Below are 57189 nucleotides of genomic sequence, written 5' to 3' on the forward strand. Positions count from 1 at the left end.
TCCGACTCTATCAGATCTTTTTTCCGATCCGATTTCCTCGGCGCTTTCCAGGTTCCCGCTTTTGACTCGCGGTTTCCTTTCCGGCGGTTCCGACTTTATCAGAAGTTCTGAGTCGGTTTCCCCGCCCCTCCCGGGAGGTTGGTCCCGAGCGCACGAGGCGGCCGGGTTCCCGTTCAGGCGGAGCCGCAAACGTACTGGAGCGAGGCGCCCCGATGCAAATCGAGGTGCCCCGCTCCGAGTTCACGCGGACGAGGGGTGCCGCGCGGGTCAGACCTCCACGACGACCGGGAGGATCATCGGCCTGCGGCGGTAGGTGTCGGAGACCCACTTGCCCAGCGTGCGACGGATCAGCTGTTGCAGCTGGTGGGGCTCGACCACGCCGTCCTGGGCCGAGCGCTCGAGAACCTCGGTGATCTTCGGGAGGACGTCCGCGAAGGCCGAGTCCTCGATGCCCGAGCCGCGGGCCTGGACGTGCGGGCCGCCGGTGATCTTTCCGGTGGAGGAGTCCACGACCACGAAGACCGAGATGATGCCCTCGTCGCCCAGGATCTTCCGGTCCTTCAGGGCCGGCTCGCCGACCCCGCCGACCGAGAGGCCGTCGACGTACACGTAGCCGGCCTGGACCTTGCCGGAGATCTTGGCCTTGCCCTCGACGAGGTCGACGACGACGCCGTCCTCGGCGATGACGATGCGGTCGTGCGGCACGCCGGTCATGGCGCCCAGTTCGGCGTTGGCGCGCAGGTGGCGCCATTCGCCGTGCACCGGCATCAGGTTCTTCGGGCGGCAGATGTTGTAGAAGTACAGCAGCTCGCCCGCGGACGCGTGGCCCGAGACGTGGACCTTGGCGTTGCCCTTGTGGACGACGTTGGCGCCCCAGCGGGTCAGGCCGTTGATCACGCGGTAGACCGCGTTCTCGTTGCCCGGGATGAGGGACGACGCCAGGATCACCGTGTCGCCGTCGACGATGCGGATCTGGTGGTCGCGGTTGGCCATGCGGGACAGGGCGGCCATGGGTTCGCCCTGGGAGCCCGTGCAGACCAGGACCACCTCGTGGTCGGGAAGGTCGTCGAGGGTCCTGACGTCCACGACCAGCCCCGGCGGCACCTTGAGGTAGCCGAGGTCACGCGCGATGCCCATGTTGCGGACCATCGAGCGGCCGACGAAGGCGACCCTGCGGCCGTACTCGTGGGCCGCGTCCAGGATCTGCTGGATGCGGTGGACGTGGCTGGCGAAGCTGGCCACGATGATCCGCTTGCGGGCGTTCGCGAAGACCTGGCGCAGGACGTTGGAGATGTCCCGCTCGTGCGGGGTGAAGCCGGGGACCTCGGCGTTCGTGGAGTCGGTGAGGAGGAGGTCGATGCCCTCCTCGCTCAGCCGCGCGAACGCGTGGAGATCCGTGAGGCGGTTGTCCAGCGGGAGCTGGTCCATCTTGAAGTCGCCCGTGTGGACCACCATGCCGGCCGGTGTGCGGATGGCGACCGCCAGGGCGTCCGGGATGGAGTGGTTGACCGCGACGAACTCGCAGTCGAACGGGCCGATGCGCTCGCGGTTGCCCTCCGCCACCTCGAGCGTGTACGGACGGATGCGGTGCTCCTGGAGCTTGGCCTCGATCAGGGCGAGGGTCAGCTTGGAGCCGATCAGCGGGATGTCCGGCTTCTCGCGCAGGAGGTAGGGGACGCCGCCGATGTGGTCCTCGTGGCCATGGGTAAGGACGATGCCCTCGATGTCGTCGAGGCGGTCCCGGATGGACGAGAAGTCCGGCAGGATCAGGTCGATTCCGGGCTGCTCCTCCTCGGGGAAGAGCACTCCGCAGTCGACGATCAGCAGGCGGCCGCCGTACTCGAAGACCGTCATGTTGCGGCCGATCTCGCCGAGGCCGCCGAGCGGGGTGACCCGCAGGCCCCCCTGGGGGAGCGGCGGGGGCGGGCCCAGTTCAGGGTGCGGATGACTCAAAAGACTCTCCTCAAACACACGCGCCACGTACCGGTCGGGCACGTGGCGCGCGTGACGTTCGTGCAGAAGCAGTTGTCGTGATGGACGGTGCAGGCACCGGTGGCCTGCGGTGTTCGGTCGTATTCAGTTGTGAAGTCTGGTGTCAGAGCTGTACCCCGCCCGCGGCAAGATCGATCTTGAGCTGCTCGATCTCTTCGGGGGAGCACTCGACCATGGGGGCGCGCAGCGGGCCGGCGGGGAGTCCCTGGAGGGCGAGCGCGGCCTTGGTGGTCATGACGCCCTGGGTGCGGAACATGCCCGTGTAGACCGGGAGCAGCTTCTGGTGGATCTCCGTGGCCTTCTGGACGTCGCCGGAGACGTACGCCTCGACGAGGACGCGCAGGTCGGGGGTGACGACGTGGCCGACGACCGAGACGAAGCCGACCGCGCCGACGGAGAGCAGCGGCAGGTTCAGCATGTCGTCGCCGGAGTACCAGGCCAGGCCGGACTGGGCGATGGCCCAGCCGGCGCGGCCGAGGTCGCCCTTGGCGTCCTTGTTGGCGACGATCCGGGGGTGCGCGGCGAGACGCACGAGCGTCTCCGTGTTGATCGGGACGCCGCTGCGGCCGGGGATGTCGTAGAGCATGACCGGCAGCTCGGTGGCGTCGGCGACGGCCGTGAAGTGGCGGTACAGACCCTCCTGAGGGGGCTTGTTGTAGTACGGGGTGACGACCAGGAGGCCGTGTGCGCCCGCCTTCTGCGCCGCGCGCGCCAGCTCGATGCTGTGGTGGGTGTCGTTGGTGCCGACTCCGGCCACGATGTGGGCCCGGTCGCCGACGGCCTCCAGGACGGCTCGTACGAGGTCCGATTTCTCCGCGTCGCTGGTGGTGGGGGACTCACCGGTGGTGCCGTTGATGACCAGGCCGTCGTTGCCTGCGTCCACCAGGTGGGTGGCGAGCCGCTGTGCGCCGTCGAGGTCGAGTGCGCCGTCCGCCGTGAAGGGCGTGACCATGGCGGTGAGGACCCGCCCGAAGGGGGTCTGCGGAGTGGAGGTCGGAGCCATGGGTAACACGCTACTCGTTGCTCGGGGCGGGGTCTGCCCTCGGGGCTGGCGACAAGTCGTGACAAAGATGGAGCCCGGCACTGCCTGCTCGGGGGTTCAAGCAGTGCCGGGTCCGTTTGATCAGGCTAGATGAACTTCCCTAAATGCCGCAATACGGACACTTCGCGAGGCTGATCCGTACATACGTCTCGCGCCGCGGGACGGCCGCCGAGGGGTGATCGCCGGGGACCGGCCGTCAGGGGGCGATCCGGCCGTTGGCGTTGAACGCCGCGTAGGTGAGGGGCATGAGCTCGGCCCACACGGCTTCCATCCGCTCGCCCACCATCTCGATCTCCCGCTGCGGGAAGGACGGCACCTTCGCCAGCTCGTGCTGGGTGCGCAGGCCGAGGAAGTGCATCAGGGAGCGGGCGTTGCAGGTGGCGTACATCGACGAGAACAGGCCGACGGGCAGGACCGCGCGGGCGACCTCGCGGGCGACGCCGGCGGCGAGCATCTGCCGGTAGGCCTCGTAGGCCTGGAGGTACGAGTCCTCCATGGTGCGGGCCACCAGCTCCTGCTGGGCCTCGGTGCCCTCGACGAAGACGTACTTGCCGGGGCGGCCCTCCTGGACGAGCTTGCGGGAGGCGTCGGGGACGTAGAAAACGGGCTGGAGCTCCCGGTAGCGACCCGACTCCTCGTTGTAGGACCAGCCCACGCGGTGGCGCATGAACTCGCGGAAGACGAAGATCGGGGCGCTGATGAAGAAGGTCATCGAGTTGTGCTCGAAGGGGCTGCCGTGCCGGTCCCGCATCAGGTAGTTGATCAGGCCCTTGGAACGCTCCGGGTCCTTCGTCAGTTCTTCCAGGGACTGCTCGCCGGCCGTGGACACGCGGGCGGCCCACAGCACGTCGGAGTCGGCCGCGCTGTGCTTGACCAGCTCGACGGTGACATCACTGCGGAAGCGGGGCTCGAGGTCGTCGGCGGGGGTGTCGGTCACGGGTCGGAGGGTCCCTTCCATCACTTCTCTGGGGCGGCGCCCACTCTACGGGCCGCCACTGACGCCGGGCGTTCGGCGCCGGGCTTCGGCCTCTTCGAGAAAGCCCTGTGAATCCGGGGCAAGCCGGCACCTTTCGTGGCACTCGTTCGTCTGTGTCGTTGAGCGCGATGCGTTCGAACCGGAAAGGAGCAGCACCCGCCATGTTTCGTCGGCGCGAGCCCGTACCCTTCGCCTTCCTCGCCGAGGCCGACAGGTTCCGCAGCAATGTCGCTCCCCCGCCGCCTCGGCGGTCCTCCGTCGGAGAGGTGGCCGGGCGCTGGCTCCTGGGGCTCACCATCGTGGCCGCGCTGGTGGGCGCCCTGGTCGTCGGGATGCCGGCGCTGACCCTGGACCACTCGGCGCAGACGCAGCAGTCGCAGGCGTCCCAGGGACGCTGACGCCATCCGGGCCCCGAAGGTGGTGGGGGCGGGCGGGGCCGGATAGCCTCACCGGGCACAGCCCACGCATGGATTGAGTGAGGACCAGCCGTGCCCCTGCCCTTCCTGACGGCCGACCGCGCCTTCGAGGCAGCCGACGACGTCGCGTTGCCCTTCGACGACCGTGACCGCTGGCGGCGCCCCTACCGTCCGGGCCCCTGGCGCGTCGGCGCGGCCGCGCTGTGTCTGCTGCTCGCCTCGTACGTGCTGTTCGCGGCGGTCGTGATCGCGCTGACCGGCTCGGTGTCCGACGCCGGGGTGGTCCTCGGCCTCTCGCTGCTGGTGATCGCCGGTGCGCTGCGGATGCTGCGGATGGGCGTGTGGGTGAGCGGGCGCGGGCTGCGGCAGGTGGGCTTCCTCCTGACCCGGACGGTGCCCTGGGAGCGCGTCGTGGCCGTGCGGACCGTGCAGCAGCCGGTGCGCTGGCTGGGGCTGCCGCGGACCGTCCAGGGCCAGGCCCTGACGCTCGTGCGGCGGGACAGGGCCGCCGAGGGCGCCGCTCCGCTGCTGACCACGCACGGGGCGGACTTCCTCGGGCGGCCGACGGCGTTCGACCGGGCCGCCGACTCGGTGGAGGCCTGGGCCGAGGAGTACCGGCAGCACTGAGTGCGCAAAACGGCGGTGGGCCCGGCCGGCGTGTGCCGGCCGGGCCCACCGCCGTGTGCGGCGCCGGTGTCCTCAGTGAGGGGTCTGCTGCCCTGACGTCCGGTGCAGGGTGATCGCGTGCTGCATCGCCTTGCGGGCGCGCGGGGTGTCCCGGGCGTCGTGGTAGGCGACGGCGAGCCGGAACCAGGCGCGCCAGTCGTCCGGGGCGGCCTCCGTCTCGGCCTTGCGCCGGGCGAAGACCTCGTCGGCCGAGTCGCGGTCGATGCGGCCGCTGGGCGTGCGCTTCAGCTCGTCCGCGGGCAGGCCGCCCTCCGCGTCGAGTTCGGCGGCCAGCTGGTTGGCCCTGCGGACGAACTGGGTGTTCTTCCACAGGAACCAGACGCCGATGACCGGCAGGATCAGCACCGCCACGCCGAAGGTGACGGTCAGCGGCGTGCCGGCCTGGATGAGCATGACGCCACGGCTGCCGACCAGGACGAAGTAGACGACCAGGACGGCGGCCGTGAGGGCGTAGGAGAGCTTGGCGCGCATGGCTGTCGGTGCTCAGTTCAGGTCGAGGAAGTGTTCCAGGCCGAAGGTCAGGCCCGGGGTCGTCACCACGCGCCGGGCGCCCAGCAGGATGCCCGGCATGAAGCTGCTGTGGTGCAGCGAGTCGTGGCGGACGGTGAGGGTCTCGCCCTCGCCGCCCAGGAGGACCTCCTGGTGGGCCAGCAGGCCGCGCAGCCGGACGGCGTGGACGGGGACGCCGTCGACGTTCGCGCCGCGGGCGCCGTCCAGGGCCGTCGCCGTGGCGTCCGGCGCGGGCGCGGAGCCGGCCCGGCGGCGGGCCTCGGCGATGAGCTGGGCGGTGCGCGTGGCGGTGCCGGAGGGGGCGTCCACCTTGTTCGGGTGGTGCAGTTCGACGACCTCGACGGACTCGAAGTACGGCGCCGCGATCTGGGCGAACTTCATGGTCAGCACGGCGCCGATGGAGAAGTTCGGCGCGATGAGCACGCCCGTCCGGGGGGACTCGGCCAGCCAGCCCCTGAGCTGCGCGAGCCGCTCGTCGGTCCAGCCGGTGGTGCCGACGACGGCGTGGATGCCGTGCCGTACGCAGAAGTCGAGGTTGTCCATGACCGAGGCGGGGGTGGTCAGCTCGACGGCGACCTCGGCGCCCGTCCGCGTCAGCGTCTCCAGGGTGTCGCCGCGGCCCAGGGCGGCCACCAGCTCCATGTCCTCGGCGGCCTCGACCGCCCGTACCGCCTCGGATCCGATGCGGCCCTTCGCGCCGAGGACCGCCACGCGCAACTTGCTCATCTCTTGCTTCCTTACCGCGGGTGCTTGCCGAAGACGGACGGGGGTCAGGCCACGGCCTCGTGCAGACGGGTCGCCTGCTTGTCCTTGAGCGGGCCGATGACCGACAGCGACGGGCGCTGTCCCAGGATCTCGCGGGCGACCGAGCGCACGTCGTCCGGGGTGACGGCCTCGATCCGGGCCAGCATGTCGTCGACGGACATCTGCTCGCCCCAGCACAGCTCGCTCTTGCCGATGCGGTTCATGAGCGCGCCGGTGTCCTCCAGGCCGAGGACGGTGGAGCCCTTGAGCTGGCCGACGGCGCGGCCGATCTCCTCGTCGGACAGGCCGTGCTCGGCGACCTGGTCGAGTTCGTCGCGGCAGATCTTCAGCACGTCGTGGACCTGGCTGGGCCGGCAGCCGGCGTAGACGCCGAACAGGCCGCAGTCGGCGAAGCCGGAGGTGTACGAGTAGACGCTGTAGGCCAGGCCGCGCTTCTCGCGGACCTCCTGGAAGAGGCGGGAGGACATGCCGCCGCCGAGGGCCGTGTTGAGCACCCCGAGGGCCCAGCGGCGGTCGTCCGTGCGGGACAGGCCGGGCATGCCGAGGACGACGTGCGCCTGCTCGGTCTTGCGGCCGATCAGGTCGACGCGGCCCGCCGTGCGGATCGTGCGCCGGCCGGCGCGCGGAGCGATCGGGGCCGCGGCGGTGTCCTTGAGGGCGCCGGCCTTCTCGAAGGCGGCGCGCACCTGGCGTACGACCTTGTTGTGGTCGATGTTGCCGGCGGCGGCGACCACGAGGTGGGTGGGGTCGTAGTGCTTCTTGTAGAAGCGGCGGATGCGGTCGGCGGTGAGGGCGTTGACCGTGTCGACGGTGCCGAGGACCGGGCGGCCGAGGGCGTTGTCGCCGAACATGGTGGACGCGAACAGGTCGTGCACGCAGTCGCCCGGGTCGTCCTCGGTCATCGCGATCTCTTCGAGGATGGCGCCGCGCTCGACGTCGACGTCCTCCTCGAGGATGAGGGAGCCCGTCAGCATGTCGCAGACGACGTCTATGGCGAGCGGCAGGTCGGCGTCGAGCACGCGCGCGTAGTAGCACGTGTACTCCTTCGCCGTGAACGCGTTCATCTCGCCGCCGACCGCGTCGATGGCGGAGGAGATGTCCAGGGCGGACCTGCGCCGGGTGCCCTTGAAGAGCAGGTGCTCCAGGTAGTGGGTGGCGCCGTTGAGCGCGGGGGTCTCGTCGCGGGAGCCGACGTGGGCCCAGATGCCGAAGGTCGCGGAGCGGACCGAGGGGAGGGTCTCGGTGACGATGCGCAGACCGCCGGGGAGGGTGGTCTTGCGGACCGTGCCGATGCCGCTCTCGCCCTTGATGAGGGTTTGGGTACGGGCGACGGCCCGCGCCTCCGTGGAGGTGCGGGCCGTCGCCTGGGAGCCACGGGACGTCACTGCTCGGCGTCGTCCTTCTTCTCGTCCGCGGAGCCGCTGTCGGACTCGCTCTCGCCCTCGATCACGGGGATGAGGGAGAGCTTGCCGCGGGAGTCGATCTCGGCGATCTCGACCTGGACCTTGTGGCCCACGCCGAGGACGTCCTCGACGTTCTCCACGCGCTTGCCGCCGGCCAGCTTGCGGATCTGCGAGATGTGCAGCAGACCGTCCTTGCCGGGGAGCAGGGAGACGAACGCGCCGAAGGTGGTGGTCTTGACGACCGTGCCCAGGTAGCGCTCGCCGACCTCGGGCATCGTCGGGTTGGCGATGCCGTTGATCGTGGTGCGGGCGGCCTCGGCGGACGGGCCGTCGGCGGCGCCGATGTAGATGGTGCCGTCGTCCTCGATGGTGATCTCGGCGCCGGTGTCCTCCTGGATCTGGTTGATCATCTTGCCCTTGGGGCCGATGACCTCGCCGATCTTGTCGACCGGGATCTTCACGGTGATGATCCGCGGCGCGTTGGGGGACATCTCGTCCGGGGTGTCGATCGCTTCCATCATCACGTCGAGGATGTGGAGGCGGGCGTCACGGGCCTGCTTGAGGGCGGCGGCCAGGACGGAGGCCGGGATGCCGTCCAGCTTGGTGTCGAGCTGGAGGGCGGTCACGAACTCCTTGGTGCCGGCGACCTTGAAGTCCATGTCGCCGAAGGCGTCCTCCGCACCGAGGATGTCGGTGAGGGTGACGTAGTGCGTCTCGCCGTCGATCTCCTGGGAGATCAGGCCCATGGCGATGCCGGCGACCGGGGCCTTCAGCGGCACACCGGCGTTCAGCAGCGACATGGTGGAGGCGCAGACGGAGCCCATGGACGTCGAGCCGTTGGAGCCGAGGGCCTCGGACACCTGACGGATCGCGTAGGGGAACTCCTCGCGGGCCGGCAGGACCGGCACCAGGGCGCGCTCGGCGAGGGCGCCGTGGCCGATCTCGCGGCGCTTGGGGGAGCCGACGCGGCCGGTCTCGCCGGTGGAGTACGGCGGGAAGTTGTAGTTGTGCATGTAGCGCTTGCGGGTCACCGGGGAGAGGGTGTCCAGCTGCTGCTCCATGCGGAGCATGTTGAGGGTGGTGACGCCCAGGATCTGGGTCTCGCCACGCTCGAACAGCGCGGAACCGTGGACCCGCGGGATGGCCTCGACCTCGGCGGCCAGCGTGCGGATGTCGGTGACACCGCGGCCGTCGATGCGCTTCTTCTCCTTGATGACGCGCTCACGGACCAGGGTCTTGGTCAGCGAGCGGTACGCGGCGGAGATCTCCTTCTCGCGGCCCTCGAACTCCGGCAGGAGCTTCTCGGCGGCGAGGGCCTTGACGCGGTCGAGCTCGGACTCGCGCTCCTGCTTGCCCGCGATGGTCAGCGCGGAGGCGAGCTCCGGCTTGACGGCGGCGGTCAGCGCCTCCAGGACGTCGTCCTGGTAGTCGAGGAAGATCGGGAACTCGGCGGTCGGCTTGGCGGCCTTCGCGGCGAGGTCGGCCTGGGCCTTGCAGAGCACCTTGATGAAGGGCTTCGCGGCGTCCAGACCGGCGGCGACGACCTCCTCGGTCGGCGCCTCGGCGCCGCCCTCGACCAGCTTGATGGTCTTCTCGGTGGCCTCGGCCTCGACCATCATGATCGCGACGTCGCCGTCCTCCAGGACGCGGCCCGCGACGACCATGTCGAAGACGGCGTCCTCGAGCTCGGTGTGCGTCGGGAAGGCCACCCACTGGCCGCGGATCAGCGCGACGCGGACGCCGCCGATCGGGCCGGAGAAGGGCAGGCCGGCCAGCTGCGTGGACGCGGACGCGGCGTTGATCGCGACGACGTCGTACAGGTGGTCGGGGTTGAGCGCCATGATCGTGGCGACGACCTGGATCTCGTTGCGCAGGCCCTTCTTGAAGGACGGGCGCAGCGGGCGGTCGATGAGGCGGCAGGTGAGGATCGCGTCCTCGGAGGGACGGCCCTCACGGCGGAAGAAGCTGCCGGGGATCTTGCCGGCGGCGTACATCCGCTCCTCGACGTCGACCGTCAGCGGGAAGAAGTCGAGCTGGTCCTTGGGGTTCTTGGAGGCGGTGGTGGCCGACAGCACCATGGTGTCGTCGTCCAGGTACGCCACGGCGGAGCCGGCGGCCTGCTTGGCCAGGCGGCCCGTCTCGAAGCGGATGGTGCGGGTGCCGAAGGCGCCGTTGTCGATGACGGCCTCGGCGTAGTGGGTCTCGTTCTCCACTAGCGTTTTCTCCGTTACTTGTCGTCTTTCGTCCCTCGGCTGCCCGTGTGGCAGGGGGACGGTGGCGGAGAAGCGCTCCGTGCTGTGCGGGCCGGTCTTCGATCGAAGCACCCGGGGCTCGCTTCCCCCCGGGGGCCACTACCGAGGACCGGCGGCGGCTAGGTGCGCTTCTCCTCGTTCCTCATGGTGATGACCGCATACCCGCAGCGAGTACGTGTCATCACGTTCTGTCGTACGTCATGCGTTGTGCTACCACACTACAAAGCGTCGGTGACACTCCGCACGTTTCCAGGGGACGGCAGCCCGTGGGGCGGGCCGTCCGGGAGTGCGTACAGCAAAGGGAGCGGTCCCGATGGTCACGGGAACCGCTCCCTTCACGGCGTCTTACTTGGCGCCCGCCGCACCGCGGCGGATGCCGAGGCGGTCGACCAGCGCACGGAAGCGCTGGATGTCCTTCTTCGCCAGGTACTGCAGCAGCCGGCGACGCTGACCGACGAGGATCAGCAGGCCACGACGGGAGTGGTGGTCGTGCTTGTGGGTCTTGAGGTGCTCGGTCAGGTCGGAGATCCGACGGGACAGCAGAGCGACCTGGACCTCGGGGGAGCCGGTGTCGCCCTCCTTGGTACCGAACTCGGAGATGATCTGCTTCTTCACTGCGGCGTCGAGCGACACGCGTACTCCTCAGAATCTGTGGACGGCCACCGAGTGCCCCCGGTCTGCGTCTCGGGGGAGCTTCCGTTACTCGGGAGGCGGGGATCCGCTGGGCGCGGCCTCCAGAGCGGATGCTCCGGGGGCGCGTACACAAACGGCCGTCAGCCAGGGTACCAGCAGGCAGGGACCGCCCTTGCACCGGTTTCCGAACCGGGCGGGCGGTGGGGGCGTGGCCACTAGGGTGAACGGTTGGATCAACCGTGCGTCGGGAAGGGGTCGCCGCGCCATGGCGGAGGAAGCGAACGAGGACGTCAGGGCCCGCAAGGAGCGGGAGCGGGACGAGTTGTACGCGCTCGACATCTCCGGGGTGGAGTGGGAGTGCGCGCCGGGTACGGAGGAGCACGAGGAGCGCGTGGAGATCGCCCGTCTTCCCGGCGGGGCCGTGGCGATGCGGTCGTCGCTCGACCCGGGCACCGTGCTGCGGTACACCGAGGCGGAGTGGCGGGCGTTCGTCCTGGGCGCGCGGGACGGCGAGTTCGACCTGGAGCCGGCCCCGCACAACGGCGGGCTGGAGCGGTAACGCCGCCGCCGTGCGCCGTGTGCCGCCGGCCGTGGCGCCGTCGGCCGTGCGCGGCCCGTTCCGCCGTCGGGCGCGGCCCGGGGCGGTGCGGGCCGCGTGGCGGGGCTACTTCTTCCGCGCGGCTCCGCTCTCGACGCCGAGCGCCAGGTAGACCCACTTGGGCTGGCCGGCGCCGGGTCCGGTGACGGACTTGGCGCCGAAGAAGAGGCGTCCGTCCTGGACGAGGACGTCGCTGAAGTCGATCGACGTGAAGTTCTCGGCCTCGGCGGGCAGGTCGAAGTAGAAGTACGGGCTCTCCTCCCCGGTCTCCGGGTCGAGGGCGACGAGCGCGGTGGGCGTGATGCCGTCCTGGCTCTCGCGCAGGGCGAGGAGCCGGTCCCCGCTCGTCCGCACCGGGATGAGCAGGGCGTCGGGACCGGACTCGAACTTCTTCGTGCTGTTCCCGGTCGCCAGGTCGAAGCCGATGACCCAGTTGGCGGTGCGCGCGTCGAGCTGGTCCTTGCTGCGCAGGAAGACCTGGCCGGCGCCCACGGCGACGGTCGGGCAGTCGTCGACGACGAGGTACTCCTCGTACGCGCACTCCCCCACGTAGGTGCCGCTCCGCAGGCTGATCGTGGCGCGGTTCCCGCCGTGTCCGTCGAGGGAGAGCAGCTCGGTGATGCCGGTGTCGCCCGCGGAGACGGCGAGGACGACCGGGTCGGCGGACGGGACGGCGAGGTCGCGGACGCCCTTCGCGGCGGAGTACGTCCACAGGGCGCGGCCGGTGGCCGGGTCGACCGCGCGCACCTTGAAGGTGATGCGCTCCCAGGAGTCGGCGGCGAGGCTCTTGTCGTCGCTCCAGCACTGCTCGCGCACGAGCAGCGCGCCTCCCCCGGCGGCGCCGCTGTCCTGGCAGGCGCCGGTGGCCCCGGTGCTCCAGCGGGTCCTGCCGAGGTCCATGCCGTAGGCGATCGTGCCGCCGCCCCAGGTGACGGCGACCGTGTCGTGGGCCAGGGTCACGCTCGGCGTGTCCTGGACGGCGCCGTTCCTGGGGACGCCCGGGGACGTGCCGATCGTGGAGGCGGGGAAGTCGTGCGACCAGATCTCGCGGCCGTCGTCGAGGTCGAAGAAGGCGACGTGGTCGCAGAGGGCGTCCTCGTCCTCGCTCGCGCGGTAGAGCACGGCGGTCCGGTTCTCCCCGGTGACGTGGCGGGTGTAGCCGCAGATCGGGCCGTCGAGGGCCAGCTTCCACCGCTCGTCGCCCGGTGCGGCGTCGGTGCCGATGCCCAGGCCGAGGACGGTCTTGTTGATGCCCTTAGCGAGGATCTTGTCCGTGGCCCACATGCCGGGCATCTCGTAGTGCTCGCCGGCGCTCATGTCGTCCACGCTGAAGCGGAAGGCCATCACGCCGTTGGTGCTCGCCGGCTGCTTCTCGACGGTCCGGCGGACGTCGAGCCGACCGGTGTCGCCCGCCTCCGTGGTCTTGTCCGAGGTCTTCGTGCCGCCGCCGTCACCGCCCCACAGGAGCCAGGCGCCGGTGCCCAGGCCCGCGACGAGGGCGACGACGAGCAGACCGAGAAGCAGGGTGCGGCGGCGCTTCTTCCCCTGGCTCTCCGCCGACAGGGCGGACTGGGTGTAGGCGGAGGGCGGCGGGCCGAAGCTCACGCTCGATGTTCCTTTCACTCACTTCGCGGGCACGGTCGGTGGACCGCCGTGTGGGGCGCGGTCGGTGGACCGGGCGGGTCGGGTCGGCCGGCCGGCCGGCGGCCGTGGGCGGGCCACCGGACCTCCGGGGCACCGGGGCACCGGGGCACCGGGGCACCGGCTGGACGGACCGGCCGCGTCATCGGCCGTGAGAGCCCATGGGTCACAGGCCACCGGTCGTCGGCCACCGGCCACCGGCCACCGGCCACCGGCCACCGACCCTCGAGGATCGGCTGGTCGTCGGCCCTGAGGACCGACCCGTCATCGGCCCTGAGGACCGACCGGTCGTCGGCCGTCAGGATCAGCTGGTCATCGACCGGACCGTCGCGTACACATCGAAGACGGCCAGCGCCAGCGGCACCAGCGTCAGCAGGACGAAGCCCTCGGCGATCTCCATGAAACGACCCCAGAACGGGGTGAGGCCGCCGCGCGAGGCGACCAGGCCGACCGCGGTGACGATCGCGGACGCCGCCGCGATCGCCGCGATGAGCCAGATCGTGCGGATGTCGAGGTCGGTGCGGTCACCCGTCAGGGCGTCACGGACCGCCGAGGAGGGCGGGTCGAGCGCCAGACCGAGTCCGAGCAGCACGAGGGAGCCGAGGCCCGCGGCCAGCAGGGGGGCGACCTGGGCGGTGTACCGGAAGAGACCGGCACGCATCAGCAGGGCGATGCCGACGGCCAGCGCGAGCAGTCGGGCCCAGACGCCGTCGGAGAAGCCGAGCACCGCGCAGGCGCCGACCGCGGTGAGCGCGCAGCCGCCGACCAGGCCGACGAGGAGTTCGTGGCCGCGGCGGGCCTGCGCGGTGATCCGCTCCACGTCGACCGGTTCGTGCGGGACCGGATCGGCGCCGTAGGAGCTGCGGGGGGTGGTGTCCGGGGCGTCGAAGCCGATGGGCAGCCGGGCGAAGCGCATGGACAGACCGGGCAGGAAGGCCAGGGCGCCCACGGCGACGGGGGCGCACAGGGCGGCGGTCTCGGCCGGCGACCAGTGCGCGAGGATCGCCGCGAACACGGCCGCCAGCGCGACTCCGGAGGCGACGACGCAGGCGACGAAGGGCCCGTCACCGCTCGGGGAGCACAGGGTGAGGAGCACCGCGGCGAGCAGCACCGCGGCGCAGGCCAGGAGGAACTGGAGCTTGCCGATGCCCTGGCCGTCGGTGAGCGGGAGGATTCCGGAGCCGGCCACTCCCACGTTGGGCAGCGCGCCGAGTCCCAGGGCGATGGCCGAGCCGCGGTCGTCGTAGACGCGGACCCGGACGCAGGCGAGGGCGACGAGGAGGACACCGGTGACGGCGGCGAGCACGCCGGGCAGCGAGTGCATGTCGTGGCGCGGGTCGCCCGTCCACGCGACGAAGGCGAGCAGGGCCGGCAGGACGCCGCCGCCGACGAGGCCCGCGGCACGGGTCAGGTCGCCGCCCCACAGCGTGTGCTCCCGCGTCACGGCCGAGGCGACCGCCTCGGACACGTCGTCGTGGACGGCCGGGGGCAGGGACTCCGAGAAGGGGCGCAGGGTGAGGAGTTCGCCGTCGAGGATGTGCTGGGCGGCGAACGAGCGCGAGCCGTCGAGGACGGAGCCGTCGCGGCGCACGAGGTGGTAGCCGACCGGGGCGCCCTCGGCCGGGCTCTGCCGGGAGAGCCGGAGGATCTCCGGGTAGATGTCGACGACGGGGATGTCGTCGGGCAGCGCCACGTCGATCCTGCTGTCGGGCGCGACGATCGTGACCCGGCAGAAGCCGAGGCCCGTGCCGGAGGCGGCTCCCGTTCCGTGTCCTCCTCCGGTGGCTGCCGCGGAGGCCGTGATGCTCACCTGCTGCTCCCCCTCAGTGATGGTTCCGCGTCGGCGGTGTGAAAGTCCTGCGTCCGTCCGCGCCCCGCGCCACCCGAGGGCCCGGCGGGGCGGCGGAACAGGCGCCGTCGGGCGGCCGTCGGGTGCCGGAGCATCCCGATTCCCGCGGAATGTCCGGGCCCTGACAGCCCGGCACGCCTGTGCTCACGCGAACACCCGGCACCCTACCGCCCCCTCGTCGCACGAGAAGTCAGTAGGATCACGCGGCGGCCTGCGTCCGCCTGACACGGGGTGGCGGACGGTACGTGTCCGGGGCCGCGCTAAGGAATTGGTGAGCAGTGAGCCACATCGTCGTGAAGCGGCCGCCTCGGTCGCTGCCGTCCGAAGTGCCCACGGGCGAGATCGCCGTACAGCCTCCGCCCGAACTGCCGCGGGGACACCAGGAGAGCGTGCTGATGCAACTCCTGCCGACCCTCGGCATGGGTGGCTCAGTGGTCTTCTTCTTCACGAGCGGTCAGCCGTTCATGCGCATCATGGGCATGGTGATGATCGCCTCGACGATCGCCATGTCCGTCGCGATGGTGATCCGCTTCCGCCGTGGCTCACAAGGGCAGTTGGCGGACCTGCGCCGCGACTACCTCGCCTACCTCGCGCAGACCCGGCGGACCACGGTGGAGACCGCGAAGGCGCAGCGGGACGCGCAGTACTACCTGCACCCCTCCCCCGAGCAGCTGTGGGCGCTGGTCGCCGAGGGCAGCCGGGTGTGGGAACGGCGTCCGGGCGACGAGGACTTCGCCCAGGTCCGCATCGGCCTCGGCGCCCAGTCGCTGGCCACCCCGCTCATCGCCCCCGAGACCGGGCCCATCCAGCAGCTCGAGCCGCTGACGGCGGGTGCCCTGCAGCGCTTCCTCGCCGTCCACGGCACCCTGGACGACCTGCCGATGGCCGTCTCCCTGCGGGCGTTCTACCACGTGACGGTCAGCGGCGAGCCGCAGTCGGTGCGGTCCTCCGTCCGGGCCCTGACCGGTTCGCTCGCCGCGCTGCACTCGCCCGAGGACCTGGTCCTCGTCGTCGCGGCCGGCCGGGACGAACTGGAGCACTGGGAGTGGACCAAGTGGCTGCCGCACGCGCAGGCCCCGGACGCCGTGGACGGCGCGGGCAGCCGCCGGCTGATCGGCAGTGACGTGCGGGAGCTGGAGAACCTGGTCTCCGCCCGGCTCACCGGCCGTCCCCGCTTCCACCCCAACGCGGCACCGCTGCCGGAGGAGCCGCACATCGTCGTCCTCCTCGACGGCGTCTCGCTCGCCCCCGACTCGCTCCTGGCCAACCCGGAGGGCCTGCAGGGCGTGACGGTCCTCGAGGTCGTCCCCGGCGAGCTGACGCGGGCCGGCGGCGACCTCGACATCGTCGTGGAGCCCGGCGCGCTGCGCCTGGAGTCGGGGCACGGCGTGGTCTACGAGGGGACGCCCGACGTCCTGTCGTACGAGTCCGCGGAGGTGCTCGCGCGGCAGCTCGCGCCGCTGCGGATGGCGTCCGGCGGGGACGACGACGAACCGCTGCTGGCCAACCTGGAGTTCACCGACCTGCTGAACCTCGGTGACGCGGCGTCCGTCGACCCGCGGCGCACCTGGCGGCCGCGGTCGCTGGCCGAGCGGCTGCGCGTGCCGATCGGGGTCGGCGAGGACGGCCGGCCCGTCATGCTCGACCTCAAGGAGGCCGCGCAGGAGGGCATGGGACCGCACGGCCTGTGCGTGGGCGCGACCGGCTCCGGCAAGTCCGAGCTGCTGCGCACCCTGGTGCTCGGTCTGGCGGTCACGCACTCCTCCGAGACGCTGAACTTCGTCCTCGCCGACTTCAAGGGCGGCGCGACCTTCGCGGGCATGGCGCAGATGCCGCACGTCGCGGCCGTGATCACCAACCTGGCGGACGACCTGACGCTGGTCGACCGCATGGGCGACTCCATCCGCGGCGAGCTCAACCGCCGGCAGGAGATGCTGCGCGACGCGGGCAACTACGCCAACATCCACGACTACGAGAAGGCGCGGGCGGCGGGCGCGCCCCTGCAGCCCATCCCGTCGCTGGTGCTGGTGATCGACGAGTTCAGCGAACTGCTGACGGCGAAGCCGGACTTCATCGAGATGTTCGTGCAGATCGGCCGCATCGGCCGCTCGCTGGGCGTGCACCTGTTGCTGGCCTCGCAGCGCCTGGAGGAGGGCCGGCTGCGCGGTCTGGAGACGTACCTGTCGTACCGGATCGGTCTGCGGACCTTCTCGGCGGCGGAGTCGCGGGCCGCGCTGGGCGTGCCGGACGCGTACGAGCTGCCCAACGTGCCGGGTTCCGGTTTCCTGAAGTTCGGCACCGACGAAATGGTGCGGTTCAAGGCGGCGTACGTCTCCGGCGTCTACCGTTCGGGTCCGCAGCGGACGGCGCTGGACGGCGGTCCGCTGCCGGTGGACCGGCGGCCGGTGCTGTTCACGGCGGCCGAGGTGCCGGTGCGGTACGCGCAGGTGCCCCGGCAGCGCACGTCCGGGGGCGAGCCGGAGGTCGACGACGCCCTCGCCGACACGGTCCTCGACGTGATCGTGCGCCGGCTGGAGGCGCAGGGCCCGGCGGCCCACCAGGTGTGGCTGCCGCCGCTGGACAGCCCGCCGTCGCTCGACGCGCTGCTGCCGGGGCTCACCGCGGTGCCGGGCCGCGGCCTGACCCAGCCCGGCTACGAGGGCGCGGGCCGTCTGGTCGTGCCCGTCGGCCTGGTGGACAAGCCGTACGAGCAGCGCCGGGACGCCCTCTGGGTGGACTTCTCCGGCGCGGCCGGCCACATGCAGATCCTCGGCGGCCCGCAGTCCGGCAAGTCGACCCTGCTGCGTTCCCTGATCTGCTCCTTCGCCCTGACCCACACGCCGTACGAGGTGCAGTTCTACGGGCTGGACTTCGGTGGCGGCGGCATGGCGGCGGTGGCCGGGCTGCCGCACGTGGGCGGGGTGGCCTCGCGGCTGGACCCGGAGCGGGTGCGGCGCACGGTGGCCGAGGTGTACGGCGTGATGACCCGTCGCGAGGAGTACTTCCGGTCGGCGGGCATCCCGTCGATCGCCGACTTCCGGGCCCGGCGGGCACGCGGCGAGATCTCGGTGACGGACCAGCCCTGGGGCGACGTCTTCCTGGTCATCGACGGCTGGGGCAACTTCCGCGCGGACTACGACGCCCTGGAGCCGGTCGTGCTCGAGATGGCGGCGCGGGGCCTGGGGTACGGCATCCACGTCGTCGTGACGGCCTCGCGCTCCATGGAGGTCCGGGCGAACATGAAGGACCACCTCATGAACCGCCTGGAGCTGCGGCTGGGTGACACCATGGACTCCGAGCTGGACCGCAAGGTCGCCGCGAACATCCCGACGGGTGTGCCGGGCCGGGGCCAGTCCCCGCAGAAGCTGCACTTCATGGCGGCGGTGCCGCGGATCGACGGGCTGGCCTCGGACACGGACCTCGCGGACGCCACGCAGGCGCTGGCGGCGGAGGTCACCCGCCACTGGCAGGCACCGCCCGCTCCCGAAGTACGGCTGCTGCCACGGGAGTTCCCGGCCGCGCAGCTGCCGCCCGGCGACCGCTTCCCGCGACAGGGCGTCGCCTTCGCCCTCGACGAGAACAACCTCGCGCCGGTCTTCGTCGACTTCGAGCAGGACCCGTTCTTCCTCGTCTTCGGCGAGAGCGAGTCGGGCAAGTCGAACCTGCTGCGGCTGCTGATCGAGCAGCTGACGCGGCGCTACTCCGGCGACGAGTGCAAGCTGTTCGTGGTCGACAACCGGCGTTCCCTGCTGGACGTCACCCCGTCGTCCCACCTCGCCGAGTACATCCCGATGTCCAACACCATGGACCACCACATGTCGGCCCTCGCCAACCTGATGCAGCGCCGCACGCCGACCGCCGAGGTGACGGCGCAGCAGCTGCGGGACCGCAGCTGGTGGCAGGGTCCGACGGTGTTCGTCGTCATCGACGACTACGACCTGGTGGCGACGTCGAGCGGCAATCCGCTGGCCGGTCTGACGGAACTGCTGCCGTTCGCCCGGGACGTGGGCGTGCGGTTCATCATCGCCCGCTCGACGGCCGGCGCGAGCCGCGCCTCGTACGAGGCGTTCATGCAGCGCATCAAGGAGCTGGGCGCGCAGGGCGTGGTCCTCGCCGGCGACCCGTCCGAGGGGGACCTGCTCGGCGGGGTCCGGGCGCGGCCGATGCCCGCGGGGCGGGGGATCTTCGTGTCGCGGCGCAGGGGGAAGCCGTTGGTGCAGGTGGGGTTGGTGGGCGACGAGTCGTCCTGAGGCGGCGCCGCCGGGGCTGGGCCTCGGCGGCCGGCCGTCGGTGGGTGGTCGGTGGTGGGCACGCGGGCATGACGAAGGGTGGGCACCTCCCGCGCGTGCCCACCCCGTCGAGCTGTCGTGCCGCTGCGCGTCACATGAAGTAGCTGGCGCCCTTCAGGTCGCCGCCTCGGTAGTCACCGCCGGCGGTGTGGACCAGCTTCGAGATGGTGACCAGCGCCGAGTGGATGCCGCGGGCGTGCGTGTCCCACTGGCCGGCCTTCTTCTGGAACTCGCCGTACGCCTCGCCGCCCCAGCCCTCGGACACCTTGAGCACGGCCTGCTTCAGTGCCTCGAGGTCCTCCTCGAGCTTCTTGGCCTGGTCGCCGAGTTCGGTCGCGAGCGCGTCCATGGTGCCGTACGTGACGGCGAGCTCGTCGTAGTGGACTCCGGACATGGTTCCCTCGTTTCTCTGAAGATGTCAGCCGGACTGCTCAGCCCGGGCGGTGGTCCTACTCGATGGTGCCGACGGCTCGTCAGTAGCTGTTGAGCGCCGAGTGCTTGCCACCGAGATCCTCCACCTGGATCTGCTTGAGGTCGGCCTCGATCTGGTCTTCGAGGTTGCGCTTGTCGGTCTTGTTCATGTGGATGCCCTCGAGGAAGTCGTCGAGCATCTTGCCGATCGCGACCATGTGGCCGTTGATCTCCGTCTGCTTCGCGTTGAACGCGTTGGCGCCCTGGCCCGTCCAGGCCTTCTCGATCATGTCGATCGTGCCCTGCAGCTTCGCGAGCGACTGCCGGATGTTGTCGTAGCGGTCGATGACTTCGGTCTGAAGCTTCTGTACGTCGCCTTCATTGAGCTTGCGGTCGACCATGTCGGCACTCCCTTTCGTGAGAGCTGTGGTGCGTTGGGACAGTGGGGTGACTGTGGTCGGTCGTGGGTGACCGGTCAGTCCGCGTGAGCCGTCATGCTCCTCGTCGTGACCTGATCACCGCGAAGGCGCCGCCGCCGATCGCCAGGACGGCCGCCGCGGCTCCGAGGGCCACCCACATCGTGGTGTCGCCGGACGATTCCGCGTCCGATCCTGCCGCCGAGGTCCGGCCGCCTGAAGTGTCCTCGGGGGCTTGTGACGAGGTTGATGCGGAGGGAGAGGGCGAGGTGTCGCCCGTGACGCCCAGCGCGTTCTCCCTGGCGAGCGGGTCGGTGCCGGCCGCGCCGGGGTCGAAGGCGCTGTTCTCCAGCACCTTCCGGGGACGGATCAGGCCGTAGCCGAGGTACGTGCTCGGGTCGTCCTTCGCCCAGTCGCGCCCGGCGGTGTCGATCAGGCTGGCGAGCACCTGGTGGGCCGTCCAGTCGGGGTGCGCGGACCAGATGAGGGCGGCGGAGGCGGAGGCTATGGCGGTGGCTTGGCTGGTGCCCTGGCTGGTGCAGTAGGAACGGAAGGTGTTGTCACACCAGGTGGGGACATTCAGGCCGGGTGAGGCCAGGTCGACGTAGTTGCCGTGTTCGGAGAACTTGCCAACCTTGCCGGACTTGTCCGAAGCAGCGATACCTACTACGTAGGGGTAGGCGGCGGGGTACCCGATGAAGTTCTTCTTTTCTGCGTCATTACCGGTGGCCGCAATCATCAACTTGCCCTTGGACTGGGCGTACTTGATTGCCGCAAGGTCGTCCGGCCGTATGATGTCCTCGCCGAAGGACATGTTGACGATTTTGACGTCGCTATCGGCAATCGCCCTGATCACTTCTGCCAGCCCTGGGGCTTTCTTCTTATCGGTCTCGTTCTTCATGTCTTTCATGACGAGCCGATAAGGAACAATTTTCGCGTCAGGAGCAAGACCCTTCAGACCGCCGCCTGCACCAGTACCGGCGATCAGTTCGGCCATGCTGGTCCCGTGGCCCTCCCAGTCCTCTGTCGCCTTGTAGCCGACAGCCTCCGGCACCTCGCCAGCAAGTACCTGTCCCTTCAACGAAGGCGTGTTGGGATTGACTCCCGTATCGACAACGGCCACCTTGACGCCCTTGCCGGTGCTCACCTTCCACATCTCGTCGGCCTTCATCGCCGACAGGTACCACTGTTGGGCCTGAACGTCCGCGGCCGCCGCGCTCGGGGCCAGACCCGCCGACAGGACGGCCAAGGCGCCAAGCGCTGAACAGACGGCGGAAACCCGTCTCCCGTTCCGTCTCGCGAAAGGCGCGCTCCACCCACCGCGTCGGCTGCTCCCTGCCACCATGCCTCTGCCTGTCCTCGCTCTTGTCCGGTCAGTCGGTCGACGACGACCCGTCGCGCCGCTCCTCACGGCGCGCACGCGTCTCGCCGGAACGCTGATTGCCTGCGACGCCGCGCGTCACCCCGGGGCCGCCCGGCCCACGTCCGGCATTCCTGGATCCGGTGGCTCGTCCGGTCGGCGCCCCCACCACCCCATCAGGGCTGCCGACGGGGCGTCGAGGTGTCTGTCCCGTACTCGTCGTCGAACCCGGCTTCCCGATCACGCCACGCTGCCCCGGCCTTTCGCCCGCTCCGCGCGAGGTGGGTGCGTTCTGACCACCGATGACTGTGCCCCTCGACACCTTGGAGCCGTTGGTGCCGGGAGTGGTTCCGGTGACAGGGCGCCCACCGACGACACCATCGGCGGTGCGCGCCACGCCGGCGCGGCCGGTAACGGCACGCCCGGGATTCGTGGGTCCCATGCCGGTGACAGGCCCCCGGGGAACACCGGTGGCCTGCCTGGCTGTCGGTCCCGCAGCTTTAGGGACTCCGCCGATCACGCCACGCCCCATGGGGCCGGTCGTACGCCCGGCTGCCTGACCAGGCGTGGCGGCACGTCCCACCGGGCCCATGGGGCCGGTGCCTGTGCGTGCTGCCTGTGCGCCGGGCAGCATTCCACCGGCTCGCCCCTGCCCCGCGGCAGGGGTCCTGGCTGCAGGCACGCCGTTGGTGCCTGAGGCGCGCCCGACCTGACCACGCGGCACAGGTGGTGCCACAACGGGTGCCATCGGACCGGGCGTTACCACCGGGGTGACGTTGGGGCCAGTCGTCGTAGGAGATGTGACGGGCACCGGCCTCACGGTCTCCTGCGGCGGCAATGTACCGACGCTGTCAATCTCTGTGCCGACGTGACGTTCCGGAGACAGGACTGACTCGTTCCCGGACTTGTCGGATGACGGCACGCCCTCCACGTGCGGTCGCGCCACTGCAGAGTCCACTGCGTGGTAGCGGGTAGTCCCCGAGTCCGAATCCCCCACGGCCTGAAGGGTCCCGGTCCTGTGGACCTCCTGATCCTTCTTTGGGTTGTAGCCAGGGGACGCCTCGGGCACCCCCACATCCGGCATCTTCGGGAACACCGGCTCCTCGGCCGACTGCATCGTCCCGGTCGACACCGTGTAGAACGACGCCAGCCGGTACATCTGGTTGATGGCTTCCTGCCGGTGGCCCTCCGCCTTCACGGCCGCCGTGTACTCGTCGTTGCTGTCGACGCGCTTCGCTTCGGGGATGTCGTCGACCGTCTTGGGGTCGGTGCGGCTGTCGCGCGGCGGCATGGACTTGCGCACGGAGGCGAGCCCGGAGCTCGCGGCGAGGACCTGCGTACCCACCGTGTCGGCGTAGGAAGCGAGGTCGTAGGCCGTGCTGACCAGGTCGTTGCCCCAGTCGTAGAACGCGGTGTGGGCCTCGCCCTCCCAGTCGACGTCGACCAGGTTGAGGCTGAGTTCCTCGGCGGCCTTGGTGATCGCGTCGCGGGCGGCGACGAGGGCCGTGCCCGCGGACTCCACGAGCTCCGGGTTCGAGGACTCGACGATGTCGATCATCTCGTTGAGGTCGTAGTCCTCGAAGCTGGTCTTGCCGAAGTGGATACCCCGGTTCGACCCCCAAGGGTTGATGATCTTGGTCATATCCATGACCGCGTCGAGGGTGCCGTTCTGCTGGGCGGCTTCGTCGCGTTCCGGCTTGTACGGGTCCGGCTGCTTCTTGCCCTTGTCGCCGCTCATCAGTACCCCGCGTCCGTCTGGTCGGCCTTGTTGTCGCGCTTGGTCTGCTCGTTCAGCATCTCGTCGCGTTCCTGGTTGACCTCGGCGAGGATCTCGTGGAACCGGTAACGGAGGTCCTCGTCGAGGTTGTCGAAGGTGACGTCCACGCCGTGGACGGCGATCTGCATCGCCTCCAACTGGAGGCCGAGCGACTTGGAGAGCGACGTGATGCGTTCGTGGACGCGCTCGTACTCCAGGTGGAGGGCCTTCGCTTCCGGGAAGTTCCCCATGCCGAACGCGGCCTGCGACAGGCTGTGGTTGCCGACCTTGGACGAGCCACCGGCCGAGTCCTCGAAGTCCTTGAGCAGGTCGTCGACGCGCTTCTTGAAGGCCGAAAGCGCCATAAAGCCACGCCGTACGTCGGCGGCTCCCCCGCCCATGTCTGCAGGAAGCACGAAGCCTTCCCTCCCCGTTGTCCGTTGCCTGTCCCGAGCAGCCCACGGCCCTCATGCGTTCATGACCGCAACACCAACACTTTACTTACTCCCTCCGACAGCCCCAACTGCCCTATGCAACAGTCCCGCTACCGCTGAGAGAAGCTTCACCGGTCCTTCACGGCGCGACGCCGTCTCCCTGCGGTCCGGGTCCGCTGCTCCGCACGCGGCATACCGAGGCGGGCCGCGACGCGGTACAGCCAGGCGCCAGGCGTGTACGGGGCCGGTGGGTTGACCTCCATGCCCAGTTCGGCGACGCCCAGGGCGTAGCAGGAGTTCTCCAGGTGGACGGGGAAGGTGGCATGGACGGCGAAGTCGTGGGGACGGATGGCATCACGTTTGAGGATCACCCGCACGGCCCGTACAGCGACGGATCCGCGTCCGGCCGGCATCATCACCTGCAACGGCGCGCCTCGATGGTCAGACGGGATCCCGTGGACCGGGCGAACCGGCGGTGGACGAGCTGCTCGTTGGCCGTGACGACCTGCCGGGTCACCCACTGGGTGGTCTCGTGGTCGGGGTGGGTCGCTGAGCGTGCGGCGATCATGAGTGGTTCTGGGGACGATGGGACAGAAGCGGGTCGTTCTGCGCTTTCAGTCCTCCCAGAATGCCCAGAAGACTCCGACCTCCGTTGCGGACACGGCTACGAGACCGCAGTCGGTGGTGAAGTCGGACAGGCATTCCCACTCGGCTGCCGGGTTCAGCAGGTCGGCGTCCGGATTGTTCCGCGCCTCCGACGCATTGGTGAAGAACGAGGCGTCGGGGCCGAAACGCGAGAGGATTCTTCGGGAACTTCGCAGGAGCTCGTCCTTGCGATTCTCGAAGTCGGGAATGTTGGCGGCCTGGTACCACTCGCCTTTGAGAGCCACCAGGAGCTGGGCTGCCGACAGCGGGCCTACCTCGAAGAGGCTTGCCGTGAGCTGCTCGGAACTCCACGGCAGGAAGGGAGCTGCCGCTCCGCCGCGGGACTCGGCGGATTCGGGCGCGAAGTCGACGGAGTACCAGCCACGCGGGTCCGAGACCCTGAGTGCCATGACCGATGCCACGTCCCGGTGCCAGTCCTGGTGGTCACGCGGGCCCACCCATGCGAAGCTCCACCCACCGCCGAACAGATCGAGCACCGCAGCCTTCCAGGAGGCCACGGCTTGAGCAACCGATTCCGCCCGCGCCGGCGCGAGTCGCTCCACCGGCTCCGTCACGGAGTGCCGTTCCCCGGAGCGGGCCCGTACTCGGCCGGCGGAGTGCCGAGGCGGGCCGCGACGAGGGACAGCCAGCCGCTGGGGGCGTACGGCGCCGGGATGTCGACCTCCATGCCCAGCTCGGCGACAGCCAGCGCGCAGGCCGATTCCTCCAGGTGCAGGGCGAGCAGCTCGCGCAGTTCGCCGACGAGGCGGGCCACGAGGTGCGGGTCGGTGGTGGTGCGGTAGTCGTCGACGGCGGCGTCGTGGCCGTCGAACTCGTCGGGCATGTCCTGGGAGAACCAGCCACCGAGGAACTGGCTCAGTTCCGGGAAGCGCGCGTTCCACTCCCAGTGGGTGTCGGGGACGGCCGGAGGCGGGACCAGGCCCTCCTCCACACTGCGCCGGATGTGGTCGGCGAGCACGGCCAGCCAGTCCAGGATCTCCGCGTCGGGCAGGCCGACGTCCGGCAGGGCGTAGAACTCCCCCAGCCGGACCCTCAGCCGCCCCGGCGGGTTGCGGGCGTACTCCCTCAGCTGGGTCTCGGCGACGGCGAGCGCCCAAGGGCGGGTGTGCCAGGTGTGCCGCAGGTAGGCGGTGAGGGCCGCGCTCGGCTTTTCCTCGGTGTCGTCGGCCGGCTGACCGGCGTACGCGCGGAGAACCTGGTCCAATTCGCCGTAACGGCGGTCGTGTTCAAGGGGTGTCAGCGCCACTGTGGGTCCACTGCCTTCACAGGTAGACGGGGAAACTGGCGTGCACGGTGAACCCGTGCGCGGCGGACGACTCGCGGCGCAGCACGACCCGGGCGGCGCGTACGTCGATCGCGCCCCGGCCGGCCAGAGCCATCGCCTGGAGCAGCACCCGTCCGACGGGCTCCTCTCGGGAGGGCCATGCCGCCTCGATGGTCAGCCGCTGCCGGGTGGACCGGGCCAGCCAGCGGTGGACGACCTGTTCGTTGCGGGTGACCACATGTCGGGTGGCCCACTGCGCGGTAGCGCGGTCTGGGTAGGTGGCGGTGCGGGTGCGCAAGAGGCTTCTCCATGGTGGGAGGGACGAGGATCGGGGCGGCACGACGGATCACGTCACATCAGCGGCATGACCAGACCATCCCGACCACCGTCTCCGAAACAAGGACCGGTCCGGAGTCGAAGGCGCATGCGAAGAAGGAGTACCAGCCGGAAACCCACTGGTAGTGGTCACGGGTCTCGCTTCCGCGCCCGGTGTTCGCAACCTCGGCCCAGGACCGCTCGTCGGGTTCGGTCATCACCCTCTACTCACTGACATGTCCGTCACCACGCGATGAAGGCCCACACCATCCCGATCTCCGCATCGGAGACGAGGAACAGACCGAGATCCCAGACATGCACGGAGATCGCATTGCAGCCGGAAATCCGCTTGTAGTAGTCGATCTCCGCGCTCTTGCGTCCGGTGTTGGCGTAAAAATGGGACCCCTCAGGAAAACGCGACAGGATGACGTCGGCCTTCGCTTCGAGTCCGGGCCGGCGTTCCTCGAAGTCCTGCTCTTTTTCGACATTGAGCCACGGCGTTGTCAGGGCAACGAGGAACCGCTTGGCGGAGGATCGCGGAATTTCACCGAAATGGGACTTCCACTCGTCCGTCCTAGCGGGGTCGTTCGGTAGCAAGGCGAAGGGGTAGTACGGGTCGTCGAGCCTCTCGAACTCCCCCGTGAGTGAGTCCTTCGTGCGCCATCCGCGGCTGTCTTGGGTGTCTCCGTGCATCAACCTGTTGACGTCGAGTGCCCAGTCCTCGTGCTCTCTGTTTGTCACCTTGGCGATGCTGTACCGGCGCGCGTACATCTCGATCGCCCCGGCCCACGACCGCTCATCAAGTTCGACCATCGGATCATCCTCACACATCACTGGGGCATGGACGTCAGGACGACGAACGGCGGGTCCAGGTTCGGTTCGTACTTGAGTACCGTCAAAACGCCATGAGCGTCCTTCGGCGACGTCGGATGATTGTTGACGACCGGCGCCGTACGCCCGGTCACGACCGGCGCTCCCACGCTTCCGTCGGTGACCGATGGAACGCTGAATTCCTCCTTGAGGGGAGTCGGCGGATTTCCCTGAAGCCACTTGTCGATCTCTGCCGAATTGGCCCGGATATTGTACTGCGTGTATTTCTGGGCCGAATCCAGGTCGGTGAACGATGAAGCAGCGGGAATCTGTGGCTCACCCGCCCCGGTCGACTCGTCCCGCAACCGCTGCGTCAGCTGCGCGTCCGTCAGACCGACATGCTTGTCGACGCTGTGCCCACCGTACAGTTCCTCCTCCGTGGCCAGATCGATGGAGTACTTGTACGGGATCCGGCTTTCCGGCCGCTGCCAGCTGTGCTCCTTCTTGAAATCGTTCAGGGTGCGCGCCGTACGCCGCCGCGCGTGCCGCCTCCGCGCGGAACGTCGGCACGCTGAGGATCGCCTCGTCCAGTTCGGGCTTCAGCCCGTTCAGCTTGGTGGCGGCTTCACTGAAGGCCTGGTGGTACGCCTCGACCGCCTTGTCGGCGGCCGCCTTGTCCATGTGGGAGCGGAACGTCAGCACGATCTCGCCGAACGCCATGGTCGCCGCGAGCCGGGTCAACTCGAAAAGGTCGAGGCCCGTCGTCAGGTCCCTGACCGTCGCTTTCGTGGCGTCGACGGCGAGCTGCGTGGTCTTGTCCGCGGTTTCGTTGCGGACGTCGGCCAGGTGATTGAGGGTGTTCTTGATCGCGGTCGCGGTCTCCTGGAGGATGTCGATGATGGGCCGCCGCTTGGCGGGCGCGACCTTGCGATCGGTCTTCCAGAGACGACCTATGGGAACCCGGTTCATCTGGGAGTCGTAGGTCCGGCCCCATTCGGTGGTGCCCCAGATGGTCTGGCAGAACGCCTTCATCGCGCCCTGCCACTCGTCGTTGCCCTTGTTGTCGGTGACGAACTTGATGGCCTTGTTGAAGTTGTCCGACGCGGCCTTCGCGGCCTTCTCGGCCGCTTCCCAGGCGGTGGCCATGGCCTTGAGTTCGTCGTCCCTGGCACCTGGGGTGATCTCGTGCATTTTGCCGAGCCTGAGGCCGTGCTCGATCGCCGGCCGGATGACGTCGGCGAGGAAATCAGGGATCTCGCCGAGGACCCCGGAGATGGCCCAGGAGTCCGCGTCCTCGCCGGTACCGGTCCACTTGATGTCGTTGACCGGACCGTACGCGGGCACGTTCTCGATGACGGCGGGCGGCTGTTTCTCGACGGGCGGCGGGCCGTACATCCGGCGGGCCTGCCAGTCGGCCTGGACGTACTTGTTCGTCGTGTCCGTCAGACCGACGGCGACCCCGCCCACGCTGACCACGCTCTTCGCCCAGAGCTCCGGGAACTTCTCGTTGATGGTCCTGTACGCCGCGGAGAACTCGTCCGCGCCCCAGCCGGCTCCCGCCGACTGGCTGTAGTCGTTCAGCACGTCGACCAGTGCCCGGGCACCCTTGTCGTGGTCGAACTGCCCGTCACGCACCACCAGAGCGGTGTAGTACATGTGCTGCGGCTGTACGTCGAACCCACCGCCGCTCGTCTTGGGCGAACGGGTGCGGGCGGCCGCGGCTTCCTTCGCGCGTTCCTCGTCCGAGGGCAGTTTCTCCGCCGTCAGGCGCCGCCCCAGCTCCGCAGCACCGCGAGGTGCGCGGCCGCGTAGCCACTGTGGCCGGTGGTCACCACCTCGTGCAGCCACTTCCGGGCCGCCAGCAGGTCCTGCGCCGAGCGGTCCCATTCGTCGAGCTTGTCGATGAAGACCTCCCGGGTCTCCCCCTCCCAGGACAGCACCACCGGCTCCACGCGGTCGTACAGGGCGTCCATCTTCTCGTTGAGCTTCTTGAGGATGTCCTCCAGTTCGCCGGCCAACTCCTGCAAGGCGGCGAAGGAAACGGAAATGTATTCGTCGGGTTCAGCACCGGTCGACATGTTCCCCCTGTCTTCGTCGTCTTCGTCTCGGCAACTGCGGTTCCGGGCCGGGCTGCAGGTCGTCGAGGCTGCTGCGGGGTGCCGGTGCGTCGGTGTTAGGCGTCGACAGTCTGTCGACCTCGCTTTCGACGTCCACCTGGATCTGCCTCATCCGGGCGAGGACGTCGAGGTCGTCCTGGGAGAAGCCGTCGCGGCTCAGCCGTACGGCCTCCTCCAGGAGCTTCATCACTTCGCGGATGCGTACGGCGTCCTCCGCTGCCGCCCGGTGGAAGTCGCGGTACACGGAGGCCGCCGGCCCTTGCCAACCCGCCTCGACCCGGTCGACGGTCTCGTCCATGCGCCGCACCTGTTCGTCCAGGTGATCCTGCATGTCGCCGAGATCGTCAGCGAGTTTGGTGAGGTCCTGCGCGGACACCCGCAGATCGGTGCCGCTGCCCTTTCCCGAGCCCGCTCCGGGAACCCCCATGCTGCGCCTCCCTCCCTCGTCGCATCTGCATCACAAGCCTCTTGTCAGCGCGATGACTTCAGAGACCGACGGCCGACGCACGCGGCAAGTCGACCTGTCGGACCGGGAGACGACCGTCGTCTACTCCGCCCCCGCCACCCTCCGCGCCCGCCGTCGCGCGTCGCGGATCGCGACCGCGGTGCCGCCGAGGCCGGCGGCGAGGACCGCCGCGGCCACCGTGGCGTACGTGGCGAGGCGGGCGTTGCGTTCGTCGGGGGTCTCGCCGACCTGGAACTCGGCGGCGGTGGGGGCCTCGGCGCGGGAGAGGCCCTCGCGCGGGCTCGGGGACTCGAGGGGGCGGTCGTCCTCCGTGAGGGCGCGGACGGGGTCGACCACGCCCCAGCCGACCAGGCGGTCGTGGCCGGCGATCGTGCGTTCCGCCGTCTGCTCGATCTGGGCGACGATCTGACGGGCCGTCCACTCCGGGTGCCTGGCCTTGAGCAGCGCGGCGACGCCCGCGACGTACGGCGCGGAGAAGCTCGTCCCGTTGTCGGAGCAGTGGCCGCCCTGCGGGACCGTGGAGATCATGTCGACGCCGGGGGCGGCCACGCCGACGAAGTCGCCGGACTGGGAGAAGGCGGCGCGTTCGTTGTTGCGGTCGGAGGCGGCGACCGCGAGGACGCCGTCGTAGGAGGCCGGGTACGTCTCCTTGACGTTGCCGCCGAGGCCGTCGTTGCCGGCCGACGCCACCACCACGATCTTCCGGGCGAGGGCCTCGTCGATCGCCTTCTCCAGGTCGTCGGACGGCTTCACCGCGTTCGAGGTGTCCTGGGAGATGTTGATGACCCCGGCCTTCGCCTGGATCGCGTACCGGATCGCCGCGGCCAGGGTGTCGGTGGTGCCGTGGCCCTCGGCGTCGTTCTGCTGGATGGGGATGATCGTCGCCTCGGGGGCCAGGCCGACGAAACCGGTTCCCTCGGCGGGGCGGGCCGCGATGATGCCGGCGACCTTGGTGCCGTGGCCGACGGTGTCCGTCGTGCCGTTCTCCTTGCCCCGCTCGATCGGGTCGCCGTCCTCGTCCTTGAGGTTCTTCGGCAGGAGGTTGCGGCCGCTCTTCGCGTCGACCGCGGCGGTGAGCTGCGGGTTCTTCACGTCCACGCCCGTGTCGATGACGGCCACGCGGACCCCCTTGCCCTTGGACCGGCTCCACAGCTCGTCCAGGAGGACGCGCTGGAGGGACCAGGGGCGGCCCGGGTACAGGCCGTTGGGGAACTCGCACTGGTCCGAGTAGGGCAACGTGTCCGCGGCGGTCGCGGGGGGCACGAGGACCGTGGCCGTCGTCAGCAGGGCGGCGGCCGCCACCAGCGTCGTACGAAGCACTGCCGTCCCCCTCCTCACGATCCCTGCGGCTGGCGGGCCGCGGCCGTCGACAGACGCGGGCCCGTCGGCAGGAACTCCGACCAGGCGGCGGGGATCGGCGCCGGGTCCACGTCCTTGTAGCCGAGGCGCGTCTGGGCCTGCTGGGCCTCCCGCTGGAGCTGCTCGCGCTCCTCGGCCGTCGTGCCGATGCCCGCGTCGTCCGTGGCGCTGTCGGCGTTGGACTGCAGGACGTAGCGCAGGCCCGTGTCGGTGACGAGGAATACGGGACCGGTCCTGGTGTCCTCGCCCTGGAACTGGCGGTAGAGCTGGCCGGAGCCCGGCGTGACGTAGGCGCTGGAGGACCCGGCGGGCAGCTTCTCGGGGAAGTCCGTGCCCGCCCAGGTGCTCAGGGTCGTGGCGCCGGTGTCGGCGTTCACTCCGCGCAGGACGGTGCAGACGGTGCTGCGGCTTCCGGAGGCCGCCGAGGCGTCGTTGACGGGCGTGGGGTCCCCGGCCGGCCAGTCGTGCTCGGTGCCGAACGGCTCGCCCGGCACGATCGCGCCCGGGCTGACCTCGCGGGCCTGACCGGCCTGGCCCAGCGGGGCCAGCTCCTCGCTGAACAGCAGGAGCTGGGCGACGAACGCGGAGACGGGGGCGACCCGGCCGGGCAGCACCACGTAGTACTGCTCCGCGTTGTTGTCGAACGCCTTGATCACCATGCCGACCCTGTCGGTCGAGTCGTCCAGCCGACCCGGCGCGCCGGCCGCGGCGCCCGGCTGCCCGGTGATGTCCGGGAAGGTGATCGCGTCGCCCCGGTGCAGGGTCGCCAGCCACTCCGCGGACACCCGCTGCGGCTGCCGGTTGGAGCCGACCACGGCGCGCAGCAGCAGTTCGTCGCCCTTGTCGATCGGGTACGCCGTGCCGTCCGCGTCGACGACGTGGCGCTTGCCGTCCGGATCCTCCACGTACAGCAACTGGCCGCCCCTCAGGCGCCCCTTGCCGTCGGTCGCCTTCATGTCACGGGCGGAGAGGACGAGTGCGGCCTTCTGCACGGAGTCGCCGCCCGCGCCGGGACGCTCGCAGACCGCCCACCGCTTCGCGGTGCCCGCCTCGGACGCCGAGGGCAGGCGGTCGGGCGCGTACGGGATGCCGATGGTGACGCCGTGCGGGATCTCGCCGTTGTCGAGGACGGACTCGGCGACGGTGACGACGTCGCCCCCGCCGTCGGCGAGGAGCAGTTTCGCCGAGGCCATGTTGAGGACGGGGTGGAGCTGGACCTGGCCGTCGGTCTTCAGCACGACGTAGCGCGTGGTCGACTTGCTGGCCACGATCACCTTGGCGTTGGGTTCGTCCCACCCCTTCGGCGCGGTCGGCTTGAACATGCCCCACGCCCCGAAGACCGCCATGACGACGACCCCGACGATGACTCCGGGCAGGATCGCGCGCAACGGTCGCGGGGCGCCCTCCTCCGACCCGTCGGGCGACGACTGCAGGAAGGCCGCGAGCATACGGCGCTTCGCGAAGGTGTAGGCATTGAGCTGATCGCGCCGGGATGCCATCTGTCTCTGTCTCTCCCCGTTTTCCGTCCTGGCCGCACTCGCGGGGCCGCGGTCCCCCGCCCCCGATGTCAGAGCGGCCCCCTACTATGCCTGGTATCCGCCGGGGCTCGGGGAGCGGGTAGGGTTCCCGGGCCGTCAAGTGCCCTGTGCGGTGCTGGAACGCGGCCGAGTCGTGAGCAGAACGGGGGGATGGAGTGATGGCTTCGGGAACGCGCGAACGCTCCGGTGGCCGATCGCGGACGCGGGGCTCCTCGGCGTCCCGGCCGGCGGAGCCGCAGCGGTCGGCGACGCCGGGCGCGCTCCACCTCAAGGCGCGTTCGGGGCAGGCCGGGGTGTTCCGGCTGCAACGCCTCGTCCTGTGGGAGATCGCCGCCGCCGTCCTGCTCGTCGGCTGGGTGATCGGCCCGGTGGGCCTCGCGGTGGCGGGTGTCGTCGCCGTGGTGCTGGTGGTGCTCTCCGTCGCGCGCCGTCGCGGTCGTTCCCTGCCCGAATGGCTGTCCACGGCACGGAGGTTGAAGGTCCGGCAGCGGCTGGCCGAGAGACTGGAGATACCTCCCGGGACCGAACCGGGCTTCGGCCCGGCCCTGGAGTGCGACCCGAGCCTGCGGACGTACACGTACGGCGGCCGTGACCGGCGGCCCGTCGGGATCGTCGGGGACGGCACCTTCGTCACCGCCGTCCTCCTGGTGGAGGCGGACGCGACCGCGCTGCGCGCCGAACGCGACCGGCAGCCGCTGCCGCTCGCCCTGGTGCGGGACGCGCTCGACGTGGACGGCATCCGTCTGGAGTCCGCGCAGATCGTGCTGCACACCCAGCCCGCGCCCGCGCTGCACCTGCCCCCGCAGTCCGTGGCCGTGTCCAACTACGCGCCCCTGCAGGAGCAGACCGGCGCTCCGGCCGTGCGCATCACCTGGATCGCGCTCAAGCTGGACCCCGAGCTGTGCCCGGAGGCCGTGGCCGTGCGCGGGGGCGGTCTGCTCGGCGCGCAGAGGTGTGTGGTGCGGGCCGCCGACCACCTCGCGAGCCGGCTCACCGGGGCCGGTTTCCGCGCGACCGTCCTGAACGAGGAGCAGCTGACGGCCGCCGTCGCCACGTCGGCCTGCGCCAACCCGCTGGTGACGGCCGAGGCCGGACGGACCGGGACGCTGGAGCGGCGGACCGAGGAGTCGGGCCGCAGCTGGCGCTGCGACAACCGCCGGCACACGACGTACTGGCTGCGCCGGTGGCCGCCGCTGGGCGGCGGCGACGGCCCGTCGCTTCCGCAGTTCGTCGCCCTGGTGACCGCCGTCCCGGCGCTCGCCACGACGTTCAGTGTCACCCTCGCGCGCGGTGACCGGCAGGAGGTGTCCCTGACCGGGCACATCCGGGTGACGGGACGCAGCGACGACGAACTCGTGGCGGCCCGTCGCGCGGTGCAGGGCGCGGCCCGGCACACCGGTGCGGCGCTCGCCCGCCTCGACCGCGAACAGGTACCCGGCATGCTGGCCACGCTGCCCCTCGGAGGTGTCCGATGACGACGACCCGTGCGGCCGCCGCCGGCGGCCCCCGGTCCTCCGGCGACCAGCGGGCGCGCCGGTCGCCGCGCAGCGGCTTCGGCCTGCTCGGTCCGCGGCACGGACGGCACTCCGTGACCGTGGAGCAACTGGAGTCGCTGGCACTGCCGATCGGTGACGACGGCGTCGTCATCGGCGCCGACGCCGAGGGCAGGCCCGCCGTGCTCGGGCTCAACCGGCCCAGCCCGTACGACGTCGTGCTCATCGGAGGCCTGTGGACCACTCAGGTCCTCGCGCTGAGGGCGGCGGCGACCGGAGCGCGCGTGGCCGTGGAGACCGGGCGGCCGCAGGCCTGGGAGCAGATGGTGCACGCCATGGGCGGCGGGCAGAACGGACTGGCGGTGTACGACGTCGGCCGGGTCCCCCCGCAGGGCGCCTCGGCGGGCACGCCCGTGCTGGTGGTGCGCGACTGCGGGATGCGGCCACCGCGCGGACGCGTCGCCTCCGGGCCCTGGCAGGCCGTGTTGACGCTGCTGCCGTACCTCAGCCCGGTCGCCCCGCGGCTGGTCCGGCAGGCCCGGCTCGTCGGCGTCCAGCGCATCTCGCCGGACGAGGCCGCGGAGCTGGGACGCGTCATGGCCCTGCCGCGGGAGAGCATCGAGTCCCTCCCCGGACTCGCCGACGGCCTCACCCTGTGGTGCGCCGACCGGGACCGGCAGTACGTGATGACGCAGCCGACCGACGCGGAGGTCGGGTTGCTGGGGACACCGCGGCGGATGGACTGAGACGGTCCTCCTCGGGGCGCGGAGAGCGGGTGCGCCTCACGTCCCTTTCGCCGTACGGGGGTTGCCGTTCCGTGACAACTCCCCCATGGCACGCCCGTTTTCCCGGGACATGACGGACATGTACGTCGCCGCCGTGGGGCAAGTGCCGTGACAGGCAGGTGCGGAGAGGTGGGCGGGACTGCCGGGGCGGAGCACCTGATGATTAGGCTGGTGCGGGGCGGCGATGCCGGAAGCCGTGGAGCGGGCGTCGACGTCTCCGGGGGGAAGGTCGGCGGTTCGGACGGCCCAGGACCGCCTCGGACCACTTCGGACGACAAGCAACGGTCGCCCCGGCACGGCATGAGGGTGCTCGACCACACCAGGAGGAACTGTGAGCAGCGATCGGGACGGGATGCGCGGGGGCTGGGCGACACCCGGCGATGACCAGCCCGACGCGGAATCCGCCATCGAGACGACGGGCGAGTTCACCATCGACTACGCGCCGCCCGCTTGGTACACGCAGAACGCCGGCGGGTCGGGCTCGGGTTCCGGTGCGGGGACGGCTCCGGGTTCCGGACCGGCCCCGGACGGGGGCGCCGAAGCGGATCCCCGGTCGTCGGGGACGCCGGCGGTCCCGGAGGTTCCGGGTGTCCCGGCGGTGCCCGGTGTGCCGAGCGCTCCCGGGGTTCCGGGCGTTCCGGAGGTGCCTGGTACGCCGGTTGCTCCAGGTGTGCCGGGTGTGCCGGGTGGGGGCTTCCCGGTCGGCGGGGCCGTTCCGGGGACCGCTCCCTCCGCCCCCGCGAGCGGTGGGCCCGGGACGCCGTTCCCGCCTCCGCCGGCGCCTCCCGGACCCGGGGCGCCGTACACGCCGCCCGCTCCTCCGGCTCCCGCCGCGGGGGCGCCTTTCACTCCGCCCGCGCCCCCTGCGCCTCCCGCGCCTCCCGCGCCTCCCGCCGGAGAGCCGGTCGCCGTGCCGAGGCTGCCCGAGGACAGCGGGTTCGAGCCGGCCCCGGCCGCCGAGGAGCAGGACGACTCCGCGAACGGGGACATCGAGAGCGGCGCCACCATGCGTTTCTCCGCGGTCGCGCTCAAGCGCCAGATCGCGGAGCAGGCGGCCTCGGCAGGGTCCGGGACCGATGAGGAAGGGGCTCCGCCGCGTGCCGAGTCGCCGGAGGACGCCACGGCCGACGCCGCCGCGGACACCGGCGCCCCCTCGGACGGCGGCGAGGGTGACGGCGAGGGTGACGGCGCGACGGCGGGTGCGTCCGCCGAGGATGACGGCGCGAGCGAGCCCGCCGTGCCCGCGGAGAGCGGGAACGGGGCCGGGGCCGGGGCCGTCAGCGAGACCGGCGTCGCCGACGCAGAGGATTCCGAGGTCTCCGAGCACCACGCTCAGGACTCCGCTCCGGCGGCACCGCGTTCCGAGGTGACCGCGTCCGAGGACGCGGAGACCACGGCGACCGCGCGGGACGCGGACCCGACCGAGGACGCGGAGCCGCAGGACGCCGTACCCGTTCCGGCGGACGCCGGCACGCAGGACGCCTCCGCGGACGACCGGCCCGTGGACGACCGGCCCGTGGACGATGCGCCGACGGCCGCGCCACAGGACGCCGTACCCCCGGCTCCGCCCGCCTGGACTCCCCCGCCGGCCCCGCAGGACGGCGTGCCGCCGCTGCCCCCGTCGTACCAGCCCGCGGCACCCGCCCCGGCGGCCCAGTGGCCCGCCCAGCCGCAGCCGCAGCCGTACCCGCAGCCGGCGGACCCCGCGGCAGCAGCGGCGGCTCCGCAGCCGTCCGCGCCGCCCGCCTGGAACCCGCCCGCGCCCGCACCGCAGCCGGGGTACGGCTTCCCCCAGCCCCCCGCGCCTCCCGCGCAGCCCCCGGCGGCCGCCGGCGCCCCGGCCGGCTACGGCTTCCCGCAGCCCCCCGCGCCCCACGCCCCCGCCGGGTACGGCTTCCCCCAGCCCCCCGCCTCCCCGGCTCCCACGCCCCCCGCCACGCCCGGCGGTTACGGCTTCCCGCAGCCGCCCGCGCCGCAGGCACCACAGGCACAGGCACCACAGGCACAGGCACCGCAGCCGCAGGCGCCCGAAGCGCCGCAGGCTCCGCAGCCGCAGCCGGGCATCCCGCCGCAGGCCGACGGACGGACCGGCCCCACCGGGCCCGGCGCTTACGGCTTCCCGCAGTCCCCGGCCCCGGCGGCGCCCCCGTCGGCGCCCCAGCCCCCGCACGCGCCCCAGGACTCGCAGGTCCCGCAGCCCCCGCAGGCCGCCCACGCCCCGCAGGTCCCGCAGCCCCCGCAGGCCGCCCACGCCCCGCAGCCCCCGCAGGCTCCCCAGCCGCCCGTGGACCCGCGGGCCGGTGCCGCCTGGCCCCAGCCGATCCAGCACGACCAGCGGCAGCCGGTCAACCCGGGTGTGGCCCCGCTGGGTTACACCGCGGCCGTGGAGCTGTCCTCGGACCGGCTGCTCAACAACAAGAGGCAGAAGGCGAAGAGCAGCCGTCCGGCGGCCGGCGGCGGCCGGTTCAAGCTGGGCGGGAAGAAGGAAGAGGCCGAGCGGCAGCGCAAGCTGGAACTGATCCGCACGCCCGTGCTGTCCTGCTACCGCATCGCCGTCATCAGCCTCAAGGGCGGCGTCGGCAAGACGACGACCACCACCGCGCTCGGCTCGACGCTCGCCACCGAGCGGCAGGACAAGATCCTCGCGATCGACGCCAACCCGGACGCCGGCACCCTGGGCCGCCGGGTGCGGCGCGAGACCGGGGCCACCATCCGCGACCTGGTCCAGGCGATCCCGTACCTCAACTCGTACATGGACATCCGGCGGTTCACCTCCCAGGCCCCCTCCGGCCTGGAGATCATCGCCAACGACGTCGACCCGGCCGTCTCTACGACCTTCAACGACGAGGACTACCGGCGCGCGATCGACGTGCTCGGCAAGCAGTACCCGATCATCCTGACCGACTCGGGCACGGGCCTGCTCTACAGCGCCATGCGCGGGGTGCTCGACCTCGCCGACCAGCTCATCATCATCTCGACGCCGTCGGTCGACGGCGCGTCCAGCGCCAGTACGACGCTGGACTGGCTGTCCGCGCACGGGTACGCCGAACTGGTCTCCCGGTCCATCACCGTCATCTCGGGTGTCCGCGAGACCGGCAAGATGATCAAGGTCGAGGACATCGTCGCGCACTTCGAGACCCGGTGCCGGGGCGTGATCGTCGTGCCCTTCGACGAGCACCTCGCCGCCGGTGCCGAGGTCGACCTCGACATGATGCGGCCGAAGGTGCGGGAGGCGTACTTCAACCTCGCGGCCATGGTCGCGGAGGACTTCGTCCGCCACCAGCAGATGCACGGCCTGTGGACCAACGACGGCAACCCGCCGCCGGTCGCCGCCCCGCCCCTGCCGGGCCAGCCCCTGCCGGCCCAGCCGCACCCCGGCCAGCCGTACCCGGGCCAGCCCGTCCCCGGCCAGCCCTACCCGCCCCAGCCCGGCCAGTCCTACCCGCCCCAGCCGGGGCAGCCGGGGCAGCCGTATCCCCCGCAGGCAGGACAACCGTACCCGCAGCCGGGCCCGCCGCCGCATCCGCAGGGCCGGCCGCAGATGCCGCAGCAGGGCCAGCCCTACCCGCAGCACCCCCAGCAGCCGCAGCCCGGTTTCCCGCCCGCCGGACCACCGCAGCCCTAGCATCCACCGACGCGACACGAGCGGTTGCGTCACACACCTCGTGAGGCCCGTGCCGAACCCGGCACGGGCCCCACTCCCCGTCACGGAAATGCGGAGGTTCGCGGCACGAGCGGCGTCCTCTCCCCTACGATGCCGACCGACGCGGCCGTGAACGGGCGCGCGCCGCACGGACTGACGGGGGTCTCGGGTGTCGGACGGGATGCGGGTCTTCATCAGTCACGCGGGCGCCGACCGGGCGTGGGCGGAGTGGGTGGGCTGGCAGCTCACGGACGCGGGATGCAGCGTGGCGCTGACGGAACCGCGGCCCGGCCGGCCGGTCTTCGAGCAGCTGAACCAGGCCCTGAGGACGGCGCGTGCGGTCTTCGTCCTGGTGTCGGCGTCGACCAGGGACAGGGAGTGGCGGGCGTGGGAGTCGGCGCTCCCGCGAGGTGGGTACCGGCTCATCGTGCCCGTCCGTGTCGACGACACACCGTTGCCCCCCTTCCTGGCCGATCGCCGGGGTCTGCGTCTGGGCGAGCTGGACGAGGAGGAGGCCAGACGGCAACTCCTGCTGTCGCTGGCCTCGTCGCACGATCCCGCCATGGTCCCTCCCGGCTCGCCGGACACGAGCTCGCCCCTCGCGGTCCTGTCCGGGGAGCGGGTGCTGCGCAGACTGGGACTCGCCGCACCACGGCTGCCCGGCAGCCTGCCCAGGGTGTGGAACCTGCCCCCGCGCAACTCCCGGTTCGTCGGCCGCGACGAGACCCTCGCACGGCTGCGCCAGGCCCTCACCGACCACGCGCGGCTCGTCGTCACGGGGCCGGGGGGATCGGGCAAGACCCAGCTCGCCCTGGAATACGCGTACCGCTTCGCCGGACACTACGAGCTGGCCTGGTGGGTACGGCCCGGTCTGATCGGTGAGCAGCTCGCAGAACTCGCCGTGCGCACGGGTGCGGCGACGCCCGGGACGCCGCTGTCGGAGGCGCAGGAGGCCCTGAAGGCCGAACTCGGCACCCGGAGCCGCTGGTTGCTGGTCGTCGACGGAACGACGGATCCCCGGCTCGTCGAGGGGCTCCTGCCGCTGAACGGCGCGGGACACGTCCTCGTCACGTCGAGCGCGGCGCGTCCGGGCGACGATCCCCCGGCCTTCCCCCTGGCGGCCTTCACCCGCGCCGAGTCGGTCGCGCTGCTGCGGGGCGAGGCACCGCGGCTGACGTCCGCCGAGTGCGACGAGCTCGCCGCCGCCCTGGACGACCTGCCGCTGGCCCTGACGCAGGCGGCCGGTGTGCTGCGCGACGACGAGGCCCAGGCCCTGGGCATGGACGTACGGGAGTTCCTCAGGCGGCTGCACGACCCGGACGAGGCCGACGGGCGGTCCGCCGGCCATGCCCGCCCGCTCGTCACGGCGACCCGGCTCTCGGTCGAGCAGTTGAGGCGTGAGGGACCGGACGTCGCGGTCGACGTGCTGTTCGGCTGTGTGCTGCTGGCCGCCGCGCCCGTTCCGGTCCCCCTGGAGCATCACGCCTGGGACGATCTTGATCCCCTGCTGCTCGACGTCCTTCCCGGTCCCAGCACCTTGTCCCGGGTGCTGAAGACGCTGGAGACCCACTCGCTGGTCAGGGTCCGGGACGGCCGCATGCGGCTGCACCCGCACATCCGTTCCGTGCTGCGCGATCTGCTCCGCGACGACGCCCGGCCCCGGGCGGCGCGCATGGCGGAGGCGCTGCTGATCGCCGCGGTGCCCGACGATCTCGAGGCGGAGGGCGCCAAGGAGCGATGGAGCGACCTGCTGCCGCACCTGCTGGCGATCGACGCACGGGACCTCACCACGGACACGGGGCGCCAGGCCGCCTTGAACGCCTGCGGCACTCTGGTCGAGCGCGGGGACGCCGCCACGGCGCGGGACCGGCTGGTGCAGCTGCGCGAGACGTGGCGGGCCGACCTGGGCCACGGCTCCGCGTGGACGCTGAAGGCCACGCTCCTGCTCTCCTCGGCACTGAGCGGCACCGGTGAGTCCGAACGGTCCATCGCCACCCTGGAGACGGCCCTGCGCGACCTGCGGCGGGCCCACGGGAAGGACCATCCGCAGACGCTCGCGCTGGCCGGCGCGCTGACCCTGCAACTGGCGGGCGCGGGCCGGTTCGAGGAGTGCCGCCGTCTGGGTGACGAGCTGCTCCCCAGGATGCGGCGCACGCTGGGCGACGATCATCTCGCCACCCTGGTCACCGCCGTCGCGCTCGCCGTGGGCCTGAACAGCCTGGACGAATTCGCCCGGGCACGCGATCTCGCCGAGGAGGCCTTCGTCCGCAGCCGCCGGGCGCTCGGCGAGAGTCACCATCTCACCGTGCTGTCCGCCTTCGTCCTGGCCATGGCCCTGATGCAGCACGGCCAGGTGCGGGAGGCGCAGCGTCTCATGGAGGACTTCCAGCGGCACCTGGGCCCGGGGCGGGAGGCCCACTTGATGCGCACGGCCATCGAGCTCCTCGGCTTGCTGAACCGGGTGTCCGACGAAGGCGGCGCCTCCGTCGACCCCGGTCCCCGCGCGATCGGTCCCGACCAGACGGCGGCCCTGCTCAAACTGGCGAGCGACCTGTGGACCACGCGCGCACGGCCCGGCCGGGGTCACGACGTCTCGCGGGCCCTCCGGGCGCAGGACCGTGCGGACACCTCGGGCACCGCGGCCCCGTACGCCTCCGGGATCCTGGTCGTCCACGCCCCCGCCGACGAGGCCTGGGCGCACTGGGTCGCCGACCAGCTGACCGAGTGGCGGCACCACGTGTCGCTGCGCTCCGTTCCGCGCGGGGACACCGACGTCCAGTCCCTCCTGACGCAGGCGTTCCGGGACGCCGACGTGGTCGTGATCCTGTGCTCATCGGCGTACTTCCTGAAACCCGGGACCTGGCGGGACTCCTCGTGGACGCGGACCCTCCTTCGCGACCACGTGGAGGAACGGCGTCTCGTCCCGGTCTACCTGGAGTCCACCGAGGGGCACCGGCTGCCGGCCCCCCTGCGCGGGCTGGTCTCCCCGCCCCTGCCGGAGCTGGACGAGGAGGCGGCCCAGGACCTGCTGCGGTACTCCCTCGACCGCCAGGGACGGGCGGGCGCGGAGCACGTCTTCCCGGGCGTCCCCATGGACGGCGCCCCGGAGCCGAACGCGGACGCGGTGCTGACCCGGCAGCTCGTCAACGCACTCGTACGCTCGCCCGTCCTCTCCTCCCGGGCAGGGCTGGAGAACTGGCTCGCCCTGATCAGGACCGGCCCCGTCCCCGACCACGCGGACCATGACGTCCCGCTGCGGGTGCAGTTGATCGGCGTGGTGCGCGGTCTGATGCGCGTTCCGGGAGGCCTGCGGGATCTGCTGGAGGCACTCGAACTGCTGGACGATCCCGACTCCACCGCCGTGGGGGAGGTCAGGCGCATCGTCGAGCGCATCGAGAGCAGCGGGTCGGTCCGGTGAACGACGCCCCTCTCTGGTTCTTCACCAGCTACTCGGAACTGCACAACAAGCGGCCCTACGTGAAGCGGTTCCACCAGGACGTCGAGGACGAGGTCCGCGCGCTCCTCGGCCGCAGGACGCCCGGCGGTGCCTTCGTGGACATGCGCAACCTGCGCCCCGGCGACCGCTGGCGGTTCCGGATCCAGGACGGCGTGTGCCAGGCACGGACCATGCTCGCGTTGTACAGCGCGAGTTACTTCGACAGCGAGTGGTGCGCACGCGAGTGGACGGTCTTCGAGGAACGGCGCCGCCGCCACCGCACCGCGGGCGGAGCGTCGCCCCATCTGGTCGGCGTCGTCTGGCGCCGGGGACCGAGGAACTGGCCCGAGGTGGTCCGGGACGACGAGTACCTGCGCGGGGCCGCGGAATCGCGCTACGAGAAGCACGGGCTCTTCCACCTGGTCCCGGAGGGGGACGAGCGGGGCTGCGAGGAGTACGTGGGCATCGTCCGGGACGTGGCCGGGCAGCTCGCCGAGGCGATCCACAAGGGGGACGACCTGCCCTGCGTCTCGCTCGTCGAGGCCCGAGAACTGACCCCCCTGTTCGGGCCCGACGAGCGGAGCCCCGTCAACATCGTCATCTCGTACGCCGACCAGGACGTGCAGTGGGCGACATGGGCGGCCGAACAGCTGGAGCGGGAGGAACGCAGTGTGGCACTGGAGGCCGTGGAGTCGGGCGACGGCCCCGTGGAGCGGGTCCGCCAGGCCCTGCGCCGCGCCGACCGGGTACTGGTCCTCGTCTCGGGCGCCTACTTCTCCGGCCGCATGACGCGGGAGGCCCTGGACACCGCGCTCAGCGACGGGTCGTCGGACTGGCAGCGTCTGGTGCCGGTGTTCGTCGAGCCCTCGGTGGAGGATGAGCTTCCTTCCTCCTTCCGGCGTCTGGCCCGCACCGCGCTCCAGGACCTCGACGAGGGTGACGCGAGGAACGTCGTCCTCAAGGCCTCGACGCAGCTCATAGAACGCGTCACGCAACCGCCGCGGCAGCGGGCCGCCTTCCCCGGCCGGCCGGCGGCGGGCGCGCCGGCCGGCGAGAGGCAGGCTCTCGTGGTGCTTCTGGTGAACGCGCTGCTCACGGCGGACTCGGTCACCGACGACGCCATCCGTCCCCTCTGGCTGGCCCAGACGGGACTCGACCTCGGGTCGCTGAACCAGGGCATTCCGCTGCGCGCTCAGCTGTTCGCGCTCATCGCCCTGGCGGCCACCCGTCCCGACGGCTGCACGGCGCTCGCCGACGCGCTCGACGCGCTGGAACCCGGATCACCGGCGGCCGACCAGGTCAGGCGGGCTGTCGAACGCCTCGCCGCGTCACCGCCGCCCCCGGCCGAGCCGACCGCCCTCGGGTGAGCCCCGGTCAGGCCCGGCTCTGCGCCACCAGCTCACGGCAGCGCTCGACGTCCTGCGCCATCTGCTCCAGCAGGCCCTCCAGCGACTCGAACTTCGCCTGTCCGCGCACGAAGGCCAGGAAGTCGACGGCGACGTGGAGGCCGTACAGGTCGAGCCCGACGCGGTCGATGGCGTACGCCTCCACCGTGCGCTCGGTGCCGTCGAACTGCGGGTTGGTGCCGACGGAGATCGCGGCCGGCATCGCCTCGCCGGCCGCGTGCAGCCAGCCGGCGTAGACGCCGTCGGCGGGGATCGCGGTGTGCGGGAGCGTCTCGACGTTCGCCGTGGGGAAGCCGAGTTCGCGGCCCCGCTGGGCGCCGCGCACGACCACGCCCTCCACGCGGTGCGGGCGGCCGAGGATCTCGGCGGCCCCCTCGAGGTCGCCCTCGGCGATCAGGCGCCGGGTCAGGGTCGAGGAGAACGGCTCGCCGCCGCCCGCCTCGCCCGTCAGGTACAGGTCGACGACCTCGACCTCGAAGTCGTAGATCTTGCCCTGCTCGGTCAGGAACTCCACGCTCCCGGCGGCCTTGTGGCCGAAGCGGAAGTTCGGGCCCTCGACGACCGCCTTGGCGCGCAGCTTGTCGACCAGGACCTTGACGACGAAGTCGGCGGGCGAGAGCTTCGAGAACTCCGTGGTGAAGGGGAGGATCAGGACCGCGTCCACACCCAGCTCGGTCATCAGCTCGGCGCGACGGTGGTGCGGCGCGAGCAGCGGGGGGTGACTGCCGGGACGGACGACCTCGCTGGGGTGCGGGTCGAAGGTGACGACGACGGAGGGCACGCCCAGCTCGCGGGCACGGTCCACGGCGTGCCGGATGATCAGCTGGTGTCCGCGGTGGACCCCGTCGTAAGAGCCGATGGTGACGACGCTGCGCCCCCAGTCCTGGGGGATGTCCTCCAAGCCACGCCAGCGCTGCACTGTGACCGCTCCTCGAACCCGTGTCCGTGTTTTTCGTGTTCCGTTGACCGCTTACGCAGCTCTAAGAGTGCCATGCCGGGTGCCCTCGGCCGTCATCGGCATCGGTGCTGTGACCCGGCCCACGCGGGAGACCGCTCCCACGCCCCGCTCCGCCCGCCGGGTCCTCGAGCACGCGACGGGCGCTCGGGTCGGCGACCGCCGCCCGCTCCCCCCGGGGCGTCGGCGTGCCGGCCCGCCACCCGCGCGGCGCGAGCCCGTGCCGCGGGAGCGGCCGGCGAGGTCGCGGACGTGGACCGGGGCCCGTTCCGGAAGCCGGGGAATGCCGGTTCCGAGGGGAGGCTCGCCGTAGGGTGAGGGGCGACCGAAGGCGGCCGACACCCCGGGGAGCCCTGTATGCCGCGGTACCTGATCTCGTTCGACGACGGCGCGATGACCTTCCCCGAGGAGGAGTTGCCCGAGGTGGCCGAGGCCTCGTACGAGGTGGTGCGCAAGGCCCGGGACGCCGGTGTGTGGGTCTTCGGCGGCGGGCTGGAAAGCCAGCGGGCGAGCGTCGTGGCCACCGACGGGACCGTCGCCGACGGCCCGTACCCGGAGACCAAGGCGGTGCTCGGCGGGTTCTCGGTCATCGATGTGCCCTCGCGTGAGGACGCGCTGGAGTGGGCCGCCGAGATCGCCGCCGCGTGCCGCTGCGCGCAAGAGGTCCGGGAGATCATGCCCGACCCGACCGTCTGACCGGAGACGGCCCGCGGCGCCCGGGTCCTGATCCGGCGGACGAGGCGTGGGATGGTCGGCCGGACAGGTCGCCGGCCGAACGCGCCCCCTCGCACTCCCCGTATTCACTCCGAGCGCCTGCCCGGACGGGTGAATGGACGGGGACCGTTGGACAGACCCTAGGGGTGGGGGAACCGGGGGGGGACCGTGGAGCGGCGGCGGAGCAGGACCCCGTGCTCGCCGCTCCACGGGTGAACCGGCGGGGCTCAGCCGAGGACGGCCAGGCTCTTCGCCTTGCCCTTCTGCTCCTCGACCAGCGCCAGGAAACGGCCCTCGGGGTCGAAGACGGCCACCGGGCCGGCGGTGGCGTACTCGTCGGGCATCTCCAGCCGCACGCCGTTGGTGAGCAGCCGGGCCCGCCGCGCGTCGACGTCCCAGCGGGGGAACGCCGCCGCGGCGGCCTCGGCGACCGGCATCACCGTCAGCTCCTCCTGGAGCTGGTCCAGGGTGCGCGCGGAGTCCAGCTTGTACGGGCCGACGCGGGTGCGGCGCAGGGCGGTGAGGTGGCCGCCGACGCCGAGGCCGGCGCCCAGGTCGCGGGCGAGGGCGCGGATGTAGGTGCCGGAGGAGCAGACCACCGAGACGATCAGGTCCAGGACGGGGGTGCCGTCCTCGGCGACGGCGTCGCGGACGTCGTACACCGTGAAGGAGGAGACGGTGACCGGCCGGGCGGGGATCTCGAAGTCCTCGCCCTCACGGGCCCGCTTGTAGGAGCGCACGCCGTTGATCTTGATGGCGCTGACCTTGGACGGGACCTGCATGATGTCGCCGGTCAGCCGGGCGATGCCGGCGTCGACGGCGTCCCGGGTGACCTTGGAGGCGTCGGTGGAGGAGGTGATCTCCCCCTCGGCGTCGTCCGTCAGGGTGTTCTGGCCCAGCCGGACGGTCCCCAGGTACTCCTTCTCGGTGAGGGCGAGGTGCCCGAGGAGCTTGGTCGCCCTCTCCACGCCGAGGACGAGGACGCCCGTCGCCATCGGGTCGAGCGTGCCGGCGTGACCGACGCGGCGGGTCTTGGCGATCCCCCGCATCTTGGCGACGACGTCGTGCGAAGTGAAGCCCGACGGCTTGTCGACGATGACGAGGCCGTCGGGCGCGGTGTGCTTACGGTTCATTCGGCGGTGTCGTCCGTCTCGTCCTCGTCCGGCTTGCGGTACGGGTCGGCGCCACCGGCGTACGCGGCGCCCGCGGACGCCTCGCGCACCTTCTCGTCGGACTGGCGCGCCCTGTCGAGGAGGTCCTCGATGGTGCGGGCGCTGTCCGGCAGGGCGTCGGCGACGAAGGACAGCGTCGGCGTGAACTTCACGCCGGCCGCGCGGCCGACCTCGGAGCGCAGGATGCCCTTGGCGCTCTCCAGGCCGGCGGCGGCCGCCTTGCGGTCCTCGTCGTCGCCGTACACGGTGTAGAAGACGGTCGCCTCCCTGAGGTCGCCCGTGACGCGGGTGTCCGTGATGGTGACGTGGGAGCCGAGCCGCGGGTCCTTGATCCCGCGCTGCAGCTTCTGGGCCACCACCTCTCGGATGAGGTCCGCAAGCCTCTTGGCGCGCGCGTTGTCGGCCACTGGTCCGTCTCCCGTTCTTTCTTCTTCTTGCGTTCTCTGGTCCGGTCAGTCGTCTTCGCCGTGGAAACGGCGTCTGACCGACAGCAGTTCCACTTCGGGGCGGCCGGCGACCAGCCGTTCGCACCGGTCCAGTACGTCGGTCAGGTGCTCCGCGTCGCCCGAGACCATGGCCAGGCCGATGACGGCCCGGCGGTGGAGGTCCTGGTGGTCCACCTCGGCCGCGCTCACCGCGTACTTGCGCTGGAGCTCGGCGACGATGGGGCGGACGACGGAGCGCTTCTCCTTCAGCGACCGTACGTCGCCGAGGAGGAGGTCGAAGGACAGAGTCCCCACGTACATGTGTGTAACCGGTTCACCCGCCGGTACGGGATCGATGGCCCCGTCGGCCGTGTGGGACAGGGCATCAGGAACGGTACAACGATACCCGCGGTGGCTCGACGGGGTTTTCGCCCGCCCGGTCACCCGGGCCCGTCCGGGGCCGCTGACGGGGGCCGCGGGCCCCCGGGAACGGCGGCGCGCCGGCCGGCGGGACGGATCCCGTCGGCCGGCGCGTACCGGGGTGGGTCACACCCGCGGCTTCTCCCGCATCTCGTACGTCGCGATGACGTCGTCGACCTTGATGTCGTTGAAGTTGCCGAGGTTGATACCGCCCTCGAACCCTTCGCGGATCTCGGTGACGTCGTCCTTGAAGCGACGCAGGCCCTCGATGGTGAGGTTCTCCGCGATGACCTTGCCGTCGCGGACCAGGCGGGCCTTGGTATTGCGCTTGACCTCGCCCGAGCGGATGAGGACACCGGCGATGTTGCCCAGCTTGGACGACTTGAAGACCTCGCGGATCTCCGCCGTACCGAGCTCGACCTCCTCGTACTCCGGCTTCAGCATGCCCTTCAGGGCCGCCTCGATCTCCTCGATCGCCTGGTAGATGACCGAGTAGTAGCGGACGTCCACGCCCTCGCGCTCCGCCATCTGCTGCGCGCGGCCGGCGGCACGCACGTTGAAGCCGATGACGATCGCGTCCGAGCCCATCGCCAGGTCGATGTCGGACTCCGTGACCGCACCGACGCCGCGGTGCAGGACGCGGATGTCGACCTCTTCGCCGACGTCCAGCTGGAGCAGGGAGGACTCGAGGGCCTCCACCGAACCGGAAGCGTCACCCTTGATGATCAGGTTCAGCTGCTGGACCTCGCCGGCCTTGAGGGCCGCGTCCAGGTTCTCCAGGGAGAACCTGCGCGTGCGCTTGGCGAAGGCCGCGTTGCGCTCGCGGGCCGCACGCTTCTCGGCGATCTGGCGGGCCGTGCGGTCCTCGTCGACGACGAGGAAGTTGTCGCCGGCGCCCGGGACGTTGGTCAGGCCCAGGACCTGGACCGGCGTCGACGGGCCGGCCTCGGCCACGTTGTTGCCGTTGTCGTCGAGCATGGCGCGCACACGACCGTAGGCGTCGCCCACGACCATCGTGTCGCCGACCCGCAGCGTGCCTCGCTGCACGAGGACCGTCGCCACGGCGCCGCGGCCGCGGTCGAGACGGGACTCGATCGAGATGCCCTGCGCGTCCTGGCTCGGGTTGGCCCGCAGGTCGAGCGAGGCGTCGGCCGTGAGGATCACGGCCTCCAGCAGCGAGTCGATGTGCAGACCCTGCTTGGCGGAGATGTCGACGAACATCGTGTCGCCGCCGTACTCCTCGGCGACCAGGCCGTACTCGGTCAGCTGACCGCGGACCTTGGTCGGGTCGGCGCCCTCGACGTCGATCTTGTTGACCGCGACGACGATCGGGACGTCGGCCGCCTTGGCGTGGTTGAGCGCCTCGACCGTCTGCGGCATGACGCCGTCGTTGGCCGCGACGACCAGGATCGCGATGTCGGTCGACTTCGCACCACGGGCACGCATGGCGGTGAACGCCTCGTGACCCGGGGTGTCGATGAAGGTGATCCTGCGCTCTTCGTCGTTGACCTCGGTCGCGACCTGGTAGGCACCGATGTGCTGGGTGATGCCACCGGCCTCGCCCGCGATGACGTTCGTCTTGCGGATGGCGTCGAGCAGGCGGGTCTTGCCGTGGTCGACGTGACCCATGACGGTGACGACCGGCGGGCGGACCACCAGGTCCTCCTCGTCGCCCTCGTCCTCGCCGAACTCGATGTCGAAGGACTCGAGCAGCTCGCGGTCCTCCTCCTCCGGGCTGACGATCTGAACCGTGTAGTTCATCTCGCCCGCGAGGAGTTCGAGCGTCTCGTCGGAGACGGACTGGGTCGCGGTGACCATCTCGCCGAGGTTCATCATGACCGCGACGAGCGACGCCGGGTTGGCGTTGATCTTCTCCGCGAAGTCGGTGAGCGACGCACCGCGCGACAGGCGAATGGTCTCGCCGTTGCCGCGAGGCAGCATCACGCCGCCGACCGACGGGGCCTGCATGGCCTCGTACTCCTGGCGCCTCTGCCGCTTCGACTTGCGGCCGCGGCGCGCGGGACCGCCCGGACGACCGAAGGCGCCCTGCGTGCCGCCACGGCCACCGGGACCGCCCGGACGACCGCCGAAGCCGGGACGACCGCCGCCGCCACCGCCCGGACCGCCGGGACGGCCGGCGAAGCCGCCGCCACCACCGCCACCGGGACCGCCGGGACGGCCGGCGAAGCCGCCGCCGCCACCCGGACGACCGGCGAAGCCGCCGCCGCCACCCGGACGACCGCCGCCGCCACCGGGACGACCGCCGCCGCCGGGACCGCGGCCGCCGGGGCCGCCGCCGGGACGCGGGCCGGCCGCGGGACGCTGCGGCATCATGCCGGGGTTCGGACGGGGGCCGCCGGGACGCGGCGCGCCGCCCTGCGGGCGGGGCATGCCGGCCGGCGACGGACGGGGACCGCCCGGAGCCTGCGGACGCGGGCCGCCGCCCTGGCCACCGGGGGCCTGGGGACGGGGACCGGCGCCGGGAGCGCCACCGGGGCCGCCGGGACGCGGGCCGCCCTGCGGACGCGGGGCCTGCGGACGGGCCATACCGGCGTTGCCACCGGAGGTGAAGGGGTTGTTGCCCGGGCGCGGACCGGCCGGACGGGCACCGGGACGCGGGGCGCCGGCGCCACCGGGACGCGGACCCTGCGCGGCGGCCGGACGGGGCGCCTGACCGCCCTGCTGGCCCTGACCGGGCGCGCCGGGACGGGCGCCGGGCCTGGGCGCGCCGGGGCGCGGACCCTGGCCGGCCGGGCGGGGGGCCTGCGGGGCGGCCGGGGCCGACGGCGGAGCGGTGAACTCCGGGGCGGCCGGGGCCGGACGCGGCGCGGGCTTGGGGCCCGGCACCGGACGCGGGCCCGGGGCCGGCGCGGAGGGCGCCGCCGGGGCCGCGGGCGTCTGGGCCGCGGGGGGCTTGGGGGCGGCCGGCCGCGGGGCAGCCGGACGAGCCGCCTGCGCCGGGGAGGGCGCGCCGGGCTTGGGGGCAGCCTTGCGCGGGGCGGGCCTGGCGGACTTGCCGCCGCCCTGGAAGGCGTCAGTCAGTTTGCGGACTACGGGCGCTTCGATGGTCGAAGACGCCGAACGGACGAATTCACCGAGTTCCTGGAGCTTGGCCATGACGACCTTGCTCTCCACTCCGAACTCCTTGGCGAGTTCGTATACCCGGACCTTAGCCACTTCGCTCCTTTTAGGTCCGGGTTGCGGCCGGACCGTCGCTACTTCATGGGCGTACTCATCGCGTACTCATCGAGTGCTCATCGCAATCTCGACCTGCTTTCGACTCGCGAGGTACCAGGGCCGCACGGGGATCCGCGCGACGCTTCTTACGGCGTTGCCTGCTCGGCAACTGTCATCTGCTCGACGTACCGGCGCAACGCCTTTGTGTCGAGCGCTCCCGGGGCACGCAACGCCCGCGTGAACGCCCGGCGGCGCACCGCCTGGTCGAGACAGACCGAGGCGGGATGCACGTACGCACCCCGGCCGGGCAGCGTACCGCGCGGATCGGGGACGCACGCGTCCTCGACCGCCACGATGCGCAGCAGCTCCGTCTTGGCCGCTCGCTGCCGACACCCCACACAGGTGCGTTCAGGGCATGCTCCGGCGTGCGTCCGGCCAGACACAGCTAAGTCTACCTCCCCGTACCGACCTCACCCCTTTGGGTCAGGAATCGAACGGCTGTTGTCGTGATCTCAGCCAATCCAGGCCGAGATCTATTCCCCGGCGGCCGGACCGGCTACGCGCCGGTCTGCTCGGTGTCCGGCCGGATGTCGATCCGCCAGCCGGTCAGCCGGGCGGCGAGCCGGGCGTTCTGCCCTTCCTTGCCGATCGCCAGGGACAGCTGGTAGTCCGGCACGGTCACGCGGGCCGAGCGGGCGGCGAGGTCGACGACCTCCACCTTGGACACCCGGGCGGGTGACAGCGCGTTCGCCACCATCTCGGCCGGGTCGTCCGACCAGTCGACGATGTCGATCTTCTCGCCGTTCAGTTCGCCCATCACGTTGCGCACCCGTCCGCCCATGGGGCCGATGCAGGCGCCCTTGGCGTTCAGGCCCGAACGGGTGGACCGGACGGCGATCTTCGTGCGGTGACCGGCCTCACGCGCGATGGCGGCGATCTCGACGGAGCCGTCGGCGATCTCCGGCACCTCCAGCGCGAAGAGCTTCTTCACGAGGTTGGGGTGGGTGCGCGAGAGCGTCACGGACGGGCCGCGCACGCCCTTCGCGACCCGGACGACGTAGCTGCGCAGACGCAGGCCGTGCGCGTAGGTCTCGCCGGGGACCTGCTCCTGCACCGGCAGGATGGCCTCCAGCTTGCCGATGTCGACGAGCACGTTCTTCGGGTCGCGGCCCTGCTGGACCACTCCGGTGACGATGTCGCCCTCGCGGCCGGCGTACTCGCCGAGCGTCGCGTCGTCCTCGGCGTCGCGCAGCCGCTGCAGGATCACCTGCTTGGCGGTGGTGGCGGCGATACGGCCGAAGCCGGACGGGGTGTCGTCGAACTCGCGGGGCTCCTGGCCCTCCTCGAGGTCCTCCGGGTCCTCCTTCGCCCACACGGTCACGTGACCGGTCTCCCGGTTGAGCTCCACGCGCGCGTGGCGGCGGCTTCCCTCGGTGCGGTGGTAGGCGATGAGGAGGGCCGACTCGATCGCCTCGACCAGCAGGTCGAAGGAGATCTCCTTCTCCCGCACCAAGCCCCGCAGGGCGCTCATGTCGATGTCCACGGCTACGCCTCCTCCTCTTCCTTCATGTCCTTCTTGTCCTTGCGGTTGAACTCGACCTGGACCCGGGCCCGGTCGATGTCGCCGAAGGCGAGCCTGCGGGTGGTGGCCTTGCGGCCCTTCACTCCGGGCACTTCGACGTCGAGGCCGGCCTCGTCCACGGCGAGGATGCGCGCGACGAGCTCGCCGCCCTCGTGGAGCTGGAACTTCACCAGACGGTCCGTCGCCCGCACGTAGTGGCGGTGCTCGGTGAGGGCGCGCTCCGCGCCCGGGGTGCCGACCTCGAGGGTGTACTCGCCCTCGCCCATCGCGTCCGTCTCGTCGAGCTTCGCCGAGAGCGCGCGGCTCACATCGGCGATCCGGTCCAGGTCCGCACCGGTGTCGGAGTCGACGACGACGCTCAGCACACGCTTGCGTCCGACGGAGTCCACGGTGATCTCTTCGAGGTCCAGGCCCTGGGAGGTGACGAGCGGTTCCAGCAGTTCTCGCAGCCTCTCGCTCTGGGTGGTGCTCATCCGGGTGACTCCTCGGCCGCGTGTGCTGTTGTGGGATGGGTCGCTGTCTGGTCAAAGGGTATCCGGTCGCGGGGGGTGTTGCCGTCCACCGGGCGGCCACCGGGGCGCACGCGGTGCCGATGAGTGGTGCCGGCCCGGCGCGCGGGTACGGTGATCACGGGCGTGCCGCCCGTGATCGGAATATCCGTCATACGACTGTCGTACGAGTTCCCCGAGGACGTCTGCCGTGCCGTTCCCCCCGCCGCCGCGCACCCCCTCGGGGCCGCGCAGAAGAACCCTGCTCGCCTCGGCCGCCGGGGCCGCCCTGCTCGTGGGCTGCTCCCCGGGCGGGGACTCCGGCGCGGGGAGCTCCGGCGGCAGCACGCCGTCGGCCACGGAGCGGGCACGCGCGCGTGCGGCGCGGGACAGCACGGCGCTGGTGGCGCGGTACGACGCCGTCCTCGCCGCCCATCCGGCGCTGGCGGAGCGGCTGACGCCGCTGCGGGCGGAGGTCGTGCGGCATGTGGCGGCGTTCGGCGGCGCGGAGGGGCCGTCCGCCTCTCCGTCCCCGTCCGTCTCCTCGCCGTCCGCCTCCTCGCCGTCCGCTTCCCCCTCGGCGCCGGGGTCCTCGGCGCCGGCCGGGGTGCCCCCGGGCGAGAAGGACGCGCTCGCCCACCTCGCCACCGCGGAGCGGACGCTCGCCGACCAGCGGGTCGCGGCGCTGGTGGACGTGCCGGGCGAGCTGGCCCGGCTGCTGGCCTCGGTCGCGGCCGCCGGGGCGGCGCACGCGTACCTGCTGACGGAGGGGACCCGATGACGGAGCGGAAGAGCGGGGAACTGGCGGCCCTCCAGGCGGCGCTGGCCGCCGAGCACGCCGCGGTGTACGGCTACGGGGTCGTCGGCGGGCGCGTCCGCGAGGCGCGGCGCGCGGAGGCGCGCGCCGCGTACGACGCGCACCGGGCGCGCCGGGACGCGCTGGCGCGCGAGGTGCGTGACCTGGGTGCCGAGCCGGTCGCCGCGAGCGCCGCGTACGCGCTGCCGTTCCCGGTGCCGGACCCGGCCGCGGCGGTCCGGCTGGCGGCCGAGCTGGAGGAGCGCGTGGCCGGGGTGTACTCCGACCTGGTGCGGGCCGCCGCGGGCGCACGGCGCCGGGAGGCGGCCGGGGCGCTGCGGGAGGCGGCGGTCCGGGCGGTGCGCTGGCGCGGCGGGAGCGTAGCCTTCCCTGGTCTCGCCGAGCGGGCCGGCACGGCCAGGCAGCCGGCCGCCACCGGCGCCGGGCCCTCGGCCACGGGAGCGGGCGGGGCGACACCGACGGCGTGACCGGGAGAGGGCCGGCGGCGGACGGACCGGAGAACGGACCGGAGCAGAGCGGAACGGACCGGAAGAGACCGGAACGGCCGGAGCAGGACCTGGGCAGGACCGGAGCAGGAAGGGACGACTCGCGCATGGCTTTCGAACCGCCGCGGCGTCTGGTCAGGGCGCTCGGTGAGACGGCACCGCGGGGTGACGCCTGGCTGGAGAGGCTGCCGGAGACGGCGGCACGGGCCGTCGCGCTGCGCGGGCTGACCGTCGAGCGGGTGCAGGTGCCGGGCGGGCGCAGCAGCCTGGTCGTCCTGGTGCGGTACGCCGACGGCAGCCCGGCGGTGCTGAAGCTGGCCCCGCCCCGGTTCCGGCCGGAGGCCGAGCGGGCCGCGCTCGCGCACTGGGGCGGCCTGGGCGCCGTGCAGCTGCTGGAGGGGCCCGTGACGGAGGGGGTGCTGCTGCTGGAGCGGCTGCACCCCGACGTGTCGGTGCGGTCGCTGCCGGAGGCCAAGGCGCTCCTGGAGGCCGCGGGGACGCTGCGGCGGCTGTGGGTCGACCCGCCCGGCGAGAGCGGCGCGCCGGTGTTCGAGACCGTGGCCGAGCGGACCGGACGGCAGGCGGAGGCGATGCGCGCGAGTGCCGACGCGGAGGTGGCCCCCCTGGTCGACGCGGCGCTCGCGGCCCGCGAGGAACTGCTGGCCGCGCCGCCCGAGCACCGGCTGCTGCACGGAACGTTCCGGCAGAGCAAGGTGCTGTCGGGCGAGCGGCTGCCGTGGCTCGCCGTGGGGCCGGATCCGGTGGTCGGCGAGTGCGCCTTCGACCTGGCCCGCCTGGTCCGGGACCGGGTGGAGGACCTGATCGCCTCGCCGTCCGGCGCCACGACCACCCGGCGGCGCGTGAAGCGGCTCGCGGAGTCGCTGGAGCTGGACCAGGAACGGCTGCGCGGCTGGACGCTGTTCCGGGCGGTGGAATCGGGGCTGCGGGCGCGCCGGGTCGGACGGGTGCGGGACGCGGAGCAGTTGCTGGAGTTCGGGGGGTGGCTGTAGGACTGCGGCGGTCCGGGACGGCCCGCACGGGGCCGGAGCACACCCCGGCCACGCGCTCCTCCGGCTCGGCCGCGAGCCGGACCGCCGCCGGCCGGACCGCCGCGGCCGGGTCCGGCACCGGGAACGGCAGCGCGTACGCGGCGCTCGCGGCGACCGGCTCGGCGCCCAGGTCGCGCACCTCGCGCGCCGGCGCGTCCCGGCGCGCCCGGTACGCCGCGCGCGCCTCGCGGACGCGCCCGCCGACGCCCCCGCAGCCCTCGTCCTCCTGGACCGGCCGCCCTGGCCGTCCGTCTCCGCGGTGACGCCCGTCGCGTCCCAGGGTCGGAAAAACAGTCCCGGAGGCTTCCGTGAGGCGCGGGAACGCCTCACGGAAGCCTCCGGGAACCCGCTCAGGCCGTGAGCCGGGCGATCGCCTCGTCCACCGTGAGCTCCTCGCGCTCCCCCGTCCTGCGGTCCTTCAGCTCCAGCACGCCCTCGGCGGAACGGCGGCCGGCGACCAGGATCTTCGGCACGCCGATCAGCTCGGAGTCGGTGAACTTCACGCCCGGGGAGACACCCGCCCGGTCGTCCACCAGGACGCGCAGACCGGCCGCCCGCAGCTTCTCGGAGACGTCGAGGGCCAGCTCGGTCTGCAGGGCCTTGCCCGCCGCCACCACGTGCACGTCGGCCGGGGCGACCTCGGCGGGCCAGCACAGCCCCTTGTCGTCGGCGGTCTGCTCGGCGAGGGCGGCGACCGCGCGGGAGACGCCGATGCCGTACGAGCCCATGGTGACGCGGACCGGCTTGCCGTTCTGGCCGAGGACGTCGAGCTTGAGGGCGTCGGCGTACTTGCGGCCCAGCTGGAAGATGTGGCCGATCTCGATGGCGCGGTCCAGCTTCAGGCCGGTGCCGCAGTTCGGGCAGGGGTCGCCCTCCTGCACGACCACGACGTCGACGTACGCGGCGACCTCGAAGTCACGGCCCGCGACGACGTTCTTCGCGTGCGTGCCCTCCTTGTTGGCGCCGGTGATCCAGGAGGTGCCGGGGGCCACGCGGGGGTCGGCGATGTACGTGACCTTCTCGCCCAGGCCCTGGGGGCCGACGTAGCCGCGGACCAGGTCCGGGCGGCCGACGAAGTCCTCGGCGGTGACCAGCTCGACGGAGGCCGGGGCGAAGTGCGCCTCGACCTTGCCCAGGTCGACCTCGCGGTCGCCGGGGACGCCCACGGCCACGATCTCGCCGTCGACCTTGACGAGCAGGTTCTTCAGCGTGGCGGAGGCCGGGACGCCGAGGTGGGCGGCGAGGGTCTCGATGGTCGGGGTGTCCGGGGTGGGGATCTCCTCGAGCGCGGCCACGCCCTCGGCGTCCACCGGCTTCAGCCCGTACGTGATCGCCTCGGTGTTCGCCGCGAAGTCGCAGTTCGGGCAGTCGGCGAAGGTGTCCTCGCCGGCGCCGGCCGGGGCCAGGAACTCCTCCGACTTGGAGCCGCCCATCGCGCCGGCGGTGGCGGCGCAGATGCGGTAGTCGAGGCCGAGGCGCGCGAACACCCGCTGGTAGGCCTCGCGGTGCAGGACGTACGACCGGGCGAGGCCCTCGTCGTCCAGGTCGAAGGAGTACGAGTCCTTCATGAGGAACTCGCGGCCGCGCAGGATGCCGGCCCGCGGACGGGCCTCGTCACGGTACTTGTGCTGGATCTGGTACAGGATGACCGGCAGGTCCTTGTACGAGGACGCCTGGTCCTTCACCAGCAGGGTGAAGATCTCCTCGTGGGTCGGGCCGAGGAGGTAGTCGCCGCCCTTGCGGTCCTGCAGGCGGAACAGCTCGGCGCCGTACTCGTCCCAGCGGCCCGTCGCCTCGTACGGCTCGCGCGGCAGCAGGGCGGGGAGCAGCACCTCCTGGGCGCCGATCGCGTCCATCTCCTCGCGGACGATCCGCTCCACGTTGGCGAGGACCTTCTTGCCGAGCGGCAGCCAGCTCCAGATGCCGGCGGCGGTGCGGCGGACGTAGCCGGCGCGGACGAGGAGCTTGTGGCTGAGGACCTCGGCGTCGGCCGGGTCGTCGCGCAGGGTCTTCGCCATCAACTGGGACATGCGCTGGACCGGTGCGTTCGCCATGGTTCTCGTACTCCTGCCGATGGTGGTCCCCGGCCCGGGCGGGGCCGGGAGTGGGGAGGGTGCTGGCTAGGAGGTTAGCCGGGAGCCCTGGGCGGCCGGAAATCCGTTATGCGCGGCGCAGCGGGAGCGGGGCGCCCATCACCGCGTAGGGGCGGGGGGCGCTGGGGAAGAGGACGCGGCGGGCGAGGTCCCGGTAGCCGAGGGAGCGGTACAGGGCCCGGGCCGGGCTCTCGACGTCGATCGCCGAGAGGATCGAGCGGGGCTCGGCGGCGGTGTCCGTGATGGTGGTGATCAGTGCCCGGCCCGCGCCGCGGTGCTGGTGGGCCGGGTGGACGTGGAGTTCCGTGATGACGAAGGAGTCGTCGAGCCAGGCGTCGTTCCCCTCGGCGCGCAGGTACGGCTCGACGACGGTCGACCACCAGTGGGTGCGGTCGTTGGGCATGCCGTACACGAACCCGGCCAGGCGGCCGTCCGCGGTGGTCGCGCCGAGGGCCCGCGCGCCGGGGTGGGTCATGTGGCGCAGGACGATCTGCCGGCGTACGGCCACCTCCTCCGGACCGAGTCCGAAGGCCACGGCTTGTACCGCGAGGGCCTCGTCGACGTGCGCTGAGAGGTCCAGGGGGCCGATGACGAGGTCCATGCCGGGAGCCTAGCGCCTCGCCGGAGGGCGCCGGGGGCCGCGGTCGTCCTCCGGCCGGGGCGCGGGCCGCTGCCGGTCGCGGCCCGCCGTCCCGGGACGGTTCCTCAGAACAGCACGCTCATGAAGGCGCCGACCTCCTGGAACCCCACCCTCCGGTACGTCCGCCGCGCCGCCGTGTTGAAGTCGTTGACGTACAGGCTGACGACCGGGGCCACGTCCGCGAGCGCGTAGCGCAGGACCGCCGCCATGCCGGGCGCCGCCAGGCCCCTGCCCCGGTACTCGGGGGCCACCCAGACCCCCTGGATCTGGCAGGCCTGGGGCGTCGCCGCGCCGATCTCCGCCTTGAAGACGACCCTGCCCCGGTCGTCGAGGCGGGCGAAGGAGCGGCCGGAGCCGACGAGTTCGGCGACCCGGGCCTGGTAGAGCAGCCCGCCGTCGCCGGCCATCGGGGAGACGCCGACCTCCTCGGTGAACATCGCCACG

51 protein-coding genes and 2 pseudogenes (1 of these 53 only partly in view) are annotated in these 57189 nt (G+C 71.9%); 13 read left to right on the forward strand and 40 right to left on the reverse strand.

Annotated features, from left to right (window positions below; translation table 11 throughout):
• Positions 1–267 precede the first annotated feature (267 nt).
• The 3 genes from ACH4F6_RS29100 to thyX form a co-directional block, all read right to left on the reverse strand.
• On the reverse strand, positions 268–1953 hold the full coding sequence (locus tag ACH4F6_RS29100) for a ribonuclease J (RefSeq protein ID WP_397963350.1): 1686 nt from the start codon (positions 1951–1953) through the stop codon (positions 268–270).
• Between the two features lie 142 nt (positions 1954–2095).
• Positions 2096–2995 (reverse strand): 4-hydroxy-tetrahydrodipicolinate synthase, encoded by a 900-nt coding sequence (gene dapA / locus ACH4F6_RS29105; RefSeq protein ID WP_397963351.1) that lies wholly within the window; start codon positions 2993–2995, stop codon positions 2096–2098.
• A 235-nt stretch (positions 2996–3230) separates the two neighbouring features.
• Complete coding sequence (gene thyX / locus ACH4F6_RS29110; RefSeq protein ID WP_397963352.1) at positions 3231–3971, reverse strand: FAD-dependent thymidylate synthase; 741 nt, start codon at positions 3969–3971, stop codon at positions 3231–3233.
• A 200-nt stretch (positions 3972–4171) separates the two neighbouring features.
• Here thyX and ACH4F6_RS29115 point away from each other — a divergent pair, with 200 nt between their 5' ends.
• Together ACH4F6_RS29115 and ACH4F6_RS29120 are read left to right on the forward strand one after the other, a co-directional pair.
• Positions 4172–4408, forward strand: a complete 237-nt coding sequence (locus ACH4F6_RS29115) for a hypothetical protein (RefSeq protein WP_397963353.1) — start codon at positions 4172–4174, stop codon at positions 4406–4408.
• Positions 4409–4498: 90 nt separating this feature from the next.
• Positions 4499–5053 (forward strand): hypothetical protein, encoded by a 555-nt coding sequence (locus tag ACH4F6_RS29120; RefSeq protein WP_397963354.1) that lies wholly within the window; start codon positions 4499–4501, stop codon positions 5051–5053.
• A 72-nt stretch (positions 5054–5125) separates the two neighbouring features.
• Here the strand turns inward: ACH4F6_RS29120 and ACH4F6_RS29125 are convergent, their stop codons facing one another.
• From ACH4F6_RS29125 to rpsO, 5 genes are all read right to left on the reverse strand, one after another.
• Positions 5126–5584 (reverse strand): hypothetical protein, encoded by a 459-nt coding sequence (locus tag ACH4F6_RS29125; protein ID WP_397963355.1) that lies wholly within the window; start codon positions 5582–5584, stop codon positions 5126–5128.
• A 12-nt stretch (positions 5585–5596) separates the two neighbouring features.
• On the reverse strand, positions 5597–6349 hold the full coding sequence (dapB, locus tag ACH4F6_RS29130) for a 4-hydroxy-tetrahydrodipicolinate reductase (RefSeq protein WP_397963356.1): 753 nt from the start codon (positions 6347–6349) through the stop codon (positions 5597–5599).
• A 44-nt stretch (positions 6350–6393) separates the two neighbouring features.
• Positions 6394–7773, reverse strand: coding sequence for a M16 family metallopeptidase (locus ACH4F6_RS29135; protein ID WP_397963357.1), 1380 nt, complete (start codon positions 7771–7773; stop codon positions 6394–6396).
• The gene (locus ACH4F6_RS29140) at positions 7770–10004 is read right to left on the reverse strand and encodes a polyribonucleotide nucleotidyltransferase (RefSeq protein ID WP_397963358.1); all 2235 of its coding nucleotides are present in this window, start codon (positions 10002–10004) and stop codon (positions 7770–7772) included. The genes ACH4F6_RS29135 and ACH4F6_RS29140 overlap by 4 nt, the downstream gene beginning before the upstream one ends.
• Positions 10005–10388: 384 nt before the next feature.
• Complete coding sequence (gene rpsO / locus ACH4F6_RS29145; protein WP_004924725.1) at positions 10389–10676, reverse strand: 30S ribosomal protein S15; 288 nt, start codon at positions 10674–10676, stop codon at positions 10389–10391.
• A gap of 265 nt (positions 10677–10941) precedes the next feature.
• Between rpsO and ACH4F6_RS29150 the strand changes: the two genes are divergently transcribed.
• The gene (locus tag ACH4F6_RS29150) at positions 10942–11235 is read left to right on the forward strand and encodes a DUF397 domain-containing protein (RefSeq protein WP_397963359.1); all 294 of its coding nucleotides are present in this window, start codon (positions 10942–10944) and stop codon (positions 11233–11235) included.
• Between the two features lie 105 nt (positions 11236–11340).
• On the opposite strand, the gene ACH4F6_RS29155 is transcribed toward ACH4F6_RS29150, so the two are convergent.
• Both ACH4F6_RS29155 and eccD read right to left on the reverse strand, forming a co-directional pair.
• Positions 11341–12879: a PQQ-binding-like beta-propeller repeat protein gene (locus ACH4F6_RS29155; protein WP_397963360.1), complete on the reverse strand. Its 1539-nt coding sequence runs from the start codon at positions 12877–12879 to the stop codon at positions 11341–11343.
• Between the two features lie 340 nt (positions 12880–13219).
• On the reverse strand, positions 13220–14725 hold the full coding sequence (eccD, locus tag ACH4F6_RS29160; protein ID WP_397963361.1) for a type VII secretion integral membrane protein EccD: 1506 nt from the start codon (positions 14723–14725) through the stop codon (positions 13220–13222).
• A 317-nt stretch (positions 14726–15042) separates the two neighbouring features.
• Here eccD and eccCa point away from each other — a divergent pair, with 317 nt between their 5' ends.
• A complete protein-coding gene (eccCa, locus tag ACH4F6_RS29165; protein WP_397963362.1) occupies positions 15043–19014 on the forward strand; it encodes a type VII secretion protein EccCa in 3972 nt (1323 codons plus the stop codon).
• A 130-nt stretch (positions 19015–19144) separates the two neighbouring features.
• Here eccCa and ACH4F6_RS29170 read toward each other — a convergent pair whose 3' ends face one another.
• From ACH4F6_RS29170 to eccB, 18 genes and pseudogenes are all read right to left on the reverse strand, one after another.
• Positions 19145–19447 carry a WXG100 family type VII secretion target gene (locus ACH4F6_RS29170; RefSeq protein WP_397963363.1) on the reverse strand — a complete coding sequence of 101 codons (303 nt, stop codon included), beginning with the start codon at positions 19445–19447 and terminating at the stop codon, positions 19145–19147.
• 79 nt (positions 19448–19526) lie between these two features.
• The gene (locus ACH4F6_RS29175; RefSeq protein ID WP_397963364.1) at positions 19527–19865 is read right to left on the reverse strand and encodes a WXG100 family type VII secretion target; all 339 of its coding nucleotides are present in this window, start codon (positions 19863–19865) and stop codon (positions 19527–19529) included.
• Between the two features lie 91 nt (positions 19866–19956).
• Positions 19957–21129 (reverse strand): S8 family serine peptidase, encoded by a 1173-nt coding sequence (locus ACH4F6_RS29180; RefSeq protein WP_397963365.1) that lies wholly within the window; start codon positions 21127–21129, stop codon positions 19957–19959.
• Between the two features lie 124 nt (positions 21130–21253).
• Complete coding sequence (locus ACH4F6_RS29185) at positions 21254–22978, reverse strand: hypothetical protein (RefSeq protein ID WP_397963366.1); 1725 nt, start codon at positions 22976–22978, stop codon at positions 21254–21256.
• Positions 22978–23361 carry a hypothetical protein gene (locus ACH4F6_RS29190; protein WP_397963367.1) on the reverse strand — a complete coding sequence of 128 codons (384 nt, stop codon included), beginning with the start codon at positions 23359–23361 and terminating at the stop codon, positions 22978–22980. Before ACH4F6_RS29190 ends, ACH4F6_RS29185 begins: the two co-directional genes overlap by 1 nt.
• Before the next feature lie 197 nt (positions 23362–23558).
• Positions 23559–23801: a hypothetical protein gene (locus ACH4F6_RS29195; protein ID WP_397963368.1), complete on the reverse strand. Its 243-nt coding sequence runs from the start codon at positions 23799–23801 to the stop codon at positions 23559–23561.
• A gap of 44 nt (positions 23802–23845) precedes the next feature.
• Positions 23846–23998 (reverse strand): hypothetical protein, encoded by a 153-nt coding sequence (locus tag ACH4F6_RS29200; RefSeq protein WP_397963369.1) that lies wholly within the window; start codon positions 23996–23998, stop codon positions 23846–23848.
• 46 nt (positions 23999–24044) lie between these two features.
• Positions 24045–24650: a hypothetical protein gene (locus ACH4F6_RS29205; RefSeq protein ID WP_397963370.1), complete on the reverse strand. Its 606-nt coding sequence runs from the start codon at positions 24648–24650 to the stop codon at positions 24045–24047.
• On the reverse strand, positions 24647–25342 hold the full coding sequence (locus ACH4F6_RS29210; RefSeq protein ID WP_397963371.1) for a contact-dependent growth inhibition system immunity protein: 696 nt from the start codon (positions 25340–25342) through the stop codon (positions 24647–24649). Before ACH4F6_RS29210 ends, ACH4F6_RS29205 begins: the two co-directional genes overlap by 4 nt.
• 16 nt (positions 25343–25358) lie before the next feature.
• A complete protein-coding gene (locus ACH4F6_RS29215; protein WP_397963372.1) occupies positions 25359–25658 on the reverse strand; it encodes an RNase A-like domain-containing protein in 300 nt (99 codons plus the stop codon).
• A 58-nt stretch (positions 25659–25716) separates the two neighbouring features.
• Positions 25717–25893: a hypothetical protein gene (locus ACH4F6_RS29220; RefSeq protein ID WP_397963373.1), complete on the reverse strand. Its 177-nt coding sequence runs from the start codon at positions 25891–25893 to the stop codon at positions 25717–25719.
• Between the two features lie 25 nt (positions 25894–25918).
• Positions 25919–26488, reverse strand: a complete 570-nt coding sequence (locus ACH4F6_RS29225) for a hypothetical protein (protein ID WP_397963374.1) — start codon at positions 26486–26488, stop codon at positions 25919–25921.
• Between the two features lie 17 nt (positions 26489–26505).
• Positions 26506–26850, reverse strand: a complete 345-nt coding sequence (locus tag ACH4F6_RS29230) for an RNase A-like domain-containing protein (protein WP_397963375.1) — start codon at positions 26848–26850, stop codon at positions 26506–26508.
• The gene (locus ACH4F6_RS29235) at positions 26822–28141 is read right to left on the reverse strand and encodes a hypothetical protein (protein ID WP_397963376.1); all 1320 of its coding nucleotides are present in this window, start codon (positions 28139–28141) and stop codon (positions 26822–26824) included. Before ACH4F6_RS29235 ends, ACH4F6_RS29230 begins: the two co-directional genes overlap by 29 nt.
• A gap of 107 nt (positions 28142–28248) precedes the next feature.
• Positions 28249–28563 (reverse strand): WXG100 family type VII secretion target, encoded by a 315-nt coding sequence (locus ACH4F6_RS29240; protein ID WP_397963377.1) that lies wholly within the window; start codon positions 28561–28563, stop codon positions 28249–28251.
• A 58-nt stretch (positions 28564–28621) separates the two neighbouring features.
• A pseudogene (locus ACH4F6_RS29245) lies at positions 28622–29029 on the reverse strand (WXG100 family type VII secretion target); the annotation flags it as partial.
• Positions 29030–29149: 120 nt separating this feature from the next.
• Entirely contained in the window at positions 29150–30388 is a 1239-nt protein-coding gene (gene mycP / locus ACH4F6_RS29250; protein WP_397963378.1) for a type VII secretion-associated serine protease mycosin, read from the reverse strand.
• Positions 30389–30402: 14 nt separating this feature from the next.
• Complete coding sequence (eccB, locus tag ACH4F6_RS29255; protein ID WP_397963379.1) at positions 30403–31926, reverse strand: type VII secretion protein EccB; 1524 nt, start codon at positions 31924–31926, stop codon at positions 30403–30405.
• Positions 31927–32123: 197 nt separating this feature from the next.
• Here eccB and eccE point away from each other — a divergent pair, with 197 nt between their 5' ends.
• From eccE to ACH4F6_RS29280, 5 genes are all read left to right on the forward strand, one after another.
• The gene (gene eccE, locus ACH4F6_RS29260) at positions 32124–33440 is read left to right on the forward strand and encodes a type VII secretion protein EccE (protein ID WP_397963380.1); all 1317 of its coding nucleotides are present in this window, start codon (positions 32124–32126) and stop codon (positions 33438–33440) included.
• A complete protein-coding gene (locus ACH4F6_RS29265) occupies positions 33437–34204 on the forward strand; it encodes a hypothetical protein (RefSeq protein ID WP_397963381.1) in 768 nt (255 codons plus the stop codon). The genes eccE and ACH4F6_RS29265 overlap by 4 nt, the downstream gene beginning before the upstream one ends.
• Before the next feature lie 370 nt (positions 34205–34574).
• On the forward strand, positions 34575–37868 hold the full coding sequence (locus ACH4F6_RS29270) for an SCO5717 family growth-regulating ATPase (protein ID WP_397963382.1): 3294 nt from the start codon (positions 34575–34577) through the stop codon (positions 37866–37868).
• A gap of 199 nt (positions 37869–38067) precedes the next feature.
• Complete coding sequence (gene fxsT / locus ACH4F6_RS29275) at positions 38068–41304, forward strand: FxSxx-COOH system tetratricopeptide repeat protein (RefSeq protein ID WP_397963383.1); 3237 nt, start codon at positions 38068–38070, stop codon at positions 41302–41304.
• A complete protein-coding gene (locus tag ACH4F6_RS29280; protein ID WP_397963384.1) occupies positions 41301–42689 on the forward strand; it encodes a TIR domain-containing protein in 1389 nt (462 codons plus the stop codon). The genes fxsT and ACH4F6_RS29280 overlap by 4 nt, the downstream gene beginning before the upstream one ends.
• Before the next feature lie 7 nt (positions 42690–42696).
• Here ACH4F6_RS29280 and ACH4F6_RS29285 read toward each other — a convergent pair whose 3' ends face one another.
• Positions 42697–43647 carry a bifunctional riboflavin kinase/FAD synthetase gene (locus tag ACH4F6_RS29285; RefSeq protein ID WP_397963385.1) on the reverse strand — a complete coding sequence of 317 codons (951 nt, stop codon included), beginning with the start codon at positions 43645–43647 and terminating at the stop codon, positions 42697–42699.
• A 393-nt stretch (positions 43648–44040) separates the two neighbouring features.
• On the opposite strand from ACH4F6_RS29285, the gene ACH4F6_RS29290 reads away from it, so the two are divergent.
• The gene (locus ACH4F6_RS29290; RefSeq protein ID WP_397963386.1) at positions 44041–44379 is read left to right on the forward strand and encodes a YciI family protein; all 339 of its coding nucleotides are present in this window, start codon (positions 44041–44043) and stop codon (positions 44377–44379) included.
• Positions 44380–44624: 245 nt separating this feature from the next.
• Here the strand turns inward: ACH4F6_RS29290 and truB are convergent, their stop codons facing one another.
• The 7 genes from truB to rimP all read right to left on the reverse strand — a co-directional run bounded on the left by truB (position 44625) and on the right by rimP (position 51646).
• Complete coding sequence (gene truB, locus ACH4F6_RS29295) at positions 44625–45530, reverse strand: tRNA pseudouridine(55) synthase TruB (protein ID WP_397963387.1); 906 nt, start codon at positions 45528–45530, stop codon at positions 44625–44627.
• On the reverse strand, positions 45527–45976 hold the full coding sequence (gene rbfA, locus ACH4F6_RS29300; protein WP_397963388.1) for a 30S ribosome-binding factor RbfA: 450 nt from the start codon (positions 45974–45976) through the stop codon (positions 45527–45529). The genes truB and rbfA overlap by 4 nt, the downstream gene beginning before the upstream one ends.
• Positions 45977–46021: 45 nt before the next feature.
• Positions 46022–46315: a DUF503 domain-containing protein gene (locus tag ACH4F6_RS29305; protein WP_385075136.1), complete on the reverse strand. Its 294-nt coding sequence runs from the start codon at positions 46313–46315 to the stop codon at positions 46022–46024.
• Between the two features lie 225 nt (positions 46316–46540).
• The gene (gene infB, locus ACH4F6_RS29310; protein WP_397963389.1) at positions 46541–49591 is read right to left on the reverse strand and encodes a translation initiation factor IF-2; all 3051 of its coding nucleotides are present in this window, start codon (positions 49589–49591) and stop codon (positions 46541–46543) included.
• Between the two features lie 146 nt (positions 49592–49737).
• Positions 49738–50034 carry a YlxR family protein gene (locus ACH4F6_RS29315; protein WP_397963390.1) on the reverse strand — a complete coding sequence of 99 codons (297 nt, stop codon included), beginning with the start codon at positions 50032–50034 and terminating at the stop codon, positions 49738–49740.
• A 113-nt stretch (positions 50035–50147) separates the two neighbouring features.
• Positions 50148–51134 (reverse strand): transcription termination factor NusA, encoded by a 987-nt coding sequence (gene nusA / locus ACH4F6_RS29320; protein WP_397963391.1) that lies wholly within the window; start codon positions 51132–51134, stop codon positions 50148–50150.
• Between the two features lie 2 nt (positions 51135–51136).
• Positions 51137–51646: a ribosome maturation factor RimP gene (rimP, locus tag ACH4F6_RS29325; RefSeq protein WP_397963392.1), complete on the reverse strand. Its 510-nt coding sequence runs from the start codon at positions 51644–51646 to the stop codon at positions 51137–51139.
• A 226-nt stretch (positions 51647–51872) separates the two neighbouring features.
• Here rimP and ACH4F6_RS29330 point away from each other — a divergent pair, with 226 nt between their 5' ends.
• From ACH4F6_RS29330 to ACH4F6_RS29340, 3 genes are all read left to right on the forward strand, one after another.
• Positions 51873–52442, forward strand: coding sequence for a hypothetical protein (locus ACH4F6_RS29330; RefSeq protein ID WP_397963393.1), 570 nt, complete (start codon positions 51873–51875; stop codon positions 52440–52442).
• Positions 52439–52945 (forward strand): ferritin-like domain-containing protein, encoded by a 507-nt coding sequence (locus tag ACH4F6_RS29335; protein ID WP_397963394.1) that lies wholly within the window; start codon positions 52439–52441, stop codon positions 52943–52945. Before ACH4F6_RS29330 ends, ACH4F6_RS29335 begins: the two co-directional genes overlap by 4 nt.
• A 125-nt stretch (positions 52946–53070) precedes the next feature.
• Positions 53071–53973, forward strand: coding sequence for an aminoglycoside phosphotransferase family protein (locus ACH4F6_RS29340; protein WP_397963395.1), 903 nt, complete (start codon positions 53071–53073; stop codon positions 53971–53973).
• A gap of 37 nt (positions 53974–54010) precedes the next feature.
• Here the strand turns inward: ACH4F6_RS29340 and ACH4F6_RS29345 are convergent.
• The 4 genes and pseudogenes from ACH4F6_RS29345 to ACH4F6_RS29360 form a co-directional block, all read right to left on the reverse strand.
• Positions 54011–54292 (reverse strand): annotated as a pseudogene (locus ACH4F6_RS29345) (DUF4439 domain-containing protein); the annotation flags it as partial.
• Positions 54293–54362: 70 nt separating this feature from the next.
• Positions 54363–56066, reverse strand: a complete 1704-nt coding sequence (locus tag ACH4F6_RS29350) for a proline--tRNA ligase (protein WP_397963396.1) — start codon at positions 56064–56066, stop codon at positions 54363–54365.
• 106 nt (positions 56067–56172) lie between these two features.
• Positions 56173–56706 carry a GNAT family N-acetyltransferase gene (locus ACH4F6_RS29355; protein WP_397963397.1) on the reverse strand — a complete coding sequence of 178 codons (534 nt, stop codon included), beginning with the start codon at positions 56704–56706 and terminating at the stop codon, positions 56173–56175.
• A gap of 104 nt (positions 56707–56810) precedes the next feature.
• Positions 56811–57189 carry the final stretch of a GNAT family N-acetyltransferase gene (locus ACH4F6_RS29360; RefSeq protein ID WP_397963398.1) on the reverse strand. The gene runs 470 nt beyond the window's last position, so 379 of the gene's 849 nt are visible here — the last part of the coding sequence; its start codon lies beyond the right edge, outside the window; it ends in the stop codon at positions 56811–56813.

This window comes from Streptomyces sp. NPDC017936 (assembly GCF_044328485.1).
Classification (GTDB): Bacteria; Actinomycetota; Actinomycetes; order Streptomycetales; family Streptomycetaceae; genus Streptomyces.

Bases quoted from the DNA above. Each gene is read 5' to 3' on its own strand.
- dapA (WP_397963351.1), bottom strand. From the start codon at position 2,995: ATGGCTCCGACCTCCACTCCGCAGACCCCCTTCGGGCGGGTCCTCACC.
- ACH4F6_RS29115 (WP_397963353.1), top strand. From the start codon at position 4,172: ATGTTTCGTCGGCGCGAGCCCGTACCCTTCGCCTTCCTCGCCGAGGCC.
- ACH4F6_RS29125 (WP_397963355.1), bottom strand. From the start codon at position 5,584: ATGCGCGCCAAGCTCTCCTACGCCCTCACGGCCGCCGTCCTGGTCGTC.
- dapB (WP_397963356.1), bottom strand. From the start codon at position 6,349: ATGAGCAAGTTGCGCGTGGCGGTCCTCGGCGCGAAGGGCCGCATCGGA.
- ACH4F6_RS29150 (WP_397963359.1), top strand. From the start codon at position 10,942: ATGGCGGAGGAAGCGAACGAGGACGTCAGGGCCCGCAAGGAGCGGGAG.
- ACH4F6_RS29170 (WP_397963363.1), bottom strand. From the start codon at position 19,447: ATGTCCGGAGTCCACTACGACGAGCTCGCCGTCACGTACGGCACCATG.
- ACH4F6_RS29175 (WP_397963364.1), bottom strand. From the start codon at position 19,865: ATGGTCGACCGCAAGCTCAATGAAGGCGACGTACAGAAGCTTCAGACC.
- ACH4F6_RS29185 (WP_397963366.1), bottom strand. From the start codon at position 22,978: ATGAGCGGCGACAAGGGCAAGAAGCAGCCGGACCCGTACAAGCCGGAA.
- ACH4F6_RS29190 (WP_397963367.1), bottom strand. From the start codon at position 23,361: ATGGCGCTTTCGGCCTTCAAGAAGCGCGTCGACGACCTGCTCAAGGAC.
- ACH4F6_RS29200 (WP_397963369.1), bottom strand. From the start codon at position 23,998: ATGATCGCCGCACGCTCAGCGACCCACCCCGACCACGAGACCACCCAG.
- ACH4F6_RS29220 (WP_397963373.1), bottom strand. From the start codon at position 25,893: ATGACCGAACCCGACGAGCGGTCCTGGGCCGAGGTTGCGAACACCGGG.
- ACH4F6_RS29225 (WP_397963374.1), bottom strand. From the start codon at position 26,488: ATGGTCGAACTTGATGAGCGGTCGTGGGCCGGGGCGATCGAGATGTAC.
- ACH4F6_RS29235 (WP_397963376.1), bottom strand. From the start codon at position 28,141: ATGTACTACACCGCTCTGGTGGTGCGTGACGGGCAGTTCGACCACGAC.
- ACH4F6_RS29240 (WP_397963377.1), bottom strand. From the start codon at position 28,563: ATGTCGACCGGTGCTGAACCCGACGAATACATTTCCGTTTCCTTCGCC.
- eccB (WP_397963379.1), bottom strand. From the start codon at position 31,926: ATGGCATCCCGGCGCGATCAGCTCAATGCCTACACCTTCGCGAAGCGC.
- eccE (WP_397963380.1), top strand. From the start codon at position 32,124: ATGGCTTCGGGAACGCGCGAACGCTCCGGTGGCCGATCGCGGACGCGG.
- ACH4F6_RS29265 (WP_397963381.1), top strand. From the start codon at position 33,437: ATGACGACGACCCGTGCGGCCGCCGCCGGCGGCCCCCGGTCCTCCGGC.
- fxsT (WP_397963383.1), top strand. From the start codon at position 38,068: ATGCGGGTCTTCATCAGTCACGCGGGCGCCGACCGGGCGTGGGCGGAG.
- ACH4F6_RS29290 (WP_397963386.1), top strand. From the start codon at position 44,041: ATGCCGCGGTACCTGATCTCGTTCGACGACGGCGCGATGACCTTCCCC.
- truB (WP_397963387.1), bottom strand. From the start codon at position 45,530: ATGAACCGTAAGCACACCGCGCCCGACGGCCTCGTCATCGTCGACAAG.
- ACH4F6_RS29305 (WP_385075136.1), bottom strand. From the start codon at position 46,315: ATGTACGTGGGGACTCTGTCCTTCGACCTCCTCCTCGGCGACGTACGG.
- rimP (WP_397963392.1), bottom strand. From the start codon at position 51,646: ATGAGCACCACCCAGAGCGAGAGGCTGCGAGAACTGCTGGAACCGCTC.
- ACH4F6_RS29335 (WP_397963394.1), top strand. From the start codon at position 52,439: ATGACGGAGCGGAAGAGCGGGGAACTGGCGGCCCTCCAGGCGGCGCTG.
- ACH4F6_RS29340 (WP_397963395.1), top strand. From the start codon at position 53,071: ATGGCTTTCGAACCGCCGCGGCGTCTGGTCAGGGCGCTCGGTGAGACG.
- ACH4F6_RS29350 (WP_397963396.1), bottom strand. From the start codon at position 56,066: ATGGCGAACGCACCGGTCCAGCGCATGTCCCAGTTGATGGCGAAGACC.
- ACH4F6_RS29355 (WP_397963397.1), bottom strand. From the start codon at position 56,706: ATGGACCTCGTCATCGGCCCCCTGGACCTCTCAGCGCACGTCGACGAG.